The following is a 42,482-nucleotide window of genomic DNA, read 5'->3' on the forward strand; positions in this document are numbered from 1 at the left end:
AGGCGGCCTTCTTCGTCGCAAACAGGCTCTTCGGTCTGAGGTTCGCCGAACGCCCGGAGATCGCGGTGCATCACCCCGATGCCCGCGTCTGGGCGGTCACGGACGCGGCCGGCCGGCACAAGGCGGTCTTCATTGGCGACTATTTCGCCCGGCCCTCCAAGCGCTCCGGGGCATGGATGAGCGCGATGCAGGTTCAGTCACGCCTGCTCGGCCGCACGCCCATCGTCACCAACACGATGAATTTCGCAAGGCCGCCCGCCGGCGCGCCCGCCTTGCTGTCGTTCGACGACGCGCGCACCCTGTTCCACGAATTCGGTCACGCGCTGCACGGGATCATGTCCCAGGTGACCTATCCGAGCGTGTCGGGGACGAACGTGCCGCGCGATTTCGTCGAACTGCCCTCGCAGCTTTTCGAACACTGGCTGACCGCGCCGGAGGTGCTCGACCGGTTTGCCCGGCACCATCGGACCGGCGAACCCATGCCGCGAGCGCTTCTCGACAAGGTGCTCGCGGCGCGCACCTTCAACGCCGGCTTCGATACGGTGGAATACACCGCCTGCGCCCTCGTCGACATGGCCTATCACCAGCGGGCCGAGGCGCCCGGCGATCCGGCCGCGTTCGAGGCGGAGCGGCTTGCGGCCCTCGCCATGCCGCCGGCGATTGCGATGCGGCACCGCTCGCCGCATTTCCAGCACGTCTTTTCGGGCGACCATTATGCGGCGGGCTACTATTCCTACATGTGGTCGGAGGTGCTGGACGCGGACGCCTTCGCCGCCTTCGAGGAGGTAGGCGACGTGTTCGATCCACACCTGGCCGAGGCGCTCGGCCGGCATATCTACGCCTCCGGCGGGACAATGGAGCCCGAGGACGCCTACAAGGCCTTCCGCGGCAGGCTGCCGACGCCCGATGCCATGCTCGAAAAGCGCGGCCTGGCGTAGGCGCGCAACGCACGGGGCTTGCGTCATGAACGATCATCTGCGACAGCGCTTTTCGCGCATCCGCCCCGATGGCGACACCCATGAGCGCGACGTCTGCGAGCGCTGCGGCTTCGTTGCCTACCACAATCCGAAGATCGTGACCGGTTCGGTCGTCACCCATGGCGGCCGCATCCTTTTATGCCGGCGCGCGATCGAGCCCCGCCGCGGCTACTGGACGGTGCCCGCGGGCTATCTGGAGCTGGGCGAAACGCCCCAGGAGGGCGCGTTCCGCGAGGCGCGCGAAGAAGCCAATGCGGCGCTCGACCTGCACGGGCTCCTGGCGGTCTACACCGTGCGAAGGTTGAGCCAGGTTCAGCTCATCTATCGGGCGACGCTGCGCGACGGCCGCCATTCGCCCGGCGAGGAGAGCCTGGAGACGGCCCTTTTTGCGTGGGACGAGATGCCCTGGACCGATCTGGCTTTCCCCTCCGTTCACTGGATGCTCGACCACCAGCGCGCGTTCGAGGACGGATCGGGCACGCCGCCTTTCGGCAATCCCCCGGATGCGGATTGATCCCGCGCAAGGATCGCTCTTGCGGCACATGCCAGAGCGTTCAATCTCATGACGGAACGCTCTATGGCACTTGCCCTGATCCCCGATTCACGCGCACTGCGCCAGCTCTTTGATTTTGAGCATGTTCCTGTCCGAAAACAGCACGCACCTTTCGGGAACAGGCCCTAGTTCAACGCATCGCCGAACAGCGTGCGGTGCATCAGAGCATAGATCTCGGTGTTGTCGACGAGCGGTTCCATCATGTCGTGGTTGAGGCCGGCCGAACGGGCGATGATGCCGCCGGCGATGTCGTTGTAGCCGACGAAGGTGATGCCGAACGGATGGCTGACGCCTTCCTTGTCGGGCGCGGACATGAAGACGTCGCCGAAATTGCCCTGCTGGCCGTGCAGGATGCCGCCGCCGGAGGTCGAAGCGGCGACCGCGCCGCCTTCGCGAGCCTGCGAGCCGGACAGGACGTGCATGCCGGCGGCGTCGGAGTCGGCGGCCATGATCAGCATGGTGTCGTCACGGGCCTCGACGAAGTCCATCAGAACGCCGGTGGCCTCGTCGGCGCGGCGCAGCGCCTCCAGCGTGCCGTAGGCGTTCATGTTGTTGGCGATGTTGTCGGTGCCTTCTTCCTCGATCACCATGAAGAAGCCGTCCTCGTCGCGCGCGATGATCCGCAGGGCGGCATCGGCCATCTCGGCGATGGTCGGCGCCCCCTCCCAGTAGGTGGGCAGACCCTCGATGAGGTTGCGCTCGCGCTCCTGGTCGTTGAAGGTGTGGTTGTGGGCGAACACGCCCAGCAGCATGTCCACCTCCTCAAGGTTCAGCGCCATCAGTTCATCGCGCGTGTAGACGACGGTGTAGCCCAGTTCCTGGGCGCGCTCGATCAGGTTCAGGCCGTCCTCGCGCTGGCCTTCGCCGTGGCGGCCCTCGGTGCCCTCGGGCAGCAGGAAGCGCTCGCCGCCGGCCATGATGACCCGAAAGCCGGATTCGATGACTTCCTGGGCGATCTCCGCAGTGTTGCCGCGCGACTCGTTGGAAGCGGCGAAGACCGCCGTGCCCGGCTCGGCGATGTGACCCGACTGGACCAGCGCGACGGCCTTGCCGGCCTCATGGGCCTCTTCGGCGATCGTCATCTGCTTGCCCGAGGCGGCGGTGATCTCTTCGGTGCGGTTCAGGCCGAAGGAATCGTGATGGACCTTGACGCCGTAGGCGTGAACGGTGGCGCCGCCATGGGACGTGCCGGTCAGGCGTGTCGCCATGTGGCCGGTATAGACGCCGACGCCCGGCAGGCGATCCCAGTTCAGTTCGCCGTCGGGGCCGGCAAAGGCGATCCGTGCGGCCGCCCAGTGGCTGGCGCCGGCGCCGTCGGGATGGAAGAAGATGACATTGCCCGTTGCAGCGTCCTGAGCCGCGGACGGAACGGCCGGAAGCAGGGCCAGGGCTGCCACGGCGGCGAGCAGAGTTCCTTTGCGATGCATTTTTGCCTCACCTGTGCTGGGTATGTGGAGTGTCAGAGGCAGCTTTTGCCGCCACACATCGCAAATGGGCGTGCCGGTCGCCGACACAATAACCTGAATGTGAAACTTTTCTGAAATCGCAACTTAGCCAACACGAAGGCCACGACAGGAATATAGATGTAAATGTCAACCGCTCAAAATGACGCATGATCACGCTTTTCACTTCCCTGCACCTTCCAATGCCGGCCCGTGATCGTAATCGGATAATCTCGCAAAGAAAAACTGGCCGGGAGCCGGCTTGCAAAGTGAAATACCGCATGGAGCGAGGGATGGCGGCAAGCCGTGCCGCGAACCCGCCTCCCGCTCGGGTCACGGGCGCAATTCGGGCCGGTCGGCGAACAGGGCGAGCGCTTCTGGGTTGGCCAGCGCCTCCTTGTTCCTGACGGGGCGGTCGTGCACCACCTCGCGCACCGCCAGCTCGACGATCTTGCCCGATTTGGTGCGCGGTATGTCGTCGACCGGCAGCACCACCGCCGGCACGTGGCGGGGCGAGGCGCCGGCGCGGATCTTCGCCCTGATCGCCTTGACCAGTTCATCGGTCATGTCGACCTCGTCGGCGAGGCGCACGAACAGGACCACCCGCACATCGTCGTCCCACTCCTGGCCGATGCAGATCGCCTCGACCACTTCGGGCAATTGCTCGACCTGGTTGTAGATTTCGGCCGTGCCGATGCGGACGCCGCCGGGATTGAGCGTGGCATCGGACCGGCCATGGATGACGATACCGCCATTTTCGGTGATCTCGGCGAAATCGCCGTGGCACCAGACATTGGCGAACCGCTCGAAATAGGCGGCATGATACTTGCCCCCGTCCGGATCGTTCCAGAAGCCCACCGGCATGGACGGGAAGGCCCTGGCGCAGACCAGTTCGCCCTTCTCGCCGGTCACCGGCCTGCCCTCGTCGTCCCACACCTCGGCGGCCATGCCGAGACCGGGCCCCTGGATTTCGCCCGTAAAGACCGGCTCGCCCGGAATGCCCAGCACGAAGCAGGAGACGATGTCGGTCCCGCCGGAGATCGAGGCCAAGTGCACATCGGCCTTGATGCCGTCATAGATGAAGCGGAAACCCTCCGGCGACAGCGGCGAACCCGTCGAGGAGAGGACGCGCACGCTCGACAGATCGTGCGTGTCGATCGGTCTCAGGCCCGACTTGCGCACGGCGTCGATGAACTTCGCCGACGTGCCGAAATGGGTCATCGCCTCGGCGTCTGCATAGTCGAACAGCGCGTTGCCGTCCGGGGCGAAGGGCGAGCCGTCGAACAGCAGCAGCCTCGCCCGCGACGCCAGCGCCGAGACCAGCCAGTTCCACATCATCCAGCCGCAGGTGGTGAAGTAGAACACCCGGTCGCCCGCGCCGATGCCGGCATGGTAACGATGCTCCTTGAGGTGTTGCAGAAGCGTGCCGCCAGCCGAATGGACGATGCACTTGGGAACGCCCGTGGTGCCGGAGGAATAAAGGATGTAGAGCGGATGGTCGAAGGGCAACCGCGCGAACGTGACCGGCTGTGCCGAAAACGCGCCGAGCGCCGGGCCGAGCGCCTCGGCCTTCGGCGTTGCGGCGGCGACGGCTTCGGCGTCGCCCAGATAGTCGACGACGAGGACGGTGCCGACCGAGGGCAGCGCGGGTACGATCTGGGCGAGCTTGTCGCCGATGGCGATCCGCTTGCCATTGTACCAGTAGCCGTCGCAGGCGATGAACAGGACCGGCTCGATCTGGCTGAACCGGTCCAGAACGCCCCTGGGTCCGAAGTCGGGCGAACAGGACGACCAGATGGCGCCGATCGAGGCCGCCGCGAGCATGCCGGCCACCGCTTCGGGCATGTTGGGGAGCATGGCGGCGACGCGGTCGCCGGCCCTGACGCCGCGGGCGATCATGAACTGCCGCAACCTGGAGACGAGCGCGTGCAGATCGTCCCAGCTCAGGCGCCGTTCGGCCTTGTCCTCGCCGCGAAAGACGATCGCGTCCTCCGGCCCCGTTTGCCGCAGCAGGTTCTCGGCGAAGTTGAGCCGTGCATGCGGAAAGAAGCGGGCGCCGGGCATCGCATCGCCGTCGGCGAGCACGACCGACCCCTTGTCGCCGATCACGCCATTGTCGTCCCAGACCGCCGACCAGAACGCCGCGCGATCATCGACGGACCAGCGGTGCAGTTCGGCATAGCTGCCGAAGGATCGCCCCGCGCGTTCGCCGGCATAACCCATGAACGCCCGCATCGCCGAGGCTTGGGCGACCGCCGGCGACGGTGTCCAAAGGGGTGACGCCATGACCATGAACCCTCCTCAATTTCATGTTCGCATGTCTGGTACGCCCTGATGCGAACGCTCGCAAGACGAGCGCGTCCGGCGCGGCCCGATAAGTGGGGCGCAGCGCCCGTGGCGGCTGTCCGCGCGGGGCGATATTTGTTACAGCGACGCCATGGGTAGGTTGGTGTTGCGTATCGCGGTCATTTCCGCGGCCGTCCTTGCGGCCGCGGGCGCTCTTTTTGCCGTCAGCCTTCCTTGGCTGGTGTCGACCGAGGTCGTGCAATCGTCCATCGAACGCGAACTCGGCAACTTCTTCGGCACCCGGGCGCAGATCGGCGGGCGAACCGAGGTGACCGTTTTCCCCCGCCCAAGGGTCGCGCTCCGCGATGTCCGGATCGAGGCGCCTGGGCGGGACGCCGGGACGATCCTCGCCAGCGAGAGCCTTGAGGCCGATATCGGGCTCGTCGGCCTGATCGGCGGCCGTCCGGAGTTTTCCAACTTCCGGCTCGTCCGCCCGCACCTGCGGCTCGTCCGGCAGGCGGACGGACGGATCGACTGGCTGGCGCAGAGCGGCCGCGTCGGGCGGCTGTTCGCGGCCTGGGGCAACGATGCGGCGCCGGGCGGGAGCCGCCCCCAGCACCATCAGGCGGGCGTGGGCGACCGACTCGGCACGATGATCGCCGAAAATGGCCGCCTGACGATCGAAGGGGCCGACGGCAAGATCGTCGAGGACATCACCGAGATCGACGCGACGGTGAACTGGCCGCGCCTGGATGCGCCGCTTGCCGTGACGGCCGATCTGATCTGGCGCGGTGCGGCCGGCTCGGTTCGCTTCGCCACGCAGGCGCCGACCGCCTTCTTCCGCAACGCCCCGGCCGAGACCCGGTTCGCGATCGATTCGGAAACGGTCGCGCTCGACTTCAACGGCCGTGCCAATGTCGGCGGACCGCCGTTCGCGGACGGCACGCTCACCTTCGCCACGCCCTCGGTCCGGACCTTCATGACGCTGCTCGATGCCGACGTGACGGCCGGGCGGGCGCTGGGCGCGGTGGAGCTGTCGGGGCCGGTGCGGCTGGCGCAGCGGCGCATCCGTTTCGAGGGGCTTTCAATGTCCATCGACGGCAACGGCGGCAAGGGTGTCCTTGAGATCGGGCTGAACCAGCCCGACACCGGGCCGGCCCTGACCGGCACGCTCGATTTCCAGTCGCTGGACATCCGCGCCTTCCTGTCCGCCTTCGTCGACGTCCAGGGGCTGATCGGCACCGGCGCGATCGAGACGAGCCGGGCCGCCTCGCAGATGACCGCCGATTTCCGCATCTCGGCGGCAAGCGCGACCTTCGGCGATCTGAGGCTCGGCGATCTGGCCGCGACCGCCCAGGTATCCGAGGAGGTCGCGATCTTCGACATCGGCGATGCCCAGGCCTATGGCGGGCATGTCCAGGCCCGGCTGAGCCTTTCACCAGGCATCGACGGCGAAACGGCCGAGGTCATGCTGTCCGGACAGAATGTCGACACCGCCGCCATCGGCGAGGCCTATGCGCTGCCGCGCGCCTTGCCGCGCGGGCGGGGCGATTTCTCGGTGACCTTGAGCGGACCCGCCGCCGGCCCGCTGCGCTCGACCCGCGATCTGGCAGGCACGATCGCCATCGAGATGGCGGCCGGCGTCATGCCCGGTTTCGGCCTCGATGCGCTGTTCGAGCGCAAGCAGATCGCCCGCTACTTTTCTCTGGACATGGATGCGGCGGCCCAGCGGTTCGAGACGGCGCGCCTTTACGGCGACATCGCCGAGGGACTGCTGACGCTGAAGGAGACCCGCATCACCTATCCGCAGGGCGATGTGCTGCTCAGCGGCATCGTCTCGCTCGGCAGCGGAAGTCTTGCCGTGACCGCGATGGCGGCGCGCGGCCATGGCGCGCCGGACACGCCGAACGGGGAAGCGAACGAGGAACGCGGCGCCCCCGAGGAGACCGCGCAGTTCTTCGTCGGCGGCTCGTGGAACCGGCCGTTCGCGACACCGGTCCTGCTGCCGTGACGCGCGCCGGGCGCGCACCAGGACGACGGCCGGAACCCGGTCAGAACAGCGATCCCTGGCCGCCCGGCCGCGGCTTTGGCTTTTCCCTCGTCTGCGGCGGTTTTGGCGCCGAAGGCGAGGGAGGGCCGGCCTTGCCGGCGATGACGTCGAGCCGGTCGTCGCCGGCGAACTGGATCGTCAGCCGGTCGCCCGCCGCAACGGAGCCGGAGCGGCGCAGCGGCGCGCCATGCGCATCGCGCACCAGCGCGTAACCCCTTTCAAGCACGCTTTCATAGGACAGCGACCCGAGCAGCCGCGCGGCCTCGGCAAGGCGGCCGCCGGCTTCGCCGAGCGTGTCCCGCGCGGCCCGGTCGATGCGCGCCACCGCCTGCGCCATGCGGCGCGCGCCATCCTTGCGCAACCTCCCGCTGGTCCGGGGCGACAGGCGCGCGGCGCGGTGGGCGAGATCCCGGCGCCGCAGATCGAGCCCGCGCGACAGGCCGAGCGGCAAGCCCCGCGCCAGCCGGTCAAGGCGCAACCGGTCCCGCCCGGCCATGTCCGAAAGCCGGACCGGCGCGAGCAGCGCGTCCAGCCGCGCAAGACGATTTCGCCGGTCCGCGACGGCGACATCCAGGCCCGATCGCAGCCGACCGTCCAGGGCGTCGAAGCGCTGTCGCGGCAGGGCGAGGATCCGGTCGGGCCGGGGCAGGCCGCGCGCCAGCGCCGTCAGCCGGGTGCGGCGATCGTCGGCAAGGCGGCTGATCGCGCCCGAAAGGCGCGCGCCGAGTTGGGCGATATGGGCCTCAAGGTCCGCCCGCACGGGCACGGCGATCTCGGCGGCGCCCGTGGGTGTGGGCGCGCGCCGGTCGGCCGCATGGTCGATCAGCGTCGTGTCGGTCTCGTGGCCGACCGCCGAGATGAGCGGAATGGCCGAGCGCGCCGCCGCGCGCACCACCACCTCCTCGTTGAAACCCCAAAGGTCTTCCAGACTGCCGCCGCCGCGCGCGACGATCAGCACGTCCGGCCTCGGCGCCGTGCCGTCCGGCGTCAGCGCGTTGAACCCGTCGATCGCCGCGGCCACCTCGGCCGCCGAGGTCTCGCCCTGCACCCGCACCGGCCAGACCAGCACGCGGGCGGGAAAGCGGTCGGCGATGCGGTGGACGATGTCGCGGATCACCGCGCCGGTCGGCGAGGTGACGACGCCGATCACGCGCGGCATGAAGGGCAGCGGCTTCTTGCGGTCCGCCTCGAACAGCCCTTGGGCGGCCAGCTTCTTGCGCCGCTCGTCGAGCAGCGCCATCAGAGCGCCCGCGCCGGCGGGCTCGATCGCGTCGATGACGATCTGGTATTTCGACGAGCCGGGATAGGTCGTCAAGCGGCCCGTGGCGATGATCTCCAGCCCTTCCTCGGGCTTGAAGGCCAGCTTGGAGAAGGCGCCGCGCCAGATCACCGCTTCGAGCGTGGCGCGCTCGTCCTTGAGGCGGAAATAGGCATGGCCCGAGGCGTGCGGGCCGCGATAGCCGGACACCTCGCCGCGCACGCGCACCCGGCCGAACGCGTCCTCGACCGTGCGCTTGACCGCCTGGCTGACCTCGGAGACCGAATATTCGGCAACGTTCGAGGCGGCGGAAGAATCGGACAATGGCAAGTCTGAAGCCATCGCCGTTTGTTTCAGCGCGCCGCCACGCGGTCAAGTGGCGGCATGCCAAACCCGGCGCGCCCGCTTAGCGGTCGCGGGCAACGTTCTTGTGATGCGCGGACGCTGAAGGGCCCCGTTACCGGCTTTTGATCACCGAGCGCAGATAGGCGTCGAAAATGGCGTCGATGCCCTTCCGGTAACCCTCCTGCGTCTGGCGGCCCGTCTCGAACATCTGGCCGAACAATTCCTCATAGGCGTTGCCGCCCGGCTCCGGTTCGGGCTCGGGCATGCCGCCGAACATCCGTGCCAGCGCCTCGGCGAACGGATCGCCGCCCGACCCGCGCGCCGGCTGGCGCCGCATCGCCATCAATTGCTCCATCATGTCGACCACCGGGTTGCCCGATGCCGGACCCGGCGAAACCTGACCCGTCGACTGCTTGAACAGCCCGCCCATCAGGGTCGAGGCGATCACCGGCAGCATCCGTTCGAGGACCTGCCGGCCGACACCCGTGGCCTGCTCGGCCTGGGCGGCAACGGCGCGGCTGACCGCCTTGGAGCCGAACAGGTGGCCCAGAATGGCGTTGCCTTCGGCGATTCCCGGCGGCTGGAACGCGGTCTGCATGTCCTCGAAATATCGGGCATGCCGGCCGGTCGACAGCGCTTGCATGAAACCGGCCACGCCCGCCGGATCGGCGGTGTTGCGCTTGAGCCCCGCCGAGAAGGCGGGCATCAGCGCTTCGATCGCCTGCTCGGTCTGCCGCGCCGACAGGTCGAACCGGCGGGCCATCATCTGCATCGCCTCGCCGCTCTGCGCCCGTGTCAGGGTCTCGAACAGGGTCATCATGCGCGCGCCTCCCTCGCATTGGGGGCCTGAGCCTAACATGCGAGCCAATGCCCGCAACCGGGCTTTCGCCGCAGGGCTTCACCGCAAAGCACCACAGCGCTATAGAAAGCCAGACGCACACAGGGTGATCGATGCCGGACGACATGAAGGCCCGCGCGAGCCAGGCGCCCCATGCCGGCGGCGGCAAGAAGCCGCCCAGGCGCGCCGTTCCAGACTTCGTTCGCAATCTGCGCGGCGTCGCCGACTGGGCGCAGGCCGGCCCCTGGCTGGCGGCCCGCTCGATCGAGGACATTGAATGCATCACGCCCGACCTTGCCGGCATTGCGCGGGGCAAGATGATGCCATCGTCCAAATTCACCTCGAACACGGCGCTGGCATTGCCCTCGGCGCTGTTCCGCCAGACGATCTCGGGCGAGTATCCCGATGAGACCGGCGCGTTCCGCCACGACCCGCGCGACGGCGACCTGAAGCTGGTGCCGGACCTTGCGACACTGTCCGTCGTGCCCTGGGAGAGCGATCCGACCGCGCAGGTGGTCTGCGACCTTGTCGACCAGCGCACGGGCGAACCGTCCCGGATCACGCCGCGCCAGGTGCTCAAGCGGGTGATCGGCGCCTATGCCGAAAAGGGCTGGCGGCCGGTGGTCGCGCCCGAGATCGAATTCTATCTGGTCGCCAAGAACACCGATCCCGACTACCCGCTGCAACCGCCGACGGGGCGTTCCGGGCGCCCGATCTCGGGCGGGCAGAGCTATTCGATCGCCGGCATCAACGAGTTCGACGAACTGATCGACGACATCTACCATTTCTGCGAGGCCCAGGGGCTGGAGATCGACACGCTGATCCACGAGGAAGGCCCCAGCCAGCTCGAAATCAACCTGCGCCATGGCGACCCGCTGGCGCTGGCCGACCAGACCTTCCTGTTCAAGCGCACGATCCGCGAGGCGGCGCTGAAGGCGGACATGTACGCCACCTTCATGGCCAAGCCGATCCAGGGCGCGCCGGGCAACGCCATGCACATCCACCAGTCCGTGGTCGACGCGGGGACCGGCACCAACATCTTCACCAAGGCGGACGGCGGCGAGACGGCCCTGTTTCGCGCCTTTGTCGGCGGCATGCAGCACTATATGCCCAAGGCGCTGGTGATGATCGCCCCTTACGTCAACTCCTATCGCCGGCTGACCCAGTCGGTCGCCGCGCCCGTCAACACCGCCTGGGGCTATGACAACCGGACCACCGCGTTCCGCATCCCATCGTCCAACCCGCAGGCCCGGCGTGTCGAGAACCGGCTGCCCTCGTCGGACGCCAATCCCTATCTGGCGCTCGCCGCCTCGCTGGCCTGCGGCTATCTGGGCATGGTCCATGGGCTGGCGCCGACAGAGCCGACCGCCGAGACCGCCAACGAGGGCGAGATCGACCTGCCGCGCGGCCTTCTGGAGGCCGTCTCGCTGCTTGAGGGGGAGCACGCCTTCGACGGCATTTTGGGCCGCGAATTCATCGCCAACTATGCCGGCGTCAAGCGCGGCGAGTTCGAGACCTTCATGCGGGTGATCAGCCCATGGGAGCGCGAGTTCCTGCTGCTCAACGTTTAGACGGGCCGCGCCCCTTCACAGGGCCCGATTGGCGAGCGGAGGCGCAACCGACGCAGGGATTTGAAACCTTGCCGTCGGCGCCGGTGTCGATCGCATGCCCCATGCGCTTGAGATGAACCGGCCGGCCCTCATGCGGCAGCGCTCTCAAGCCGGCCGATCAGGGCGGGGAGATCGGCGACCGTATCGATCACGTGATGGGCGCCCGCCGCCTTGAGCCTGGCGGTGACGCGGGCGCGCATCGCGGCGCGGTCGGCTTCGGACAGGGCGGCCAGTTCCTCGGGCGTCAGTCCTGCCTCGTTGCCGGACAGGCACACGCCGACGGTGACACAGCCCGCTGCTATTCCCTCTGCGATGCCCGGCTCGGTGTCGTCCACCTTGATCACCGCCGCCGGCGGATAGACGGCCAGGTCGACGAAGCATTTGTACATCATCAACGGACCCGGCCGCCCCTCGGGCAGGTCGTCGGCGCAGACCAGATTGTCCGGCGCATAGCCCTGCTCGGCGGCCACCGGCAGAACGCGCTCCATGATGGAGCGGGTGTATCCGGTGGTCGAGCCGATCTTCATGGCGCGCGCGCGCAGCCAGTTCACCGTCTCCAGCGCGCCTGGAACGAGTTCGGCATGGTCGGCGGCCACCGCCTCGTTCATCGGCACGAACACCTCGTAGACGCGATCGACGTCGGCGTCGGTGGGCGCGGCGCCATGCCGGCCGGCCCATCGCTCGGCGATATCGGGATCGTTCAGCATGGCGCGGATGTGATCCCATTTCGGCGCGCCCATGGGCTTGCGCGCGTCAGCGATCGTCACATCGATTCCGAACTTTTCAAAGGCGCGCACGAACACGCCCATCGGCGCGAACGAGCCGAAATCGACCATCGTGCCGGCCCAGTCGAAGACCACGGCTTTGAACATGAAACGTCTCCATTCAACCAAACAGGTCGGCCATCACCTCTTCGCCGATGGCGAACGCGGTCGACGCGCCGGTGCCCGAGGTGACCAGCACGGCGCGAACCGCATCGGACACGCGGTCGACGAGCATCAGGCGGTCGCCGGCGGACGCATAGGTGCCGGTCCAGCGCTCGACGACGGTCCGGTCCGGCAGGTCGAGCACCGCGTCCAGTTCGTCGAGGATCAATTGATCCACATGGCTGGGCGCGAAAGGCGGCGGCGTGTCCGCATAAAGATGGCTGTCGCCGACCACCAGGCTGCCGTCGGCCGACTGGACCGCGATCAGGTGCACGCCCTGCGCCAGCGCTTCGCCCTGTTCCGCTTCGAGCACCCGCCGCAGCGCCACGGCTTCCGGCAGGTCTGCATAGCCGTGATAGCGGACAAGGCCGAGATCGCTCATCACCGCCGCGCCAAGGCGCATTCCGCCCGCCGGCCGCACGCGCATCATGTGCAAAAGGCATTTCGTCAGGCCGTATCGGGCGATGCGTTCGGGAACCAGCGTCAGGAAATCGTCGCCGGGGCAGATGACGGCCACCTCGGCGCGCACCGTCCCGCCCGTCGTCTCGATCACGGGCGGTTCGACCGCCTTGACCAGCGTGTTGCGCCTGAACGTGACGCCATGGGCCTCTTCCAGCCAGGCGGCGAGCCTGGGAACGGCGTCCCTCGATTCGACACGCAACTCATGCGGGCTCCACAAGACGGCCGACAACGCGCCGTTGCGCAGGTTCGGCACCTTCTTACGGGCTTCATCGGCGGTGATCAGGTCGCAGCCTTGCCCCATCTCGGTCGCTGCGAAGGCTTCAAGAACCGCCACGGCCTCCGGGCGGCGCGCGGTCATGGCAAGGCCCGCATGGATCACATCGATCTTCGCCCGAGGTGCGATCTCCGCCCAGATGTCGCGGCTGCGCCGCGCCCTGTGCCAGCATTCGCCCGCCTTCTGGCCGGTGACGGTGACGAAGCCGAAATTGCGCACCGAGGCGCCGTTGGCCTGGGCGTCGCGGTCGATGACGACGACGCGCTTGCCGCGCCGCGCGGCGGCCAGCGCATGGGCAAGCCCGACGATGCCCGCGCCGATGACCGCAATGTCGAAGTTCATTTGAGTTCCTTTTCCAAGAAGACGCGCAGATGCTCGTCGCGCCGGTGCGGCGACGGGCCGGTGCGGATGATCTGATAACCGCGCCGGCCGCAATAAGCCACCCAATCGGTCATGATCGCGGCCGTTTCCAACCCGCGCCTCATGCCGGACGGAATGGAACTGGGGTGAAGTGCCGGCCGATGCGGGCGCGCGGCCATGGCGTACCTTGCGCAAGCGCCTATATTGGTTATGTCAGCGACGAGGCGGGACGGGATAATGACCATCCATTTCGACAATTCCTATGCGCGGCTGCCCACCCGTCTGTTCACGCGGCAGGCCCCCGCGCCGGTCATCGCGCCCGCGCTCATCCGCCTCAACCGGCCGCTTGCCGCCGAACTCGGCCTGGACGTCGGCTGGCTGGCCTCGCCCGACGGCATCGCCATGCTCGCCGGCAACGCTTTCCCGGAGACGGCCGCGCCGCTGTCGATGGCCTATGCGGGCCACCAGTTCGGCAATTGGGTGCCGCAGCTCGGCGACGGCCGCGCGCTCCTGATCGGAGAGGTGGTCGATGTCAACGGCACCCGCCGCGACATCCAGCTCAAGGGATCGGGCCGCACGCCATGGTCGCGCATGGGCGACGGGCGCGCCGCGCTCGGCCCGGTGCTGCGGGAATATATCGTCTCCGAGGCGATGGCCGCGCTCGGCGTGCCGACGACGCGCGCGCTCGCGGCGGTGACGACGGGCGAGTTCGTGCTGCGCGAGGACCGCCTGCCCGGCGGCGTTCTGACGCGGGTCGCCCAAAGCCATGTCCGCGTGGGAACGTTCCAGTATTTCTACGCGCGGCAGGATCACGAGGCGCTCGCCGCGCTCGCCGGCCACATGATCGACCGGCACGATCCGTCCGCGCGCACGGCGGACAACCCCCATGCGGCGCTGCTCGAAGGGGTGATCGCGCGACAGGCCGGGCTGATCGCCAAATGGCTCGCGCTCGGCTTCATCCATGGCGTGATGAACACCGACAACATGGCGCTGTCGGGCGAGACGATCGATTACGGCCCGTGCGCCTTCATGGACGGTTACAATCCGGGCGCGGTCTACAGCTCGATCGACCAGTTCGGCCGTTACGCCTACGGCAACCAGCCGGCGATCGGCCACTGGAACCTCGCCAATCTGGCACAGGCGCTCGTGCCGCTGCTCCATGCCGACGCGGACAGGGCGGTGGAGATCGCCAGGTCCGCGCTGGAAGGCTACGGCGCGGCCTTCTCGGCCGCCCATGTCGCCGAGATGACCGCCAAGATCGGCCTCGCCGATGCAAGCGGGAAGGCCATGGGCCTTGTCGACGGGCTGCTGACGCTGATGGCCGCCGAGGGCGCCGACTTCACCAACACGTTCCGCGCGCTGAGCACGCTCGGCCGGACGGCGGACGGGCGCGACGCGGCGTTCCTGGACCGGTTCGCCGACCGGCCGGCGGCATCGGCCTGGCTCGACCGGTGGCGTGCCGCGCTCGACGGCGAGGCGCGGTCCGACGGGGAACGGATCGCAGCCATGAAGCGGGCGAACCCGGCCGTCATACCGCGCAACCACCAGGTCGAGCGGGCGATCGCTGCCGCCTATGGGGGCGATATGTCGGCGTTTTGCGCCCTGACCGACGCACTGGCCGATCCGTTCGCCGACCGCCCGCGCGACGATCCGCTCACCCTGCCGCCCGCGCCTGGCGAAGTCGTCCGCCAGACCTTCTGCGGCACTTGAGCCGGCCAATGCCGGCGCAGCACGCGCCGGCGTTCAGTCACGAGCGATTTCGAACAGCCTGGCCGACCGGGCGCCCGACCGGCAATAGGCGAGCACCGGTCCGGGCAGCTCCGCAAGGGCCGCCTTGGTGTCGGCGACGTTCTGGGGCGTCAGGCCGATCTGGTTGGAGACCGGGATGTAGCGCACCGCGAGCCCGGCCAGCCCGGCCGCTTCGCTGACCGCGTCGAATTGCGGCTCGTCCGGCGCCTCGCCGTCAGGACGGTTGCAGATGACAGCGCCAAAGCCCGCCTCCGCGATCGCGGCCATCTGTTCGGGATAAAGTTGGCCGGCCACGGCGAAATCATCGGTCAGGACCTTCCAGTCGGCGGAGGCTGCCTGTGTCGACATTGCTCTTTCCCTCATTGCCCGGTTCGCTTCGGCCGGCATACGGTGCCCTCAAACTCATATCTAGATGAAAACCAAGGCCATTGCGATAGGGCGCGCGAGGCGGCGGGAACGGCGGTGTTTGCATTGCGTTCACCATGGCCGCCACTCGCTGCGTCGGTTTAAGATCCTGGTCGTCTTACCCCCATAAACTCCCGCCAACCTGCGCCCTTTTGGGGAGGGCTTTTTGACCGGGAACAAGCAGCTCAGCGACGATGTCACCGATCGGATGGTCCGGCGGATGCGCTTCGGATACTGGAGCGCGCTGCTTGTCATCGCCTTGATGGCGATGATCACATTCATTCTGGTCGACAAGGCGGTCTCGACTCAGCACAACGTCAACGATCTTGTAAATCTGGCCGGCGACCAGCAAATGCTGTCGCAGCGGATCGTTCTTCTGACCAACACAGCCAATGTGGAGGACGGGCGTTACCGCCGCGCTTCCTCGCTCCACCACCTGCGCGACGCGTTGGCCGTTTTCGAGAGCAACTTCGCGGCTCTGAAATACAAGCTGGACCGCGACAGGGCAAGCCCGCAGGTGCGTGCCATGATGACCATGCCGCCCCACGACATCGGCTTCTTCACGCGCGATCTCATCGACAAGGCCGGCGCCTATCTCGTCGAGGCGGGAGCCAATCCGCAGTTGGACGTCCAGCCGCTGCCGCAGCTTTCGGCCACCGCCGTGCTCGCGGGCTATGCGGCCCTGGCCGATCAGGTCGCCCTCGAAGCGCACGGCGGCATCGCCAACATGCTGCGCCTGCATCGGATGGTGTTCATGGCGATGATGATCGTTCTTGCGCTGGCCGCGATGTTCATCTTCAGGCCGATGCTCAGGGACGTGGCGCGCAAGACCGACGACCTGATCCGCACGCGCAACGAGATGGCCCACATAGCCCGGCACGACCAGTTGACCGGCCTGTTGAAGCGCCAGGCGATCGAGGATCACGTTCACGCCGTGATGGAGATCGGGGCGGCGCCGCAGCCGTTCGCGCTGATGCACATCGGCATCGACGATTTCAAGTCGGTCAACGATACCTACGGCCATGCGATCGGCGATGCGTTCCTGGTCGAGATCGCCCGGCGCATCACCGACGGGCTGCGCGGCAAGGACGTGATCGCACGGTACGGCGGCGACGAATTCGTCGTCGTGCTCGACGGCGTCAAGACCCGGCAGAACGCGCGGAGCATTGCCGAACACGTCGCCGCGATGATCGGCAAGCCCTTCCGCATCGGCGAGATCGCGATCGATCCGCACGCCAGCATCGGCACGGCGCTCTATCCGGACGATACACACGACTTCGGCGAGCTGATGTTCGCCGCCGACCTTGCCATGTATCATGCCAAGAGCGACGAGAGCCGCAGGGCCAGCGCCTACGATCCGTCCATGCGCGCCGACTATGAGCGCCGCCTGGGCGGCGAGGCGATGTCCGTCGCGCGGCCTGCATGAGACCGATACCGTCCTGTTCATAAGATCGCGCGCCGGTTCACCGGCGCGCCGGGGCGGCCTATAGTGCGGCCATGGCCATTCGCCGCCTCGATGAAACCCTCATCAACCAGATCGCCGCCGGCGAGGTCGTCGAGCGGCCGGCATCGGTGGTCAAGGAACTGGTCGAGAACGCGCTCGACGCCGGTGCGCGGCGCATCGAGATCGCGACCGCGGCCGGCGGCAAGGGGCTGATCCGCGTCATCGACGACGGCCATGGCATGGCGGCCGAGGAACTGGCCCTTGCCGTCTCGCGCCACTGCACGTCCAAGCTCGATCATGGGCTGTCCGCGATCGCCACGCTGGGGTTTCGCGGCGAGGCGCTGCCCTCGATCGGCTCGGTCGCGCGCCTGCGCATCCGCTCGCGACGGCACGGGGCGGAGGCGGGAGCCGAGATCGCCGTCGATCGCGGGATCGTCGAGGGGCCGCGTCCCGCGCCGGCCAACCCCGGCACGCTCGTCGAGGTGCGCGACCTGTTCCACGCAACGCCGGCAAGACTCAAGTTCCTGAAGGGCGAGCGCGCCGAAAACGGCGCTGTCTCCGACGTCGTCAGGCGCATCGCCATGGCGTTCCCAAACGTACACTTCACCCTGACCGGTTCCGATCGGGCCGCGCTGGATTTTGCCGTCGCGCCCGAGAATGCGGACGGTCCGTTGCAGCGGATCGGGCAGGTCCTGGACCGCGATTTCGTGGACAACGCGGTGGCCGTGCAGGCGCACAAGGAGGGCGTGCGGCTGGGCGGGCTGGCGAGCCTGCCCTCCTGGCACCGCGCGGCGGCAAACCGGCAGTTCGCCTATGTCAACGGCCGTCCCGTGCGCGACAGGCAGATCCTCGGCGCCTTGCGTGGCGCCTATTCGGACATGCTCGAACGCGGACGCCATCCGGCGGCGGTGCTGTTCATCGAGATCGATCCGGCCGATGTCGACGTCAATGTCCATCCGGGCAAGGCAGAGGTGCGCTTTCGCGATCCGGGCCTGGTGCGCTCGCTGATCGTCGGCGGCGTGCGCCGGGCGCTTCTCGAAGGCGGAGTGCGATCCTCGACCCGCGACGCCGACGGTATGATCGCCGCCTTCAAGGCGCCCGGCGGCGATGTTCAGCACCACACCGGCCCGCCGGCCCCGCCCCCTGGCTGGCAGGCCCCGCTCGGTGCGGCGGCGGCCTTCGGCGGGGCGGCTCCGAACGGCTTTGCCGAGCCGAGGCAGGCACGTTTTGCGACCGCGCCGCAAGCGCCATGCCTGGCCGAGGACACCGATGGCGGCACTCCCGACGGCGCGGACTATCCCCTCGGCGCGGCACGGGCTCAGTTGCACGCCACCTACATCGTTTCCCAGACCGATGACGGCCTCGTTCTGGTCGATCAGCACGCCGCGCACGAGCGGCTCGTCTTCGAGGCGCTCAAGCACGCCATCGCCGACCGCCCGCTGCCGGCCCAGATGCTGCTCGTCCCCGCGATCGTCGACATCGAGCCCGAGCGGGCCGAGGCGCTCAATGCCATGGCCGGCGCGCTATCGCGCTTCGGCCTTGAGATCGAGCCGTTCGGCCCCGGCGCGGTGGCCGTGCGGGCGACGCCGGCCATGCTCGGCGAGGCGGACGCTGCGGGCCTTATCCGGGATCTTGCCGACACGATCGATCCCGCGCTCGCCGAGGGCGATGCCGGCCGGCTGCGCGAGCGGCTCGAAGCGATCGCATCGACCATGGCTTGCCACGGCTCGGTGCGCGCCGGCCGGCGGATGCGGCCCGCCGAGATGGATGCGCTGCTGCGGCAGATGGAACGGACGCCGGGCTCGGGCACGTGCAATCACGGCCGGCCGACCTTCATAGAGCTCAAGCGCGCCGACATCGAACGGCTGTTCGGCCGACGGTGAAGGCGGGCGGGGCACCGGCCGGAACCGGTTTTCCTTGACGGGCCCGGCCAAATGTGTCCAATCGCGAAGTTCGGAGACCATCATGAACATTCATGACATTCCCAGCGCGAACGAGGCACGCATCCGCTTCATGGACGCCGATTTCCGCGTGGTGACGCCCGGCACCTTCGTGCGTTGCGCGATCACCGGAAGGCCGATCCCGATCGACGAGTTGAAATATTGGAGCGTGGCCCGGCAGGAGGCGTATGTCGACGTGCACGCCTCCCTTGAGGCCGAACGCCAGGCCGGCGCGCTGCCCACGCGGGGCGTTTAGCCGATCCGCCTTTGGTGATAGCCTTGGGCGGTCGCCGCAAGGATCGCATCGGCGTCGGAACCGGCATCGAACACCACCGATACGGGCACCACATGCGTGCGCCGGCGCAGCGCGGCCAGCGGGCCGTCCCGGTGTGAAAGGCGGACATGGTCCTTTTCCGTCGTCACCAGTTCCAGACCATCGGCCTCGGCCTTTGCGAGCAGCGCCCTGGCGTCGGCCTCGGTGAATATGTGATGATCGCCGAACGAGCGCGTCGCCGCCGGCATGCAGCCATGATTGCGCAGCGTCTCGTAGAACTTGCCCGGATCGCCGATGCCGCAATAGGCAAGGACCCGCCGGCCCGCAACGGCGTGCATATCGGCCGGCTCCAGGCGGGCCTGCATGACCGGCTTGCCCGCGCGCGCGGCGGCCCGCACCACACGATCGCCGGCGTCCGCGTCTCCGATCCGCAGCACCGCGTCCATGAGCCGCATCTGGTCGCGCAGCGGCGCCCGCAGCGGGCCGGCCGGAATGACGCCGCCATTGCCGATACCGCGCCGCGCGTCCAGCGCGATCAGCGCATAGTCCATATGCAGCGACCGGCTCTGGAAGCCGTCATCCATGATGATGAAGTCGACGCCGCCGTCGATCAGCGTCTGGGCGCTGCGCGCGCGATTGACGCCGACCGCGGTCGGGGCGGCGCGCGCCAGAAGCAGGGCTTCATCGCCGACCGAGCGGGCGGTATCGGCCTCAAGGTCGACGCGGTGCGGGCGCACATGTCCGCCGCCATAGCCGCGCGAGACGATGCCGGGCCGATAGCCCCGGTCCCTTGCGGCCAGGGCAAGGGCGATGGCCACCGGCGTCTTGCCGGCCCCGCCGACGGTCAGGTTGCCGATGCACAGAACCGGCGCGTTGACCGATGCCGGCGCGGCCCGGTCCATGCGGCGGCGCGTGATGGCGCCATAGATCACCGATGCCGGCCACAAAAGGCGCGATCGCAGGCCCGGCTCGCCGTACCAGAAGGACGGTGCCTCGCTACCAGCCAACGCGCCCGCCACCGCTGGCCGCCGGCGCCGGACCCTGGTTGCGGCCGGTCGCTCCGTTCGCCGACAGGCGCGCCTTGACGACGAGCGGCTGCACATAGGGGCCGAGCGTCCGCCACGTCCGGTCAAGCGCGCCGCTCATGTCGGCGATGACGCCGCGGCCGGCCTCGGACATGGCATCGCACAGCGCCTCGTTGCCCAGAAGGAAATTGACCGCCTTGGCGAGCATCATCTCATTGTCGACGATCCGCGCCGCGCGCACCTTGCGGAACCGGCCATAGATCTCCTCGAAATTGCCCAGGTTCGGCCCGGTCAGCACCGCGCAGCCGAGCATGGCCGGTTCGAGCGGGTTCTGGCCGCCCTCGGCCGTCAGCGAACGGCCGACGAAAGCGACCTTGCCCATGCGCAGATAAAGGCCCATCTCCCCGATCGTGTCTCCCAGGAAGATGTCGGTGGCCGGAGACGGCAGCGCATCGATGGTCCGGCGCGCTACCGCAAGGCCCATGCCCTTCATCGAAGCGGCGAGTTCGTCGGCGCGCGCGGGGTGGCGCGGCACGATCACCGTCAGAAGGCCGGGCCAGCGCTGGCTGAGCGTGCGGTGCACACGCGCGGCGGCCATCTCCTCGCCCTCATGGGTCGAAACGGCAAGCCACACCGCGCGGCCTTCGAGCCTTGCCCGCATCTGCGAAAAAAGGGCGGGCTCGACCGAGGGGACGGGCACGTCGGCCTTCAGATTGCCCGAGACGGTCACCGGCCGCGCGCCGAGCGTCTGGAAGCGCGCGCCATCCGTGTCGCTTTGGGCGGCGACATGCGACAGGTTCTCGAACAGCGATTCGGCAAGCGCGGGCCTGCGCCTCCAGCGCCTGAACGACCGGTCGGACATACGCCCGTTGATGAGCACCTGCGGGATGCGGCGCGCACCCAGTTCCAGGATCGTCATCGGCCAGATCTCGGACTCGGCGAAAACGGCCAGGTCGGGCTGCCAGTGGTTGAGAAAGCGGCTGACCGCGGGCTTGAGGTCGAGCGGCACATACTGGTGCAGCACATCGTCGCCGAACCGCTCGCGCGCAAGCACCGCCGAGGTCACCGTGCCGGTGGTGAGGACGACCGGAACTCCGTGCGCCCTGAGCCGGCCGACCAGCCCGGAGACGGCCCCGGTTTCGCCCACCGACACCGCATGGACCCAGACCAGCGGGCCGGAAGGCCGGCTCGCCGACGGCTTGCCGTAGCGCTCACCGCGCCGGTCATGCTGTTCCTTGCCGCGGGTCGCCCGCACGCCGACATAGACGCCCATGAAAGGATAGGCCGCCATGCCGGCCCAGCGATAGGCCTGAAGCGCCAGCCGCGCCCAGCGTTCGCTCATTGCGTGTTGTCCAAGTTCGCGTTTCCAGTCCCTTGCGCGCCCCGCGATGTGTTCCTGTGCGCGCGCTCACGGCTGCCCGGGTTCGAGAAGCCGGTGCAGGTGGACCACGAAATAGCGCGTATGCGCATTGTCGACCGTGAGTTGCGCCTTGGCTTTCCATGCCGCCTCCGCGCTCGCATAGTCGGGATAGATTCCCACAATGTCGAGCGCGTCGAGGTCGCGAAAGCGGATGCCGTCCGGCGACTGGAGTTCGCCACCGAACACAAGGTGCAGCAATTGCTTGTCGTGATTGCCGTCTGACATGAAGCGAATGCCTTCAAGCGCGATTGGATGGATTTGCCCGCTGCCTGACTATCCGAACAAGGGTGCGCCGACAACACCCAGCATGGCGGGGGTCAGGGACGGGTGGCAGGCGACCATCACGCCCTTGAGCGGATCGACGCCGTTCATGACCACCTCGCCGCCGCGCGCATCGGCGAACGCGGCGCCGGCCTCGGTCAAGATCAGCGCGGCGGCCGCGATGTCCCAATCGGCGGCCGAGGGCTTGACGAAGGTCGCGTCCATCGCCCCGCGCGCCACCATCGACAGGCGGTAGGCGAGCGAAGGCACATGGGCGTGCCTGCGCGCACGGATCCGGCCCGCGGCGTTGAGCCTGTCGACCAGCGGGCGCGGGCCGCCGACGCGCGGCTCGGCGGGCGGCGGCTCGACGCGAACCGGCGCGCCGTTGCGCAATGCGCCGCCGCCGCGCGTGGCAATGACCGTTTCGCCGAGCGCGGGACATTCGAGCACGCCGGCGACCGGCCGTCCATTCTCGATCACGCCGATTGAAACGCACCAGACATGGTGGCCCTCGATGAAGGCGCGGGTTCCGTCGAGCGGGTCGACGATGAAGGTGCGCGGGGCGGCGCGGCGGCGCTCCACATCGGTGTCCGGGGTTTCCTCCGACAGCCAGCCATAGGCGGGCCGCGCGGCGAGCAGTGCCTCGCGCAGCATGCCGTCGATGGCCAGATCGACCTTGGTGACCGGGGATTTGCCGTCCTTGAGGCGCACATCCAGATCGGGGTCGCCGAACCGGCGCAGCGCCATCGCCCCGGCCTGGCGCGCAAGGCCGGCGATCAACGCCAGATCCTCGGCGAGCGAGGGCAGATCGACAAGGTCGGCGCGTGGTTGGTCCATGCGCCGTCAGGTTCCGGCCAGCGTCATATTTTCGATCATCAGGGTCGGCGCGGCGATCGAAAAAGTGCGGTCGAGATCGTCGGCCGGCACCATCGCCAGGAACATGTCGGCCAGATTGCCGGCGATGGTCACCTCGGAGACGGGAAAGGCGAGTGCGCCGTCCTTGATCCAATAGCCCGACGCGCCGCGGCTGTACTCGCCGGTCACCAGGTTGACGCCCTGGCCGAACACTTCGGTGACGTAGAACCCCCCGCCCGCATCCCCGATCATCCGTTGGGGCGAAATGGCGCCCGGCTCGATGGACAGGTTGGTGGAGCCGGCATTGACGACCGTGCCGCCGCGCACGCCGCGCCCGTTGGTTGCAAGGCCAAGCTCGCGGCCGATCGCTGTCGAAAGAAACCAGTGCCCCAGAACGCCCCGGTCCACCATGGTCATCGGTTCGGCCGCCACGCCTTCGCCGTCGAACAGGCGCGAGCCGCCGCCGCGCGGACGGTGCGGATCGTCGACGACGGTGATCGCCGCGTTGGCCATCTTCGTTCCCATCGCCTCGCGCAGGAAGGTGGACTTGCGCGTCACCGCCCCGCCATTGATCGCGCCCGCAAGATGGCTGAGGATCGACCTGGACACGCGCGGATCGAACACCGCCGTGATCCGGCCGGTCGGCATCTTGCGCGGATTGAGCCGGCGCACCGTCCGCTCGCCGGCCTTGCGGCCGATATCGGCGGGCGCATCGAGATCGGCGAAATGGGTGCGGCTGGAGAACTCGTGGTCGCGTTCCATGCCGGTGCCCTCGCCGGCGATCGCCGCCACCGACCGGCCAAAGCGCGAGCCGCGATAGGCGCCCGAAAAGCCGTCCGACGTCACGAGTACCAAACCGGCTTCGCCGGCCGAGGCCGACCCGCCACCCGAATTGGTCACGCCGGCAATGTCGAGCGCTGCGGCCTCCGTCGCCAGCGCGTCCTCGGTCAGCGTCCGCGTCGGCACATGCGTGGCATCGTAAAGGTCCAGGGCAGGCGGATCGCGCGCAAGGCGCTCCTTGTCCGGCAGCCCGTTATAGGGGTCGTCCGGCGACACCCGGGCCATGGCGACGGCCCGTTCGGCGAGTTCGCCCCGATCGGCCGCCGCCGCCGCCGACACGCTCGCCACCTTGCGTCCGACGAACACGCGCAGCGACATGTCGTCGCTTTCGGAGGCATCGGTGCCTTCCACCTTGCCGTTGCGCACGCTCACCGCGCGCGATCGCGAGCGCACGCAGACGGCGTCTGCGGCCTCGGCGCCCGCCCGCCTGGCCGCCTCGACCAGGCCGGCCGCGCGGTCGAGCAGGATTTGGCTGTGATCGTCCATGAAGGCTTCTTTCCGGGAAGGGGCGGCACACGGCCGGGATCGTTCGCCGGCACACCGAATTGTTTTCAACGCGTCGCGCTTCATCTATTGCTGAAGGCATCGATCATCAAGGCCGTCCGGCGGCGAGCGGGCGGACCACTGACGGGACCCAGGCATGGCGGGCGCGGAAGTTCCCGGATTTTACAGCGAGGCGATCCTGCTGCTCGGCGGGGCGGTCGTCGCCGCGCCGCTGTTCAAGCGGCTCGGGCTCGGCACGGTCCTTGGCTATCTGGCGGCCGGAACGGTGATCGGTCCGATCCTGGGCCTGTTCCGGGATGCCGAGGCGATCCTGCAGGTCGCCGAACTGGGCGTGGTGATGCTGCTGTTCGTGATCGGGCTCGAACTCAAGCCGCAGCGATTATGGTCGATGCGGCGCGCGATCTTCGGGCTGGGCGCGGCGCAGGTCGGCGTCACGGGCCTGGTGCTCGCCGCGCTCGGCCTGCTGCTCGCCGGCCTGGACATGCCGGCCGCGCTGGTCATCGGCTTCGGCCTCGCCCTGTCCTCGACCGCGTTTGCGTTGCAGATCCTCGAAGAGCGCGGCGAGATGAGCCGCCGCCACGGCCAGAAGTCCTTCGCCATCCTTTTGTTCCAGGACGTGGCGATCGTGCCGCTGCTGGCCGTCCTTCCGCTTCTGGCGCCCGGCGGCACCGATGCGGCCGCAATGAGCGCGAGCGGCTTCGCGCTGGCCATCGGCGCCGTGGCGGTGCTGATCGCCTCGGGCCGCTATCTTCTCAATCCGCTGTTCCGGATCATCGGCAACACCGGCGCGCGCGAGGCGATGATCGCCACCGCGCTGTTCGTCGTCATGGCCTCGGCCATGCTGATGCAGGTGGTCGGCCTGTCGATGGCGATGGGCGCCTTCATCGCCGGCGTCATGCTCGCCGAATCCTCCTACCGGCACGAGCTGGAAGCCGATATCGAGCCGTTTCGCGGCCTGCTGCTGGGCCTGTTCTTCATGGCGATCGGCATGAGCCTCGATCTCGGCGTGCTCGTCGACAACTGGCCCGCCATCGTGATCGCCGTGCCGGTGCTGATGGCCGTCAAGGCGGCCGTCGTCTACGGGCTCGGCCGCGCGTTCGGCTCGCCGCCCGACGTCGCGATGCGCGCCGCGCTGGTCCTGCCTCAGGGCGGCGAGTTCGCCTTCGTGATGTTCTCGTCGGCCGTCGCGCTCGGCATCCTCGACGGCCGGACGTCTTCGATCCTGATCGCCATCGTCACGCTATCGATGGCGCTGACGCCGGTCTCGGTCGCGCTCGCGCCGCTCCTGATCGGCGAGGACAAGCCCGAGGAGATGGAAGAGGACTTCTCCGGCCTCAACATCGGCGCCGACGTGCTGATGATCGGCTTTTCGCGCTTTGGACAGATCGCCTCGCAGATCCTGCTCTCCGGCGGCTCCGACGTGACGATCATCGACCACTCGGCCGACCGCGTGCGATCGGCGCAGAAGTTCGGCTTCAGCATCTTCTTCGGCGACGGCACCCGCAAGGACGTGCTCGAAGCGGCCGGCATCAAGCGGGCCAAGATCGTCGCCGTGACCACCCAGAAGAAGGACGTCACCGACCGGATCGTCGCGCTGGTCCAGCGCGATTTCCCCGAAACGCGCCTTTTCGTGCGCGCCTACGACCGGACGCACACGCTGGAACTGCGCGCCGCCGGCGTCGAGTACGAACTGCGCGAGACGTTCGAATCCGGCCTGGTCTTCGGCGCAAGGACATTGCAGGCGCTGGGGGCCTCCGAGGATCTGGCCACGCAGATCCGCAACGAGGTGCGCAAGCGTGACGAGGAGCGGCTGCGCGTGCAGGCGGTCGACGGCATCTATGCCGGCGGCGACATGCTCCATACCCGGCCGGTGATGCCCGAGCCGCTCACCAAACCGACCCGCCCAGCCAGGATCATCAACACCGCCGGGCGGGCCGGGGGCACAGCGCCGCAGGAAAAGGCCGAAGGCCGATGACCGATCGGCCCTATCTGCCGCGCCGGACGGCCACCGGGTCCATTTCCCAGGCGGCGATGGCCGCTTCGAGCTTGCGCCGGAACTCGTCGCGCACCGTGGCGGTCGCATCGAGGATCTGCCGCGCCTTGAGGAAGTCGAGCACACGGAAGCGCGACACCGGCGGCCGGATGAAGACGTCGGGCGGCTCGACCATCAGCTTGAGTTGGATCATCGACTGGTTCATGAGCTGGGCGACGCCGAACAGGCTCTCCATCGTCGTCGGCGGCCTGGTCGGATCGCCCAGCGGCGCGCCGACGACGTCGACGCCGACCACGATATCGGCCTTGCCGACAAGATGGTCGTAGGGGACCGGATTGAAGATGCCGCCGTCGACATAGTAGCGCCCGCCGCGCTCGACGGGCTTGAAGACCGCCGGGATCGCCGCCGACGCGGCGATGGCCGAGCGCAGATCGCCGGATTCGAAGATGGCCTGGCGATGGCCGTAATAGTCGGTCGCCACGATGCCGAGGGGAATGTCGAGCCCATCGAACGTTGCGGGGATGTCCGGCGGAAGAAACGTCCTGGTGATGCGCTCTATGTTGAACTGGCCGAACCGGAAACCGCCATCGACAAGCTCGCTCAGCCGCGAGGGGCGCGTCTGCCAGAACTTGGCCATCACTTCGGCCCGGTTGCCCGCAAGCTTCAGCGTGTACTCGCGCATGTCGCGGCCGGTCATGCCGGCGGCCATGGCCGCCCCCATGATCGCGCCGATCGAGGCGCCGCAGATCGCGACGGGCCGGATGCCCATCCGTTCGAGCGTCTCGATGATATGGATGTGCGCATAGCCCCGCGCGCCGCCGCCGCCGAAGGCGATGGCGATCGTCGGCCGTGCCCCCCGCCGCGATGGCGAGGAAGCGGGCGGCTGGTCGGTCAGCATCGTCATCGTAGCTCCACGGCGGCAATGAAGAAGAGGGCCGTATCGCCGACCTGGCGCCGTTCGAGAAGGGCAAAGCCTTCGGGCAATGCGGGCACTGCGTTCGCGTGCTCTTCTAGCACGATCAGGGCATCGGGGCGCAACCATGCCCCTTGTCGCAGGGCCTGGAGCGCCGCCTCGCCAAGGGCTTCTCCATAGGGCGGGTCGGCGAAGGCCAGGTCGAACGGGGCCATCGTGCCGACCGGACCCAGCCGCGTCGCATCGCGCCTGAAGACCTTGGCGACGCCCTGAAGGCCGAGATCGTGCATGGTCTTGCGGATCAGGCCGCGTCCCTCGGCGGAGGGCTCGACGAACAGGGCCGTCGCCGCGCCGCGCGAAAGCGCCTCGAAGCCGAGCGCGCCCGTGCCCGCGAACAGGTCGACGACCCGCGTGCCGTCGAGCTTTTCGGGCCAGGCATGCGCAACGATGTTGAACAGCGTCTCGCGCGCGCGGTCCGTCGTCGGCCGGATGCCCCTCGCGTCGGCCCGCGGCGCGGCGATCGCCCGGCCGCGCAGCCGCCCGCCGACGATCCGCAAGGCTCAGCCCCGGCCGGGCTTCTTGGGCCCGCGCGGTTTCCTGCCGGCACCCGGCTTGCCCTTGGGCGGGCCGGCGCGCTTTGCCCCGCCGGGCCGGGCGCCCGGCGCCATCCAGACATTGGAGGCGCGGCTGTCGCGCCTGCGGGCCGGCTTGCCGTCCTCGCCGTCGGCATCGCGCGGCGCTTTGGTCGACCACCGGTCCCGGACCCGCTCGCGCCGGTCGCCCGGCTTTTCGAAACGGCCGGGCTTTGCGCCCGCGTCCGCGTCGTCGCCCGCGCGGCGCGTGCCGGAAACCCAGTCACCGGACTTGCGGGCGGTCACCTTCGGTGCGTCGTCGCCGGCGCGAACCGGCCGGTTGGGAAAGGATTTGAGCACGGGCGCGTCGAAGTCGGCGCCCGATTCGGCGATCAGCCGCGCGCCGAGCTGGTCGCGCAGCGTGCGCCCGCGCACTTCCAGCACCGCGCCCGGCTCCAGCGCGCCGAGCTGGAACGGGCCGTAGGAGACGCGGATCAGCCGGTTGACGTCGAGCCCGAGCGCGCCGAGCACCTTCTTGACCTCGCGGTTCTTGCCCTCGCGCAGGCCGATGTCGATCCACACATTGGCGCCCTGCTCGCGTTCGAGCGCCGCCTCGATCGCGCCATAGAAGACCCCGTCCACCGCCATGCCGTCCTTAAGTTCGTCGAGTCGCCTTTGCGTGATGCGGCCATGGGCGCGCACCCGGTAGCGGCGCAGCCAGCCGGTCTGCGGCAGTTCGAGCACCCGCGCCAGCCCGCCATCATTGCTCAGCAGCAAAAGGCCCTCGGTGGCGATGTCGAGCCGGCCGACGCTGACCACGCGCGGCAGGTCGGCGGGCAGCCGTTCGAAGACGGTCGGCCGGCCTTCCGGATCGCGGTTCGACGTCACCAGGCCGGCGGGCTTGTGGTGCAGCCAAAGGCGCGTGCGTTCGGCCTGCGGGAGCGGTCTTCCGTCGATCTCGATCCGGTCCTCGGCGGTCACGTTGACGGCCGGGGACGAAAGCACCCGCCCGTTCAGCGCCACCCGCCCGGCGGCGATCAGCGCCTCGGCCTCGCGGCGCGAGGCGATACCGGCGCGCGCCAGCCGCTTGGCGATGCGCTCCTGCGGGCGGTCTTGGGCGGCCTCGCCGGTCGCCACCTCTGGGCTTTGCGGTGGCTCGGCCCTTGGGTTGCGCGGCTCGCGATGCGGCTTCTCACGCGCCTTCACCGTGCCGACGGGCGCCTTCTTGTAGCCACGGCTGCCGCGCGGCGCGTCGCCGGGCCTGCCGGTCCGGTCCGGCCCGCCGCCGGGGCGGTCCTTGAAACCGGCGCTGCGCAGGGGCTTGCCGGCATGGCGCCCCTTGCGCACGGTCCTCTTGTCGTCTTCACCCATTTCGTGCTTGCCTTTCGGCCGCCTGCGTATCAGGTCGCGCTTCCGTGCGCGAGGGGGAACTTGCCGATGCCGTCACCGGGCGAGCCGAGCTTCATGGACATCGCCCTTGCCGAGGCGGAAAGCGCGGCGCGGCGCGGCGAGGTGCCCGTCGGCGCGGTGATCGTACGCCAGGGCACGATGATCGCCCGCGCCGGCAACCGGCCGCGCGAGACGCGCGATCCCGGCGCCCATGCCGAAATGCTCGCCATCCGCCTGGCCTGCGCCGCGCTCGGCGTTGAAAGGCTGACGGGCTGCGACCTTTACGTGACGCTCGAACCCTGCACCATGTGTGCCGCCGCCATCTCGTTTGCCCGTATCAGGCGGCTCTATTTCGGCGCAGCGGACGCCAAGGGCGGCGCGGTGGTTTCGGGGGTGCGCTTCTTCGATCAGCCGACCTGCCATCACGCCCCGGAGGTCTATGGCGGGATCGGCGAGGTGGACGCTGCCGCCTTGCTGCGCGGGTTTTTCAGGCGGCGGCGCTGAAGCGGCGGGTGCTTCAGAATGGCAGCCAGCGACGCCAGCCCTGCTCTTCCCCACTGGCGCGCGCGGCGGCGCGCTGCTTGGCGCGCTCGGTCGGTCCCAGGTCGCCATAGGGTGCCGAACCGGCCGGAACGCGGTATTGGTCCGGCGGATCGGTCAGGTAGACGCGCCGGCCCGTGCCGGCCGCGGTCCGGGCCGGCCCCTCGCTCGCGCCGACCGCCGCGGCGGCTTCACCGCCGACGATGAAGCCGGGATCGCGCCTGCCCTCATCGGCCTGGCGGCGCACGCGCGCGCGCAGTTCCTCAGGGCTCTCGGGCCACAGTTCGCCCGAGGCGCTGACGATGTTCTCCTGCGGCGGCGGCAGGGTGGCCGTGTCGGCCGGGGTCACAAGACCCGGCCGCGGCGTGTAGTTGATCGGCGGCGGCGGCGTGCGGTCGCCGAGCGAAATCGCGTTGCCCAGATCGTCGAACAGTTGATCGGAGACGGTGACCCCCGTGCCGTAGGTCGGGCCGAAACAGCCGGCGACGGCAAGGCCGCCGGCGCAGACCAGCGCGAGCGAGACGGTCGGACGGACGAGAGAGATGACCATGGCGAACCTTGACTGGCTGTTCGGCGCTCCCCAGGCGCCGGCCGGGCCGTGCTGAACGGCAAATCCGGCGATTTCGTGGACCGCTCTAGCATAGCTGCCCCATGAGCGTAAATCACCACGGGCAAGCAGAAGCGGTCGCGGCGGCCAAGCGTTCAGATGCGTCCCAGTACCTTGAGTTCGCGCAGCGCGGCGGCGTCGCGGGCCGACACGTCGGGAAAGTCCGGATCGGAGCCGACATCGGTCGTCACGCGCCAGGAACGGGCGCATTTGCGGCCGTCCGCCAATGCCGGAACCACCGCCACGCCCGCGATCTCTTCGAGAACGAACGCGCCTTCGGGCGCGGCGTCGGCCTTGATCGCGATGTTCGAGGTGATCGAGACCTCGGCCATGTCGACACCTTCGATCGCCGAGGCCAGTTCCGGATCGGTGACGTGGACGATGGGCGCGGCCTCAAGCGAAGCGCCGATGCGCTTTTCCTTGCGCTCGATCTCCAGCGCGCCGGTCACCACGCGCCGCACCTTGCGCACCTTGGCCCATTTGGCGGCCAGCGCATCGTCGCGCCACTGGTCGGGGCACTTGCGGAACTGTTCCAGATGCACCGAGGCGGTATCCGGATAGCGGCTCATCCAGGCCTCCTCCATGGTGAAGGGCAGCATCGGCGCGAGCCAGGTCGCAAGGCGGTTGAACAGATGGTGGACCACCTGGAGGGCCGCCTTGCGCCGCATCGACGATGGCGCGTCGCAATAGAGCGCGTCCTTGCGCACGTCGAAATAGAAGGCCGAAAGCTCCAGCACCATGAAGTCGATCAGCGCGCGGGTGATCCGCTTGAAGTCGAAGGTGTCGTAGCCACGGTCGACCAGCCGGTCGAGTTCCCAAAGGCGATGCAGCATCAGCCGCTCGATCTGGGGCATGTCCGCGTACTCGACACTCTCGCCCTCGTCATGGGCGAGCGTGCCCAGCATCCAGCGCAGCGTGTTGCGCATCTTGCGATAGGCATCGATGTTGGTCTGAAGGATCGTCTGGCCGAGCCGCTGGTCCTCCCAATAGTCGGTCGTCATGACCCAGAGGCGCAAGATGTCGGCGCCGGACTTGGCCATGACATCCTGCGGCACGACGACATTGCCGAGCGACTTGGACATCTTCCGGCCTTGCTCGTCCATGGTGAAGCCATGGGTGATGACCGTGTCGTAGGGCGCGCGGCCGCGCGTGCCGCAGCCTTCGAGCAGCGAGGAATGGAACCAGCCGCGATGCTGGTCGGTGCCTTCGAGATAGACGTCGGCGGGCCATTTGAGATCCGAGCGATCCTCCAGCGTGAAGCTGTGGGTGGAGCCGGAATCGAACCAGACATCGAGAATGTCGGTCACCTGATGCCACTGGTCTGGATCATGCTCATTGCTGAGGAACCGCTCTTTGGCATCGTCGGCGAACCAGGCGTCGGCCCCTTCGGCCGCAAAGGCGTCGAGAATGCGGGCGTTGACGGCCTCGTCCTTGAGCACCTCTCCGTTCTCGTCGGCGAAGACGCAGATCGGCACGCCCCAGGCCCTTTGCCGGGAGAGCACCCAGTCGGGCCGGTCGGCGATCATGCCGCGCAGGCGCGTCTGGCCCGAGGCGGGCACGAAGCGTGTTTCGTCGATGGCGGCGAGGGCGCGGCTACGCAGCGTGGTGCCATCGCCGAGACCCTTGTCCATGTGGACGAACCATTGCGGCGTGTTGCGGAAGATGACCGGCTTCTTGGACCGCCAGGAATGCGGATAGGTGTGCTTGAGCCGGCCGCGCGCAAAAAGCATGTCCCTGGCGATCAAGGCTTCGATCACCGCCTTGTTGGCATCGCCCTTCTTGCCCTTGTCGTCGCTGACGCGGGCCGCACCGCCCGCGCGGTCCGGGCCGAAGCCCGGCGCGTCCTTGGTGAAACAGCCGGCATCGTCGACCGTGAAGGGGATCGCCGTATCGATGCCGCGCTTGGCCAGACCGCCGGCGTTGTCCATCCAGGCGTCGAAGTCCTCGCGGCCATGGCCGGGTGCTGTGTGCACGAAGCCCGTGCCGGCATCGTCGGTGACATGGTCGCCGTCCATGAGCGGGACGGAAAAGGCGTAGCCGCCGGCAAACCCACTGAGCGGGTGGGCGCAGGTGATGCCGGCCAACTCGTTGGCTGCGACATCGCGCAGGCGGCGATATTCGAGCCTGGCCTTGGCGAAACTCTCCTCGGCCAGGGCATCGGCCAGGATCAGCTTCTCCCCCGGTCGCGGGCCGAAATCGTTCTCGGCGGCGGTGACTTCGTAGAGGCCGTAGGCGATCCGCGAGGAAAAACTGATCGCGCGGTTGCCGGGAATCGTCCAGGGTGTGGTGGTCCAGATGACGATGAACGCTCCGGCCAGATCGCCGGTCCCCCCGACGACCGGAAACTTCACCCAGACCGTATCGCTCTCATAGTCCTGATATTCCACCTCGGCCTCGGCCAGCGCGGTGCGCTCGACCACCGACCACATGACGGGCTTGGAGCCTCTGTAGAGCTGGCCGGACATGGCGAATTTCAAGAGCTCGCCGGCGATGCGCGCCTCGGCATGGAAGTCCATCGTCGTATAGGGCCGGTCGAAATCGCCCTCGATGCCGAGCCGCTTGAACTCTTCCGTTTGAACCTTGATCCAGTGGGCGGCGAAATCGCGGCATTCCTTGCGGAACTCGTTGACCGGCACCTCGTCCTTGTCGCGACCCTTGGCGCGGTACTGCTCCTCGATCTTCCATTCGATCGGCAGGCCGTGGCAGTCCCAGCCCGGCACATAGTTGGAATCATAGCCGCGCATCTGGAACGAGCGGGTGATCACGTCCTTCAGGATCTTGTTGAGCGCGTGGCCGATATGGATGTTGCCGTTGGCGTAGGGCGGGCCGTCGTGGAGGACGAATTTCGGCCGGCCGGCGGCATCCTCGCGCAGCTTCTTGTAAAGCTCCATCTCCTGCCAGCGGGCGACGAGTTCGGGCTCCTTCCTGGGCAGCCCCGCGCGCATCGGAAACTGGGTCTGCGGCAGATAGAGCGTCCTGGAATAGTCGAGCGCCTCGACATTGTCGTTGGCGCCTGTCGTGCTTTTATCGGTCATCGGTGTCTGCCGTCTTGAACGGGTGCGGCGCGCATGGCGCGGCATCGATGCGGTTCGGATGAGGGCGGGCGGCCCCGCAAGCAAGCGTCCCGGCCCCGCAATGCGTCGTCAGCGGCGGGCCGGGCCTGTAATTCGGATCGTGTTGGGCAGATGGGCCGGCATGGCCGCGCTTCTAGCAGCGCCGCTCCGCGATGGAAAGACGCAAATCAGAAGACCGGCCCGTCCAGCCTGTCATGGATGAGGCGCTTCATGAGGGCGGTCACCGGCCCCGGCGCGATCCGGCCGGCCAGCGCGAAGACCGTCGCGGCCGTGCCCGGCGTGATCGTCGCCCCGCCCCTGCCGGCCGCGGCCAGAATGCGCCGCGCCGCCTCGTCCGGCGTCATGCGCCTTGAGGCATCGGCGCCGGCGGGCGCGTGGCGGGCGGCATGGTCGGTCCGCAAGGGGCCGGGGCAGGCGACCGACACCGACACGCCAAGGGTCCGCGCGAACGGCTTGCGGATCGAGCCGGCATAGACGGCGATCGCGTCCTTCGAGGCGCCGTAGCTCGCAGCGCCCGGATAGCCGGTGAAATGGCTGAGCGACGAAACGAAGACCAGCCGGCCGCCCCGTCCCAGCGCGCCCGCCGCGGCAAGGCGCGCGCACAGCACCATCGGCGCCTCGGCGTTGACCGCGAGCAGCCGGGCATGGGCCTCGGCGGGAATCGCCTCGAACGCACCGGTCGCCGATATGCCGGCATTGAAGACGACCCAGTCGAACGGGCCGGCTTCGGCCAGGGGTTCGGCGAGCGCATCGATGGCCCGCCGGTCCGCAAGGTCGCAAGGCCAGTGGGCATGGCCGGCATCGGCGCCGGGATCGTCGCGGTCGAGGCCGGTAACGGCGTAGCCGGCGGCGGCGAGCCGTTGGGCCATCGCCCGGCCGAGGCCGGCGCTCGCCCCTGTGACAAGGGCCTTTCCGCGTGCGCTCACAGCCGTGCGCTCCACAGGGCGCCGCCGGCCCAGTAGCGGCCGAAGGAGATCGTGACCGGCGAGCGGCGGCCGGCGATCGCCCCTTCCAGCATGGCGGCCATGGCGCCGGCCGGCACGAAGACGGCGCGCAGCGGACCGGGGTCGTGCCCGGCCTTGGCGTGCATCTCGGTGCGCGCCGGACCGGGATGGACCACCTGCACGGCGACGCGGCCCGCCCATTCGGCGCGCAGCGCGCGGGCGAAACCGTCAAGGCCGGCCTTGGACGCCGCATAGGCGGGGAACAGACCCTGGCCGCGATGGGCGACGGACCCCACCAGCGTCAGCGTGCCGTTCGCCTTTTCCAGCCACGGAAAGAGGGCGCGGGCGAGAAGGACCGACGATGCCAGATTGACGTCAAGCGTGTCGCGCACCTGACCGACGGTCTCGATGCCATCTTCGACGGCAAAGCCGGTGCCCGCGTTCAAGATCAGATTGTCGAGTTTTGTCCAGCCCGCCTTGAGCACCGCCTCGGCGATGGCGCGCGTTGCGCCCTCGGGGTCCGTCAACGGCGCGCGGACGTAGCGCGCGCCGTCCGGCAGCACCGGCAACGCATCGCCATCAGTGCGCCGGCCGGCCACCAGCACGGCGTGGCGCGGCGCGAGCCGCCGGACCAGTGCGAGGCCGATGCCGCTCGTGCCGCCGGTGATGACGATCCTGCGGGGCGCGCCGGCCATGTCAGGCTCCGAAGGTCAGCTTGGCGTCGAGCGGCGACAGCGGCGCGATGTCGGCCAGGATGGCGCGCGCCGCCGCCTCGTCGCGCTTCATCTGCGCCGCGAGCGTGTCGAGACCGTCGAACTTCCGCTCGCCGCGCTGGAAGGCGGCAAGGCAGACCGTGCAGGTCTCGCCGTAAAGGTCGCCGCAAAAGTCAAACAGGAACGTCTCCAGCAGCGGCGCGCCGTCTTCGATGACGGTCGGCCGGCGGCCATAGCTGGCAACGCCGTCATGGATCGCGCCGCCCTGCCGGATGAAGCGCACGGCATAGATGCCGTGGGCGAGCGGCGTGTCCTTGGGCAACGCCATGTTGGCGGTGGGATAGCCGAGCGTGCGTCCCAACTGTTCGCCCCGCCCGATCGGCGCATGAACGCGGTAGCGGTATCCCAGCAGCCGGTTCGCCTCATCGAGGCGGCCAGCGGCCAGGTCGTCGCGGATGCGGCTCGACGAGATGATCTGGATATCGGTGTCGCGTTCGGCGTCGACGAGGACGACGTCGAAACCACGGCTCTTGCCCGCCTGCATCAGGAAGGCCGGGCCGCCCTGGCGCCTGGCGCCGAAATGAAAGTCGAACCCGGTCACCACATGGCGCGCGCCCAGGCCGCCCACCAGCACCTCGTCGATGAAGCGGTCGGCGGTGAGCCTGGCGAAGTCGAGCGTGAAGGGCATTTCGACGACGGCGTCGAAACCGAGCGCGTCCAGAATCTGCGCCCGCATCGGCGCCGGCGTGATCCGGGCCGGCGCGGCGCCCGGCATGAAGACGGCACGCGGGTGCGGCTCGAAGGTCAAGGCGATCGGCGGCGCGCCGTCGCGACTTGCCTGCGCGCGCGCGGCGTCCAGCACCGCCTGATGACCCCGATGCACGCCATCGAAATTGCCGATGGCGACGGAGCCTCCCCGCATCGCGGCGGGCAGGCGCGCCAATGACGACAGCCGGGCGATCATCGGGCCGTTTCGATGGCGCGGGCACGCGCGCGATTGATGAAGAAAGGCGAGAACATGTGTGCAAGACCTGAACCGGAGCCGGGAAAGTGCACACTTTGCCCGGTGTTTCAAGCCTGCCGGCGGCGGCTGCGGCGCCCGTTCGGCCGCGCCTGCGACACCGCGCTTCGCCTGAACGATTGATCGCCGGAACCCGATGCGCCACCATGACGCCAGGAGGCCGGTCATGACGAACGCGTTCATCACCCATGTCGAACGGAGCCTTGCGGCCATGGAGGCCGACGGCCTGCTCAAGCGCGAGCGCGAGATCACCTCGCCGCAGTCCGGCCGCATCGCGGTGGGCGACAGGACGGTCGTCAATCTGTGCGCCAACAACTATCTGGGGCTGGCCGACCATCCGGCCCTGATCCAAGCCGCCAAGGACGCGATGGACGCACACGGCTACGGCATGGCGAGCGTGCGCTTCATCTGCGGCACGCAGGATCTGCACCGGGCGCTCGAACGGCGCCTGGCGGCTTTTCTGGGCAAGGACGACGCCATCCTGTTCGCCGCCTGTTTCGACGCCAATGGCGGGCTGTTCGAGCCCTTGCTCGGGCCGGAGGACGCGATCGTCTCGGACGCGCTGAACCACGCCTCGATCATCGACGGCATCCGCCTGTGCAAGGCCAGGCGCTACCGCTACGCCAATTCGGACATGGACGATCTGGAGGCGCAGTTGAAGGCGGCGCGGGCCGACGGCGCGCGCTTCGTGATGATCGCCACCGACGGTGTCTTCTCCATGGACGGCTATCTGGCGAAACTGCCGGAGATCGCCGCGCTCGCCGAACGCCACGAGGCGCTGGTGATGGTGGACGATTGCCACGCAACCGGCTTCATGGGCCCCGGGGGGCGGGGCACGCACGCCCATTTCGGCCTCGCCGACGAGATCGACATCCTGACCGGCACGCTCGGCAAGGCGCTGGGCGGGGCGATCGGCGGCTATATCGCCGGCCCTCGGGCGGTCATCGATCTTCTGCGCCAGCGCGCCCGGCCCTATCTCTTCTCCAACTCGCTGCCCCCGGCGGTGGTCGCCGCCGGCATCACGGCCATCGATCTCGTCGAAAAGGCCGACGGTCTGCGCGCGACCCTGTTCGCCAACACCGACCATTGGCGGGCCGGGCTCGAAGCGCTGGGGTTCGCCCTTCTGCCCGGCGAACACCCGATCGTGCCGGTCATGCTGGGCGAGGCGCGATTGGCGCAGGCGATGGCGGCCGCGCTGTTCGACGAGGGCGTCTATGTTTCCGGCTTCTTCTTCCCAGTCGTGCCGAAGGGGCGGGCGCGCATCCGCACGCAGATGAACGCCGCCTTGAGCCGCGACGATCTGGACGCCGCGCTCGGCGCCTTCGAGCGCGCCGGCAAAACGACCGGAGTGCTGGGATGACCGAACAACGGGCGAACACGATGCGGGCGCTGGTCAAGGCCCATGCAGGGCCGGGCCTTGAAAGCCAGCGCCTGCCCGTGCCCGAGATCGGGCCGGACGACGTTCTGATCCGCGTGCACAAGACCGGCATCTGCGGCACCGACATCCATATCTGGAACTGGGACGCGTGGGCCGAAAAGACCGTGCCCGTGCCGCTCGTCACCGGCCATGAATTCGCCGGCGAGATCGTCGAGACCGGAAAGAACGTCGATGACCTCGCCATCGGCCAGCGCGTCTCCGGCGAGGGCCATCTTGTCGGCAAGCACAGCCGGCAAAGCCGGGCCGGGCGCTTCCATCTCGATCCCCAAACGCGGGGCATCGGCGTCAACGAGCAGGGCGCGTTCGCCGACTATCTGCGCCTGCCCGCGTTCAACGTCGTGCCGCTGCCCGACGCGGTCCCCGACGAGATCGGCGCGATCCTCGACCCGCTGGGAAACGCGGTGCACACCGCGCTGTCGTTCGACCTGGTCGGCGAGGACGTGCTGATCACCGGCGCGGGGCCGATCGGCATCATGGCCGGGGCGGTGGCCCGGCACATCGGCGCGCGGCATGTGGTGATCACCGACATCAACGCCGACCGGCTGGCGCTGGCCGGACGCGTCGCCGACATCGTGCCCGTCAACGTCGCCGAAAACGATCTGGGGGCGGTGATCGACGCGCTCGGCATGAAGGAGGGCTTCGATGTCGGCCTGGAGATGAGCGGCTCGCAGGCCGCGCTCGACCAGATGGTCGAAACGCTGGTCATGGGCGGGCGCATCGCCATGCTCGGCATTCCGCCCGGCAAGACGCCGGTCGACTGGTCGCGCATCGTCTTCAAGGCGATCACCATCAAGGGTGTCTATGGCCGCGAGATCTTCGAGACCTGGTACAAGATGATCGCCATGCTGGAGAACGGGCTCAACGTCTCGGACGTCATAACGCATCGATTTTCGGCCGACGATTATGAACAGGGGTTCGCCGTCATGCGCTCGGGCAGGAGCGGCAAGGTGGTGCTCGACTGGGGGTGATCGGCCCGGCCGTGCTATCAGGACGCCATGGCGGCGCGAATCAGCGAAACCGAGCTTTACGCACCGATCAAGCATCTGCTTGAGGGCCAGGGCTACGCGGTCAAGGGCGAGGTGGGCGCCGCCGATATGGTGGCGATGCGTGACGGCGAGGACCCGGTGATCGTCGAACTGAAGACCGGTTTCGCGCTGGCGCTGTTCCACCAGGCGATCGACCGCCAGGCGGTCACCGATCATGTCTATGTCGCCGTGCCGCGCGGCGGCGGCCGGGCGTTCCTCAAGGCGCTCGGGCGGAACCGCAAGCTCTGCCGGCGATTGGGGCTGGGCCTGATCACGGTACGGCTCGCCGACGGGCTGGCGGAAGTGCACGAGGACCCCGCGCCCTATCGGCCGCGGCCGTCCGGAGCGAAGAAGGCGCGGCTCCTGAGGGAGTTCGCCCGGCGTGTCGGCGATCCGAACCGGGGCGGCATGACGCGGCGCGCCGTCATGACCGCCTATCGGCAGGACGCGCTGCGCTGCGCGGCCTGCCTCGGCGCCGGCGGGCCGACCAAGGCGGCCAATGTGGCCGCGCAAACCGGCGTGAGGCGGGCCCGCGCGATCATGTATGCCGACCATTATGGCTGGTTCGAGCGGGTCGGCGCCGGGGTTTACGCGCTGACGCCGAAAGGCGAAACCGCGCTGGCCGACCATGCCGAGGCGATCGCGCAACTCCAGGCGGATCGAGCGGCCGGCGCCGCATGAAAAAGGCGGGGATCGCTCCCCGCCTTTCAATCGAACAATGGCAAGCCAGTCGACTTGCATCATGCCCATGCCGCCATTCGGGCCCGCTTGACGGGCCCGAACATCCAAAATGATGGGCGGCTTTATGGGATGATTACATCATGCCCATGCCGCCCATGTCGGGCATGCCGCCGCCCGCGGGCATTGCCGGTGCGTCCTTCTTGGGCGCGTCGGCGATCATGGCCTCGGTGGTGATCAGGAGGCCGGCCACCGAGCCCGCGTCTTCAAGCGCGGTGCGCACGACCTTGACCGGGTCGACGATGCCCATGGCAACCATGTCGCCATACTCATGCGTCTGGGCATTGAAGCCGTAGGCGTCGCTGTCCGCCTCCAGGATCTTGCCGGCGACGATCGAAGCCTCCTCGCCCGCGTTCGCGGCGATCTGGCGCGCCGGGGACTGCAGGGCACGACGAACGATGTTGATGCCCGCTTCCTGATCGGCGTTCTCGCCCTTGGCCGCGATCTGCTTGGACGCGCGCAGCAGCGCGGTGCCGCCGCCCGGAACGATGCCTTCCTCGACCGCCGCGCGGGTCGCGTTCAGCGCATCGTCGACGCGGTCCTTGCGCTCCTTCACCTCGACCTCGGTCGAGCCGCCCACGCGAATGACGGCAACGCCGCCGGCGAGCTTGGCCAGACGCTCCTGCAGCTTTTCACGGTCATAGTCCGAGGTGGTTTCCTCGATCTGCTGCTTGATCTGGGCGACGCGGCCTTCGATGTCGGACTTCTGGCCGGCGCCGTCGACGATCGTCGTCTCTTCTTTCGAGATGTTGACCTTCTTGGCGGTGCCGAGCATGTCGAGCGACACGTTTTCGAGCTTGATGCCGAGATCCTCGGAGATCACCTGGCCGCCGGTCAGGATGGCGATGTCTTCCAGCATGGCCTTGCGGCGGTCGCCGAAGCCGGGCGCCTTGACCGCGGCGATCTTCAAGCCGCCGCGCAGCTTGTTGACGACGAGCGTCGCCAGAGCCTCGCCTTCGACGTCTTCGGCGATGATCAGCAGCGGACGCGAGGACTGCACGACCGATTCCAGGATCGGCAGCATGGCCTGAAGGTTCGACAGCTTCTTCTCGTGGATCAGGATGTAGGGATCTTCGAGATCGGCGACCATCTTTTCAGGATTGGTGACGAAATAGGGCGACAGGTAGCCGCGGTCGAACTGCATGCCTTCGACGACTTCCAGTTCGGTCTCGGCGGTCTTGGCTTCCTCGACGGTGATCACGCCTTCATTGCCGACCTTCTGCATGGCGTCGGAGATCATCGTGCCGATTTCCTTTTCGCCATTGGCCGAGATCGTGCCGACCTGGGCCACCTCATCGGACGTGGCGATCTGGGTGGCGCTGGCGAGCAGCTTCTCGACGACTTCGCCGACGGCCAGATCGATGCCGCGCTTGAGATCCATCGGGTTCATGCCGGCGGCGACCGACTTGTGGCCTTCCTGGACGATCGACTGGGCCAGAACGGTCGCGGTGGTGGTGCCGTCGCCGGCGATGTCGTTGGTCTTGGAGGCGACCTCGCGCACCATCTGCGCGCCCATGTTCTCGAACTTGTCCTCAAGCTCGACTTCCTTGGCCACGGTCACGCCGTCCTTGGTGATGCGCGGCGCGCCGAACGACTTGTCGAGCACGACGTTGCGGCCCTTCGGGCCGAGGGTGACCTTGACGGCATCGGCGAGGACGTTGACGCCATCGAGCATGCGCTCGCGGGCCGTGCGGCCGAATTTGACTTCCTTAGCGGACATTGTTGCTTACTCCCGGGCATTGCGCCCAATTCCAGATTGCGTTGAGGAAGGGACCGGCTCGGCTCAGCTGAGCACGCCCATAATGTCGCTTTCCTTCATGATCAGCAGGTCTTCGCCGTTCAGCTTGACCTCGGTGCCGGACCATTTGCCGAACAGGACACGGTCGCCGGCCTTGACGTCCATCGGGATCAGTCCGCCGTCATCGTCGCGACCGCCCGGACCCACGGCGACGACTTCGCCTTCCTGCGGTTTTTCCTTGGCGGTGTCGGGGATGATGATGCCGCCAGCGGTCTTCTCCTCCGATTCGACGCGGCGAACGACCACGCGGTCGTGCAGCGGACGAAAGTTCATCTCTGCCATTTTCGTTACCCTTGATTGCATGAACTTGGGTTTCGGCCTTACGGCCGGAGCGCTCCACGCGCGCTGGCACTCATTGAGGTCGAGTGCTAGCATGGCGGACATAATGACAGCGGGATTCCGAGTCAAGAGCGCCGGGCCCGAAACGGGCGCCGCGCGGCGCCCGTCATCGTCATGGGTCCGTTTCGGGATCAGCCCTCGGGCGGCGTATAATGCGTCAGGCGAAGCTTGCCGATATCGTCGCCGATCTTCTGGAAGGCGGCTTTCAGCTCGACATCGTTTGAGGCCGCTATGGCGGTTGCGTCCGTTGTGGCGCAATGGTTCATCACGGCCGTGGCGTTGCGGCTCGGCGTGCCGAAATAGACGAAGTAGATCTTCACGCCGCGCGCCTTGATCGCGCTGCAGAACCGCTTGGAGGAGTCGTCGAGGACCTGGTTGGCCAGCGCCGCGCCCGGTCTGGCGCTCCAGCCCGCCCGCATCGGATCGTCCTTCCAGTAGCCGAAGCTGGACATGGACATGGCGTATTCGTCGGGCAGCGTGGCCGAATTGTCGCCATCGGTCATGAAGACGAGGATCTTCTCCGCCTCGCCGAAACCGGCAGCCCCGGTCAGCGGCTCCCAGGGCGTCAGCGTGTTCATCGCCCAGGACAGACCGATCGAAAGATCGGTGCCGCCATTGGCGTTCATGGACGCGATGGCGGCGTCGATATGGGTGGCGTTGTCGGTCAGGCCCCGCACCTTGGCGACATTGCACTTGCCGTTCGGCCCGACCGCATAGCCCCACGGATGGGTACGCTTCTTGGTGCTCCGCTTGACGGCGTATTTGGCCGTGTTGAAGGTGCGGGCGCGCACGATGTCCTCAAGGCTGAAATCGGGATGGCGGCGCGAATAGACGAAATGATCCTCGTCATGGGCGTTGCCGCCAGTGAAGTCGCTGTCACCGCCCAGATCGTAGACATAGTCATTGCGGTATCTCGACATCCAGCCGTCATGGCCGGCATTGGTGTCGTACTCGTCGGGCGCCATGTGCGGCACGTACAATGAGTCGCCGTCATGCGTGTTGGGCGCATTGAAGCTGAACCGATAGTCGCCGGCCCGGTGCTCGAAACAACCTTTCCAGGTGACATTGGTGAAATTGTCGTAGACGTCGCGCCGGGTCACGATCCCTATATTGCCCAGATTTCTCAGTGCGGTCAGGTCGACGCCGTTGCCGTCGGCCTCAAGCGGGAGCACGTCGGTCAGCCGGTTGGGCGTGTAGAAGACGTGCTCGTCATCGGTCGCGCTGTCCCAGTGCGAGGCACGTCGCGGCATGGGGAAATACATGTCGCCCGCCGCGCCGCC

36 protein-coding genes are annotated in these 42,482 nt (G+C 68.3%); 13 read left to right on the forward strand and 23 right to left on the reverse strand.

All coding sequences use genetic code 11. The features are described from left to right. Positions 1-938: M3 family metallopeptidase (locus AC5E6L_RS00870; protein WP_491770606.1), on the forward strand; the 938-nt coding region annotated here is incomplete at its 5' end. Positions 939-963: 25 nt separating this feature from the next. Continuing rightward, complete coding sequence (locus AC5E6L_RS00875; RefSeq protein ID WP_491228460.1) at positions 964-1,491, forward strand: NUDIX hydrolase; 528 nt, start codon at positions 964-966, stop codon at positions 1,489-1,491. Between the two features lie 164 nt (positions 1,492-1,655). On the opposite strand, the gene AC5E6L_RS00880 is transcribed toward AC5E6L_RS00875, so the two are convergent. Beyond that, positions 1,656-2,957: an alkaline phosphatase gene (locus AC5E6L_RS00880; RefSeq protein WP_491770608.1), complete on the reverse strand. Its 1,302-nt coding sequence runs from the start codon at positions 2,955-2,957 to the stop codon at positions 1,656-1,658. Positions 2,958-3,305: 348 nt separating this feature from the next. Next, positions 3,306-5,264, reverse strand: coding sequence for an acetoacetate--CoA ligase (locus AC5E6L_RS00885; protein WP_491770610.1), 1,959 nt, complete (start codon positions 5,262-5,264; stop codon positions 3,306-3,308). Positions 5,265-5,409: 145 nt separating this feature from the next. On the opposite strand from AC5E6L_RS00885, the gene AC5E6L_RS00890 reads away from it, so the two are divergent. Then, on the forward strand, positions 5,410-7,269 hold the full coding sequence (locus AC5E6L_RS00890) for an AsmA family protein (protein WP_491228463.1): 1,860 nt from the start codon (positions 5,410-5,412) through the stop codon (positions 7,267-7,269). A 40-nt stretch (positions 7,270-7,309) separates the two neighbouring features. Here AC5E6L_RS00890 and xseA read toward each other — a convergent pair whose 3' ends face one another. After that, complete coding sequence (gene xseA / locus AC5E6L_RS00895) at positions 7,310-8,908, reverse strand: exodeoxyribonuclease VII large subunit (RefSeq protein WP_491228464.1); 1,599 nt, start codon at positions 8,906-8,908, stop codon at positions 7,310-7,312. Between the two features lie 115 nt (positions 8,909-9,023). Further along, a complete protein-coding gene (locus tag AC5E6L_RS00900; RefSeq protein ID WP_491228465.1) occupies positions 9,024-9,731 on the reverse strand; it encodes a DUF937 domain-containing protein in 708 nt (235 codons plus the stop codon). 131 nt (positions 9,732-9,862) lie between these two features. Here AC5E6L_RS00900 and AC5E6L_RS00905 point away from each other — a divergent pair, with 131 nt between their 5' ends. Next, a complete protein-coding gene (locus AC5E6L_RS00905; protein WP_491770613.1) occupies positions 9,863-11,320 on the forward strand; it encodes a glutamine synthetase family protein in 1,458 nt (485 codons plus the stop codon). Between the two features lie 128 nt (positions 11,321-11,448). Here AC5E6L_RS00905 and phnX read toward each other — a convergent pair whose 3' ends face one another. Continuing rightward, a complete protein-coding gene (gene phnX / locus AC5E6L_RS00910; protein ID WP_491770615.1) occupies positions 11,449-12,231 on the reverse strand; it encodes a phosphonoacetaldehyde hydrolase in 783 nt (260 codons plus the stop codon). Positions 12,232-12,244: 13 nt separating this feature from the next. Next, complete coding sequence (locus AC5E6L_RS00915) at positions 12,245-13,363, reverse strand: TIGR03364 family FAD-dependent oxidoreductase (protein WP_491770617.1); 1,119 nt, start codon at positions 13,361-13,363, stop codon at positions 12,245-12,247. A gap of 255 nt (positions 13,364-13,618) precedes the next feature. On the opposite strand from AC5E6L_RS00915, the gene AC5E6L_RS00920 reads away from it, so the two are divergent. After that, positions 13,619-15,091, forward strand: coding sequence for a protein adenylyltransferase SelO (locus AC5E6L_RS00920; RefSeq protein ID WP_491770619.1), 1,473 nt, complete (start codon positions 13,619-13,621; stop codon positions 15,089-15,091). A 33-nt stretch (positions 15,092-15,124) separates the two neighbouring features. Here AC5E6L_RS00920 and AC5E6L_RS00925 read toward each other — a convergent pair whose 3' ends face one another. Next, the gene (locus AC5E6L_RS00925; RefSeq protein ID WP_491230434.1) at positions 15,125-15,478 is read right to left on the reverse strand and encodes a protein tyrosine phosphatase family protein; all 354 of its coding nucleotides are present in this window, start codon (positions 15,476-15,478) and stop codon (positions 15,125-15,127) included. A 223-nt stretch (positions 15,479-15,701) separates the two neighbouring features. Between AC5E6L_RS00925 and AC5E6L_RS00930 the strand changes: the two genes are divergently transcribed. The 3 genes from AC5E6L_RS00930 (at position 15,702) to AC5E6L_RS00940 (ending at position 19,175) form a co-directional block, all read left to right on the forward strand. Next, complete coding sequence (locus AC5E6L_RS00930) at positions 15,702-16,961, forward strand: diguanylate cyclase domain-containing protein (protein ID WP_491770621.1); 1,260 nt, start codon at positions 15,702-15,704, stop codon at positions 16,959-16,961. Positions 16,962-17,032: 71 nt separating this feature from the next. After that, positions 17,033-18,862: a DNA mismatch repair endonuclease MutL gene (mutL, locus tag AC5E6L_RS00935; RefSeq protein ID WP_491770623.1), complete on the forward strand. Its 1,830-nt coding sequence runs from the start codon at positions 17,033-17,035 to the stop codon at positions 18,860-18,862. 82 nt (positions 18,863-18,944) lie between these two features. Continuing rightward, positions 18,945-19,175: a DUF2093 domain-containing protein gene (locus AC5E6L_RS00940; protein ID WP_491770625.1), complete on the forward strand. Its 231-nt coding sequence runs from the start codon at positions 18,945-18,947 to the stop codon at positions 19,173-19,175. Here AC5E6L_RS00940 and lpxK read toward each other — a convergent pair. The 5 genes from lpxK to AC5E6L_RS00965 form a co-directional block, all read right to left on the reverse strand. Further along, the gene (gene lpxK, locus AC5E6L_RS00945; protein ID WP_491770627.1) at positions 19,172-20,200 is read right to left on the reverse strand and encodes a tetraacyldisaccharide 4'-kinase; all 1,029 of its coding nucleotides are present in this window, start codon (positions 20,198-20,200) and stop codon (positions 19,172-19,174) included. The genes AC5E6L_RS00940 and lpxK overlap by 4 nt on opposite strands. Further along, positions 20,190-21,560: a lipid IV(A) 3-deoxy-D-manno-octulosonic acid transferase gene (gene waaA / locus AC5E6L_RS00950; RefSeq protein WP_491230508.1), complete on the reverse strand. Its 1,371-nt coding sequence runs from the start codon at positions 21,558-21,560 to the stop codon at positions 20,190-20,192. The genes lpxK and waaA overlap by 11 nt, the downstream gene beginning before the upstream one ends. Positions 21,561-21,626: 66 nt before the next feature. Beyond that, positions 21,627-21,863, reverse strand: a complete 237-nt coding sequence (locus tag AC5E6L_RS00955) for a DUF4170 domain-containing protein (protein ID WP_491230509.1) — start codon at positions 21,861-21,863, stop codon at positions 21,627-21,629. Positions 21,864-21,911: 48 nt separating this feature from the next. Beyond that, on the reverse strand, positions 21,912-22,736 hold the full coding sequence (locus AC5E6L_RS00960; protein ID WP_491230510.1) for an inositol monophosphatase family protein: 825 nt from the start codon (positions 22,734-22,736) through the stop codon (positions 21,912-21,914). 6 nt (positions 22,737-22,742) lie between these two features. Then, a complete protein-coding gene (locus AC5E6L_RS00965) occupies positions 22,743-24,080 on the reverse strand; it encodes a TldD/PmbA family protein (RefSeq protein ID WP_491770630.1) in 1,338 nt (445 codons plus the stop codon). Positions 24,081-24,234: 154 nt separating this feature from the next. Here AC5E6L_RS00965 and AC5E6L_RS00970 point away from each other — a divergent pair, with 154 nt between their 5' ends. Beyond that, the gene (locus tag AC5E6L_RS00970) at positions 24,235-26,073 is read left to right on the forward strand and encodes a monovalent cation:proton antiporter-2 (CPA2) family protein (RefSeq protein WP_491770632.1); all 1,839 of its coding nucleotides are present in this window, start codon (positions 24,235-24,237) and stop codon (positions 26,071-26,073) included. 10 nt (positions 26,074-26,083) lie between these two features. Here the strand turns inward: AC5E6L_RS00970 and AC5E6L_RS00975 are convergent, their stop codons facing one another. The 3 genes from AC5E6L_RS00975 to AC5E6L_RS00985 are packed head-to-tail and all read right to left on the reverse strand — an operon-like array spanning position 26,084 to position 28,947. After that, positions 26,084-26,995: a patatin-like phospholipase family protein gene (locus AC5E6L_RS00975; RefSeq protein ID WP_491770634.1), complete on the reverse strand. Its 912-nt coding sequence runs from the start codon at positions 26,993-26,995 to the stop codon at positions 26,084-26,086. Further along, the gene (gene rsmD, locus AC5E6L_RS00980) at positions 26,992-27,561 is read right to left on the reverse strand and encodes a 16S rRNA (guanine(966)-N(2))-methyltransferase RsmD (protein WP_491770636.1); all 570 of its coding nucleotides are present in this window, start codon (positions 27,559-27,561) and stop codon (positions 26,992-26,994) included. The genes AC5E6L_RS00975 and rsmD overlap by 4 nt, the downstream gene beginning before the upstream one ends. Before the next feature lie 3 nt (positions 27,562-27,564). Beyond that, entirely contained in the window at positions 27,565-28,947 is a 1,383-nt protein-coding gene (locus AC5E6L_RS00985; protein WP_491770638.1) for a pseudouridine synthase, read from the reverse strand. A 66-nt stretch (positions 28,948-29,013) separates the two neighbouring features. Here AC5E6L_RS00985 and AC5E6L_RS00990 point away from each other — a divergent pair, with 66 nt between their 5' ends. Continuing rightward, on the forward strand, positions 29,014-29,469 hold the full coding sequence (locus AC5E6L_RS00990) for a nucleoside deaminase (RefSeq protein ID WP_491770640.1): 456 nt from the start codon (positions 29,014-29,016) through the stop codon (positions 29,467-29,469). Between the two features lie 13 nt (positions 29,470-29,482). Here the strand turns inward: AC5E6L_RS00990 and AC5E6L_RS00995 are convergent, their stop codons facing one another. The 5 genes from AC5E6L_RS00995 to AC5E6L_RS01015 form a co-directional block, all read right to left on the reverse strand. Continuing rightward, a complete protein-coding gene (locus tag AC5E6L_RS00995; RefSeq protein ID WP_491230879.1) occupies positions 29,483-30,055 on the reverse strand; it encodes a hypothetical protein in 573 nt (190 codons plus the stop codon). Positions 30,056-30,207: 152 nt separating this feature from the next. Further along, positions 30,208-33,147 (reverse strand): isoleucine--tRNA ligase, encoded by a 2,940-nt coding sequence (ileS, locus tag AC5E6L_RS01000; RefSeq protein WP_491770642.1) that lies wholly within the window; start codon positions 33,145-33,147, stop codon positions 30,208-30,210. Between the two features lie 206 nt (positions 33,148-33,353). Then, positions 33,354-34,112: an SDR family NAD(P)-dependent oxidoreductase gene (locus AC5E6L_RS01005; protein ID WP_491770644.1), complete on the reverse strand. Its 759-nt coding sequence runs from the start codon at positions 34,110-34,112 to the stop codon at positions 33,354-33,356. Continuing rightward, on the reverse strand, positions 34,109-34,825 hold the full coding sequence (locus AC5E6L_RS01010; RefSeq protein ID WP_491770646.1) for an SDR family NAD(P)-dependent oxidoreductase: 717 nt from the start codon (positions 34,823-34,825) through the stop codon (positions 34,109-34,111). The genes AC5E6L_RS01005 and AC5E6L_RS01010 overlap by 4 nt, the downstream gene beginning before the upstream one ends. A gap of 1 nt (position 34,826) precedes the next feature. After that, positions 34,827-35,807, reverse strand: a complete 981-nt coding sequence (locus tag AC5E6L_RS01015; RefSeq protein ID WP_491230280.1) for a bifunctional riboflavin kinase/FAD synthetase — start codon at positions 35,805-35,807, stop codon at positions 34,827-34,829. Between the two features lie 223 nt (positions 35,808-36,030). Here AC5E6L_RS01015 and AC5E6L_RS01020 point away from each other — a divergent pair, with 223 nt between their 5' ends. Genes AC5E6L_RS01020 through AC5E6L_RS01030 form a run of 3 tightly spaced genes read left to right on the forward strand, consistent with a single transcriptional unit; the run spans position 36,031 to position 39,008 of the window. After that, the gene (locus AC5E6L_RS01020; protein WP_491770649.1) at positions 36,031-37,224 is read left to right on the forward strand and encodes a glycine C-acetyltransferase; all 1,194 of its coding nucleotides are present in this window, start codon (positions 36,031-36,033) and stop codon (positions 37,222-37,224) included. Then, the gene (tdh, locus tag AC5E6L_RS01025; RefSeq protein ID WP_491770651.1) at positions 37,221-38,270 is read left to right on the forward strand and encodes an L-threonine 3-dehydrogenase; all 1,050 of its coding nucleotides are present in this window, start codon (positions 37,221-37,223) and stop codon (positions 38,268-38,270) included. The genes AC5E6L_RS01020 and tdh overlap by 4 nt, the downstream gene beginning before the upstream one ends. A gap of 27 nt (positions 38,271-38,297) precedes the next feature. Beyond that, positions 38,298-39,008 (forward strand): DUF2161 domain-containing phosphodiesterase, encoded by a 711-nt coding sequence (locus AC5E6L_RS01030; RefSeq protein ID WP_491770653.1) that lies wholly within the window; start codon positions 38,298-38,300, stop codon positions 39,006-39,008. Positions 39,009-39,141: 133 nt separating this feature from the next. Here the strand turns inward: AC5E6L_RS01030 and groL are convergent, their stop codons facing one another. The 3 genes from groL to AC5E6L_RS01045 form a co-directional block, all read right to left on the reverse strand. After that, positions 39,142-40,785, reverse strand: a complete 1,644-nt coding sequence (groL, locus tag AC5E6L_RS01035) for a chaperonin GroEL (protein WP_491770655.1) — start codon at positions 40,783-40,785, stop codon at positions 39,142-39,144. Between the two features lie 63 nt (positions 40,786-40,848). After that, the gene (gene groES / locus AC5E6L_RS01040) at positions 40,849-41,145 is read right to left on the reverse strand and encodes a co-chaperone GroES (protein ID WP_491770657.1); all 297 of its coding nucleotides are present in this window, start codon (positions 41,143-41,145) and stop codon (positions 40,849-40,851) included. Between the two features lie 188 nt (positions 41,146-41,333). Beyond that, positions 41,334-42,482, reverse strand: a 1,149-nt coding sequence (locus tag AC5E6L_RS01045; protein WP_491770659.1) for a hypothetical protein, incomplete at its 5' end; no start/stop codon positions are given.

It is taken from the genome of Roseitalea sp., assembly GCF_984466335.1.

Coding starts and splice junctions, on each gene's coding strand:
- AC5E6L_RS00875 (WP_491228460.1), top strand. CDS start 964: ATGAACGATCATCTGCGACAGCGCTTTTCGCGCATCCGCCCCGATGGC.
- AC5E6L_RS00880 (WP_491770608.1), bottom strand. CDS start 2,957: ATGCATCGCAAAGGAACTCTGCTCGCCGCCGTGGCAGCCCTGGCCCTG.
- AC5E6L_RS00885 (WP_491770610.1), bottom strand. CDS start 5,264: ATGGTCATGGCGTCACCCCTTTGGACACCGTCGCCGGCGGTCGCCCAA.
- AC5E6L_RS00890 (WP_491228463.1), top strand. CDS start 5,410: ATGGGTAGGTTGGTGTTGCGTATCGCGGTCATTTCCGCGGCCGTCCTT.
- xseA (WP_491228464.1), bottom strand. CDS start 8,908: ATGGCTTCAGACTTGCCATTGTCCGATTCTTCCGCCGCCTCGAACGTT.
- AC5E6L_RS00900 (WP_491228465.1), bottom strand. CDS start 9,731: ATGATGACCCTGTTCGAGACCCTGACACGGGCGCAGAGCGGCGAGGCG.
- AC5E6L_RS00905 (WP_491770613.1), top strand. CDS start 9,863: ATGCCGGACGACATGAAGGCCCGCGCGAGCCAGGCGCCCCATGCCGGC.
- phnX (WP_491770615.1), bottom strand. CDS start 12,231: ATGTTCAAAGCCGTGGTCTTCGACTGGGCCGGCACGATGGTCGATTTC.
- AC5E6L_RS00915 (WP_491770617.1), bottom strand. CDS start 13,363: ATGAACTTCGACATTGCGGTCATCGGCGCGGGCATCGTCGGGCTTGCC.
- AC5E6L_RS00920 (WP_491770619.1), top strand. CDS start 13,619: ATGACCATCCATTTCGACAATTCCTATGCGCGGCTGCCCACCCGTCTG.
- AC5E6L_RS00925 (WP_491230434.1), bottom strand. CDS start 15,478: ATGTCGACACAGGCAGCCTCCGCCGACTGGAAGGTCCTGACCGATGAT.
- mutL (WP_491770623.1), top strand. CDS start 17,033: ATGGCCATTCGCCGCCTCGATGAAACCCTCATCAACCAGATCGCCGCC.
- AC5E6L_RS00940 (WP_491770625.1), top strand. CDS start 18,945: ATGAACATTCATGACATTCCCAGCGCGAACGAGGCACGCATCCGCTTC.
- waaA (WP_491230508.1), bottom strand. CDS start 21,560: ATGAGCGAACGCTGGGCGCGGCTGGCGCTTCAGGCCTATCGCTGGGCC.
- AC5E6L_RS00955 (WP_491230509.1), bottom strand. CDS start 21,863: ATGTCAGACGGCAATCACGACAAGCAATTGCTGCACCTTGTGTTCGGT.
- AC5E6L_RS00960 (WP_491230510.1), bottom strand. CDS start 22,736: ATGGACCAACCACGCGCCGACCTTGTCGATCTGCCCTCGCTCGCCGAG.
- AC5E6L_RS00965 (WP_491770630.1), bottom strand. CDS start 24,080: ATGGACGATCACAGCCAAATCCTGCTCGACCGCGCGGCCGGCCTGGTC.
- AC5E6L_RS00970 (WP_491770632.1), top strand. CDS start 24,235: ATGGCGGGCGCGGAAGTTCCCGGATTTTACAGCGAGGCGATCCTGCTG.
- AC5E6L_RS00975 (WP_491770634.1), bottom strand. CDS start 26,995: ATGACGATGCTGACCGACCAGCCGCCCGCTTCCTCGCCATCGCGGCGG.
- AC5E6L_RS00985 (WP_491770638.1), bottom strand. CDS start 28,947: ATGGGTGAAGACGACAAGAGGACCGTGCGCAAGGGGCGCCATGCCGGC.
- AC5E6L_RS00990 (WP_491770640.1), top strand. CDS start 29,014: ATGCCGTCACCGGGCGAGCCGAGCTTCATGGACATCGCCCTTGCCGAG.
- AC5E6L_RS00995 (WP_491230879.1), bottom strand. CDS start 30,055: ATGGTCATCTCTCTCGTCCGTCCGACCGTCTCGCTCGCGCTGGTCTGC.
- ileS (WP_491770642.1), bottom strand. CDS start 33,147: ATGACCGATAAAAGCACGACAGGCGCCAACGACAATGTCGAGGCGCTC.
- AC5E6L_RS01010 (WP_491770646.1), bottom strand. CDS start 34,825: ATGGCCGGCGCGCCCCGCAGGATCGTCATCACCGGCGGCACGAGCGGC.
- AC5E6L_RS01015 (WP_491230280.1), bottom strand. CDS start 35,807: ATGATCGCCCGGCTGTCGTCATTGGCGCGCCTGCCCGCCGCGATGCGG.
- AC5E6L_RS01020 (WP_491770649.1), top strand. CDS start 36,031: ATGACGAACGCGTTCATCACCCATGTCGAACGGAGCCTTGCGGCCATG.
- tdh (WP_491770651.1), top strand. CDS start 37,221: ATGACCGAACAACGGGCGAACACGATGCGGGCGCTGGTCAAGGCCCAT.
- AC5E6L_RS01030 (WP_491770653.1), top strand. CDS start 38,298: ATGGCGGCGCGAATCAGCGAAACCGAGCTTTACGCACCGATCAAGCAT.
- groL (WP_491770655.1), bottom strand. CDS start 40,785: ATGTCCGCTAAGGAAGTCAAATTCGGCCGCACGGCCCGCGAGCGCATG.
- groES (WP_491770657.1), bottom strand. CDS start 41,145: ATGGCAGAGATGAACTTTCGTCCGCTGCACGACCGCGTGGTCGTTCGC.